The organism is Streptomyces lacrimifluminis, from assembly GCF_014646095.1.
GTDB lineage: Bacteria > Actinomycetota > Actinomycetes > Streptomycetales > Streptomycetaceae > Streptomyces > Streptomyces lacrimifluminis.
Genome location: NZ_BMMU01000024.1, coordinates 1 through 56,735, shown reverse-complemented (window position 1 = coordinate 56,735; position 56,735 = coordinate 1). Strand labels below are relative to the sequence as shown.

General features: G+C 70.6%; 51 protein-coding genes and 3 pseudogenes (1 of these 54 running past the window's edge). 22 read left to right on the top strand and 32 right to left on the bottom strand.

The annotated features are described in order from the left end of the window. From IEY89_RS29330 to IEY89_RS29320, 3 genes are all read right to left on the bottom strand, one after another. Window positions 1–156 carry the beginning of a DinB family protein gene (locus IEY89_RS29330; protein WP_189150532.1) on the bottom strand. 384 nt of this gene lie to the left of the window's left edge, so the window shows 156 of its 540 coding nt (coding positions 1–156); the start codon lies at window positions 154–156; its stop codon lies beyond the left edge, outside the window. Between the two features lie 132 nt (window positions 157–288). Then, window positions 289–1,758 carry an aldehyde dehydrogenase family protein gene (locus IEY89_RS29325; RefSeq protein ID WP_189150531.1) on the bottom strand — a complete coding sequence of 490 codons (1,470 nt, stop codon included), beginning with the start codon at window positions 1,756–1,758 and terminating at the stop codon, window positions 289–291. 95 nt (window positions 1,759–1,853) lie between these two features. Then, entirely contained in the window at window positions 1,854–2,690 is an 837-nt protein-coding gene (locus IEY89_RS29320) for a Sco1979 family transcriptional regulator (RefSeq protein WP_506004853.1), read from the bottom strand. Window positions 2,691–3,024: 334 nt separating this feature from the next. Here IEY89_RS29320 and IEY89_RS29315 point away from each other — a divergent pair, with 334 nt between their 5' ends. Continuing rightward, window positions 3,025–3,534 carry an ATP-binding protein gene (locus IEY89_RS29315; protein ID WP_189150529.1) on the top strand — a complete coding sequence of 170 codons (510 nt, stop codon included), beginning with the start codon at window positions 3,025–3,027 and terminating at the stop codon, window positions 3,532–3,534. Window positions 3,535–3,642: 108 nt separating this feature from the next. Here the strand turns inward: IEY89_RS29315 and IEY89_RS29310 are convergent, their stop codons facing one another. The 5 genes and pseudogenes from IEY89_RS29310 to rpmG form a co-directional block, all read right to left on the bottom strand. Further along, on the bottom strand, window positions 3,643–3,921 hold the full coding sequence (locus IEY89_RS29310) for a DUF397 domain-containing protein (RefSeq protein WP_189150528.1): 279 nt from the start codon (window positions 3,919–3,921) through the stop codon (window positions 3,643–3,645). 298 nt (window positions 3,922–4,219) lie between these two features. After that, complete coding sequence (gene rpsR, locus IEY89_RS29305; RefSeq protein ID WP_006376563.1) at window positions 4,220–4,453, bottom strand: 30S ribosomal protein S18; 234 nt, start codon at window positions 4,451–4,453, stop codon at window positions 4,220–4,222. A 7-nt stretch (window positions 4,454–4,460) separates the two neighbouring features. Further along, window positions 4,461–5,548 (bottom strand): annotated as a pseudogene (locus IEY89_RS29300) (CobW family GTP-binding protein). A 16-nt stretch (window positions 5,549–5,564) separates the two neighbouring features. Continuing rightward, window positions 5,565–5,813: a type B 50S ribosomal protein L31 gene (locus tag IEY89_RS29295; RefSeq protein ID WP_189150527.1), complete on the bottom strand. Its 249-nt coding sequence runs from the start codon at window positions 5,811–5,813 to the stop codon at window positions 5,565–5,567. 9 nt (window positions 5,814–5,822) lie between these two features. Next, window positions 5,823–5,987, bottom strand: a complete 165-nt coding sequence (gene rpmG / locus IEY89_RS29290) for a 50S ribosomal protein L33 (RefSeq protein WP_015658813.1) — start codon at window positions 5,985–5,987, stop codon at window positions 5,823–5,825. Between the two features lie 61 nt (window positions 5,988–6,048). Here rpmG and rpmB point away from each other — a divergent pair, with 61 nt between their 5' ends. From rpmB to IEY89_RS29275, 3 genes are all read left to right on the top strand, one after another. After that, window positions 6,049–6,285, top strand: coding sequence for a 50S ribosomal protein L28 (gene rpmB, locus IEY89_RS29285; protein ID WP_189150526.1), 237 nt, complete (start codon window positions 6,049–6,051; stop codon window positions 6,283–6,285). 38 nt (window positions 6,286–6,323) lie between these two features. Next, window positions 6,324–6,629: a 30S ribosomal protein S14 gene (rpsN, locus tag IEY89_RS29280; protein WP_189150525.1), complete on the top strand. Its 306-nt coding sequence runs from the start codon at window positions 6,324–6,326 to the stop codon at window positions 6,627–6,629. A gap of 65 nt (window positions 6,630–6,694) precedes the next feature. Next, window positions 6,695–7,228: a hypothetical protein gene (locus IEY89_RS29275; protein WP_189150524.1), complete on the top strand. Its 534-nt coding sequence runs from the start codon at window positions 6,695–6,697 to the stop codon at window positions 7,226–7,228. A gap of 139 nt (window positions 7,229–7,367) precedes the next feature. Here the strand turns inward: IEY89_RS29275 and IEY89_RS29270 are convergent, their stop codons facing one another. Continuing rightward, window positions 7,368–8,537, bottom strand: a complete 1,170-nt coding sequence (locus IEY89_RS29270) for a DUF2786 domain-containing protein (RefSeq protein WP_189150523.1) — start codon at window positions 8,535–8,537, stop codon at window positions 7,368–7,370. A 79-nt stretch (window positions 8,538–8,616) separates the two neighbouring features. Here IEY89_RS29270 and IEY89_RS29265 point away from each other — a divergent pair, with 79 nt between their 5' ends. Then, window positions 8,617–9,351 carry a Clp protease N-terminal domain-containing protein gene (locus IEY89_RS29265; protein WP_189150522.1) on the top strand — a complete coding sequence of 245 codons (735 nt, stop codon included), beginning with the start codon at window positions 8,617–8,619 and terminating at the stop codon, window positions 9,349–9,351. 83 nt (window positions 9,352–9,434) lie between these two features. Beyond that, on the top strand, window positions 9,435–11,186 hold the full coding sequence (locus IEY89_RS29260; RefSeq protein WP_189150521.1) for a bifunctional 3'-5' exonuclease/DNA polymerase: 1,752 nt from the start codon (window positions 9,435–9,437) through the stop codon (window positions 11,184–11,186). Window positions 11,187–11,192: 6 nt separating this feature from the next. Here IEY89_RS29260 and IEY89_RS29255 read toward each other — a convergent pair. From IEY89_RS29255 to IEY89_RS29240, 4 genes and pseudogenes are all read right to left on the bottom strand, one after another. Beyond that, window positions 11,193–12,332, bottom strand: a pseudogene (locus IEY89_RS29255) (NB-ARC domain-containing protein); the annotation flags it as partial. A gap of 1,040 nt (window positions 12,333–13,372) precedes the next feature. Beyond that, window positions 13,373–14,222 (bottom strand): annotated as a pseudogene (locus IEY89_RS29250) (AfsR/SARP family transcriptional regulator); the annotation flags it as partial. A gap of 229 nt (window positions 14,223–14,451) precedes the next feature. After that, window positions 14,452–15,339, bottom strand: coding sequence for a glycosyltransferase family 2 protein (locus tag IEY89_RS29245; RefSeq protein ID WP_229695469.1), 888 nt, complete (start codon window positions 15,337–15,339; stop codon window positions 14,452–14,454). Window positions 15,340–15,458: 119 nt separating this feature from the next. Continuing rightward, window positions 15,459–16,838, bottom strand: a complete 1,380-nt coding sequence (locus IEY89_RS29240) for a PucR family transcriptional regulator (protein ID WP_189150519.1) — start codon at window positions 16,836–16,838, stop codon at window positions 15,459–15,461. Window positions 16,839–17,079: 241 nt separating this feature from the next. On the opposite strand from IEY89_RS29240, the gene IEY89_RS29235 reads away from it, so the two are divergent. Beyond that, the gene (locus IEY89_RS29235; RefSeq protein WP_189150518.1) at window positions 17,080–18,861 is read left to right on the top strand and encodes an FAD-binding dehydrogenase; all 1,782 of its coding nucleotides are present in this window, start codon (window positions 17,080–17,082) and stop codon (window positions 18,859–18,861) included. Window positions 18,862–19,023: 162 nt separating this feature from the next. On the opposite strand, the gene IEY89_RS29230 is transcribed toward IEY89_RS29235, so the two are convergent. Further along, window positions 19,024–20,493, bottom strand: a complete 1,470-nt coding sequence (locus IEY89_RS29230) for a Tat pathway signal sequence domain protein (protein ID WP_189150517.1) — start codon at window positions 20,491–20,493, stop codon at window positions 19,024–19,026. A 175-nt stretch (window positions 20,494–20,668) separates the two neighbouring features. After that, complete coding sequence (locus IEY89_RS29225) at window positions 20,669–21,859, bottom strand: acyltransferase family protein (RefSeq protein ID WP_229695468.1); 1,191 nt, start codon at window positions 21,857–21,859, stop codon at window positions 20,669–20,671. A gap of 660 nt (window positions 21,860–22,519) precedes the next feature. On the opposite strand from IEY89_RS29225, the gene IEY89_RS29220 reads away from it, so the two are divergent. After that, a complete protein-coding gene (locus IEY89_RS29220; RefSeq protein ID WP_189150516.1) occupies window positions 22,520–22,735 on the top strand; it encodes a hypothetical protein in 216 nt (71 codons plus the stop codon). A 103-nt stretch (window positions 22,736–22,838) separates the two neighbouring features. Here the strand turns inward: IEY89_RS29220 and IEY89_RS40995 are convergent, their stop codons facing one another. Continuing rightward, entirely contained in the window at window positions 22,839–24,269 is a 1,431-nt protein-coding gene (locus IEY89_RS40995) for a fibronectin type III domain-containing protein (protein WP_229695467.1), read from the bottom strand. 185 nt (window positions 24,270–24,454) lie between these two features. Between IEY89_RS40995 and IEY89_RS29205 the strand changes: the two genes are divergently transcribed. From IEY89_RS29205 to IEY89_RS29190, 4 genes are read left to right on the top strand one after another with little or no spacing between them, the layout of a single operon-like run. Beyond that, the gene (locus IEY89_RS29205) at window positions 24,455–26,209 is read left to right on the top strand and encodes a SpoIIE family protein phosphatase (protein ID WP_189150515.1); all 1,755 of its coding nucleotides are present in this window, start codon (window positions 24,455–24,457) and stop codon (window positions 26,207–26,209) included. A gap of 42 nt (window positions 26,210–26,251) precedes the next feature. Further along, window positions 26,252–26,794, top strand: a complete 543-nt coding sequence (locus IEY89_RS29200) for an SRPBCC family protein (RefSeq protein WP_229695466.1) — start codon at window positions 26,252–26,254, stop codon at window positions 26,792–26,794. 39 nt (window positions 26,795–26,833) lie between these two features. Then, the gene (locus IEY89_RS29195) at window positions 26,834–27,262 is read left to right on the top strand and encodes a hypothetical protein (protein ID WP_189150514.1); all 429 of its coding nucleotides are present in this window, start codon (window positions 26,834–26,836) and stop codon (window positions 27,260–27,262) included. Between the two features lie 53 nt (window positions 27,263–27,315). Next, window positions 27,316–27,489, top strand: a complete 174-nt coding sequence (locus IEY89_RS29190) for a hypothetical protein (protein WP_189150513.1) — start codon at window positions 27,316–27,318, stop codon at window positions 27,487–27,489. A gap of 58 nt (window positions 27,490–27,547) precedes the next feature. On the opposite strand, the gene IEY89_RS29185 is transcribed toward IEY89_RS29190, so the two are convergent. Next, on the bottom strand, window positions 27,548–28,474 hold the full coding sequence (locus tag IEY89_RS29185) for an alpha/beta hydrolase family protein (protein ID WP_189150512.1): 927 nt from the start codon (window positions 28,472–28,474) through the stop codon (window positions 27,548–27,550). A 107-nt stretch (window positions 28,475–28,581) separates the two neighbouring features. Between IEY89_RS29185 and IEY89_RS29180 the strand changes: the two genes are divergently transcribed. After that, window positions 28,582–29,172 (top strand): TetR/AcrR family transcriptional regulator, encoded by a 591-nt coding sequence (locus IEY89_RS29180; RefSeq protein ID WP_189150511.1) that lies wholly within the window; start codon window positions 28,582–28,584, stop codon window positions 29,170–29,172. Window positions 29,173–29,387: 215 nt separating this feature from the next. Here the strand turns inward: IEY89_RS29180 and IEY89_RS29175 are convergent, their stop codons facing one another. From IEY89_RS29175 to IEY89_RS29165, 3 genes are all read right to left on the bottom strand, one after another. Then, window positions 29,388–31,850, bottom strand: coding sequence for a SpoIIE family protein phosphatase (locus IEY89_RS29175; RefSeq protein ID WP_189150510.1), 2,463 nt, complete (start codon window positions 31,848–31,850; stop codon window positions 29,388–29,390). A 188-nt stretch (window positions 31,851–32,038) separates the two neighbouring features. Beyond that, window positions 32,039–32,716 carry a LysE family translocator gene (locus IEY89_RS29170; RefSeq protein WP_189150509.1) on the bottom strand — a complete coding sequence of 226 codons (678 nt, stop codon included), beginning with the start codon at window positions 32,714–32,716 and terminating at the stop codon, window positions 32,039–32,041. 207 nt (window positions 32,717–32,923) lie between these two features. Further along, the gene (locus IEY89_RS29165; protein ID WP_164417894.1) at window positions 32,924–33,202 is read right to left on the bottom strand and encodes a GlsB/YeaQ/YmgE family stress response membrane protein; all 279 of its coding nucleotides are present in this window, start codon (window positions 33,200–33,202) and stop codon (window positions 32,924–32,926) included. A gap of 459 nt (window positions 33,203–33,661) precedes the next feature. On the opposite strand from IEY89_RS29165, the gene IEY89_RS29160 reads away from it, so the two are divergent. The 3 genes from IEY89_RS29160 to IEY89_RS29150 all read left to right on the top strand — a co-directional run bounded on the left by IEY89_RS29160 (window position 33,662) and on the right by IEY89_RS29150 (window position 36,436). Next, complete coding sequence (locus IEY89_RS29160; protein ID WP_189150508.1) at window positions 33,662–34,426, top strand: GAF and ANTAR domain-containing protein; 765 nt, start codon at window positions 33,662–33,664, stop codon at window positions 34,424–34,426. A 43-nt stretch (window positions 34,427–34,469) separates the two neighbouring features. Then, window positions 34,470–35,207, top strand: a complete 738-nt coding sequence (locus IEY89_RS29155; RefSeq protein WP_189150507.1) for a GAF and ANTAR domain-containing protein — start codon at window positions 34,470–34,472, stop codon at window positions 35,205–35,207. Between the two features lie 566 nt (window positions 35,208–35,773). Next, window positions 35,774–36,436, top strand: a complete 663-nt coding sequence (locus tag IEY89_RS29150) for a GAF and ANTAR domain-containing protein (protein ID WP_189150597.1) — start codon at window positions 35,774–35,776, stop codon at window positions 36,434–36,436. Window positions 36,437–36,846: 410 nt separating this feature from the next. Here the strand turns inward: IEY89_RS29150 and IEY89_RS29145 are convergent, their stop codons facing one another. Then, window positions 36,847–37,317, bottom strand: a complete 471-nt coding sequence (locus IEY89_RS29145) for an SPW repeat protein (protein WP_189150506.1) — start codon at window positions 37,315–37,317, stop codon at window positions 36,847–36,849. Window positions 37,318–37,749: 432 nt separating this feature from the next. Here IEY89_RS29145 and IEY89_RS29140 point away from each other — a divergent pair, with 432 nt between their 5' ends. Together IEY89_RS29140 and IEY89_RS29135 are read left to right on the top strand one after the other, a co-directional pair. Next, window positions 37,750–38,949, top strand: coding sequence for a hypothetical protein (locus IEY89_RS29140; protein ID WP_189150505.1), 1,200 nt, complete (start codon window positions 37,750–37,752; stop codon window positions 38,947–38,949). A gap of 11 nt (window positions 38,950–38,960) precedes the next feature. Next, entirely contained in the window at window positions 38,961–39,554 is a 594-nt protein-coding gene (locus IEY89_RS29135) for a hemerythrin domain-containing protein (protein ID WP_189150504.1), read from the top strand. Between the two features lie 132 nt (window positions 39,555–39,686). On the opposite strand, the gene IEY89_RS29130 is transcribed toward IEY89_RS29135, so the two are convergent. The 4 genes from IEY89_RS29130 to IEY89_RS29115 all read right to left on the bottom strand — a co-directional run bounded on the left by IEY89_RS29130 (window position 39,687) and on the right by IEY89_RS29115 (window position 42,847). Continuing rightward, a complete protein-coding gene (locus tag IEY89_RS29130) occupies window positions 39,687–40,103 on the bottom strand; it encodes a DUF7919 family protein (RefSeq protein WP_189150503.1) in 417 nt (138 codons plus the stop codon). Window positions 40,104–40,240: 137 nt separating this feature from the next. Beyond that, entirely contained in the window at window positions 40,241–40,771 is a 531-nt protein-coding gene (locus tag IEY89_RS29125; RefSeq protein WP_189150502.1) for an RHS repeat-associated core domain-containing protein, read from the bottom strand. A 181-nt stretch (window positions 40,772–40,952) separates the two neighbouring features. Beyond that, window positions 40,953–41,612, bottom strand: coding sequence for a response regulator transcription factor (locus IEY89_RS29120; protein WP_189150501.1), 660 nt, complete (start codon window positions 41,610–41,612; stop codon window positions 40,953–40,955). Continuing rightward, window positions 41,585–42,847 (bottom strand): sensor histidine kinase, encoded by a 1,263-nt coding sequence (locus IEY89_RS29115; protein WP_189150596.1) that lies wholly within the window; start codon window positions 42,845–42,847, stop codon window positions 41,585–41,587. The genes IEY89_RS29120 and IEY89_RS29115 overlap by 28 nt, the downstream gene beginning before the upstream one ends. Before the next feature lie 288 nt (window positions 42,848–43,135). Between IEY89_RS29115 and IEY89_RS29110 the strand changes: the two genes are divergently transcribed. From IEY89_RS29110 to IEY89_RS29095, 4 genes are all read left to right on the top strand, one after another. After that, window positions 43,136–44,983, top strand: coding sequence for an AfsR/SARP family transcriptional regulator (locus IEY89_RS29110; protein ID WP_189150500.1), 1,848 nt, complete (start codon window positions 43,136–43,138; stop codon window positions 44,981–44,983). 117 nt (window positions 44,984–45,100) lie between these two features. Continuing rightward, complete coding sequence (locus tag IEY89_RS29105; protein WP_189150499.1) at window positions 45,101–45,616, top strand: DedA family protein; 516 nt, start codon at window positions 45,101–45,103, stop codon at window positions 45,614–45,616. A gap of 149 nt (window positions 45,617–45,765) precedes the next feature. Beyond that, window positions 45,766–46,503 (top strand): ABC transporter ATP-binding protein, encoded by a 738-nt coding sequence (locus tag IEY89_RS29100; RefSeq protein ID WP_189150498.1) that lies wholly within the window; start codon window positions 45,766–45,768, stop codon window positions 46,501–46,503. Beyond that, the gene (locus IEY89_RS29095) at window positions 46,497–48,950 is read left to right on the top strand and encodes an ABC transporter permease (protein WP_189150497.1); all 2,454 of its coding nucleotides are present in this window, start codon (window positions 46,497–46,499) and stop codon (window positions 48,948–48,950) included. The genes IEY89_RS29100 and IEY89_RS29095 overlap by 7 nt, the downstream gene beginning before the upstream one ends. 147 nt (window positions 48,951–49,097) lie before the next feature. Here the strand turns inward: IEY89_RS29095 and IEY89_RS29090 are convergent, their stop codons facing one another. The 7 genes from IEY89_RS29090 to IEY89_RS29060 form a co-directional block, all read right to left on the bottom strand. After that, on the bottom strand, window positions 49,098–50,042 hold the full coding sequence (locus IEY89_RS29090; protein ID WP_189150496.1) for a TauD/TfdA family dioxygenase: 945 nt from the start codon (window positions 50,040–50,042) through the stop codon (window positions 49,098–49,100). Continuing rightward, window positions 50,039–50,836, bottom strand: coding sequence for a 4'-phosphopantetheinyl transferase family protein (locus tag IEY89_RS29085; RefSeq protein WP_189150495.1), 798 nt, complete (start codon window positions 50,834–50,836; stop codon window positions 50,039–50,041). Before IEY89_RS29085 ends, IEY89_RS29090 begins: the two co-directional genes overlap by 4 nt. Window positions 50,837–50,840: 4 nt before the next feature. After that, window positions 50,841–51,779 (bottom strand): TauD/TfdA family dioxygenase, encoded by a 939-nt coding sequence (locus IEY89_RS29080; RefSeq protein ID WP_189150494.1) that lies wholly within the window; start codon window positions 51,777–51,779, stop codon window positions 50,841–50,843. A gap of 3 nt (window positions 51,780–51,782) precedes the next feature. Then, complete coding sequence (locus IEY89_RS29075) at window positions 51,783–52,571, bottom strand: thioesterase II family protein (protein WP_189150493.1); 789 nt, start codon at window positions 52,569–52,571, stop codon at window positions 51,783–51,785. After that, the gene (locus IEY89_RS29070; RefSeq protein WP_189150492.1) at window positions 52,540–53,823 is read right to left on the bottom strand and encodes an MFS transporter; all 1,284 of its coding nucleotides are present in this window, start codon (window positions 53,821–53,823) and stop codon (window positions 52,540–52,542) included. The genes IEY89_RS29075 and IEY89_RS29070 overlap by 32 nt, the downstream gene beginning before the upstream one ends. Continuing rightward, the gene (locus IEY89_RS29065) at window positions 53,820–54,743 is read right to left on the bottom strand and encodes an ornithine carbamoyltransferase (protein WP_189150491.1); all 924 of its coding nucleotides are present in this window, start codon (window positions 54,741–54,743) and stop codon (window positions 53,820–53,822) included. The genes IEY89_RS29070 and IEY89_RS29065 overlap by 4 nt, the downstream gene beginning before the upstream one ends. Before the next feature lie 32 nt (window positions 54,744–54,775). Continuing rightward, on the bottom strand, window positions 54,776–56,735 hold a 1,960-nt coding region (locus IEY89_RS29060; RefSeq protein WP_189150490.1), incomplete at its 5' end, for a serine hydrolase domain-containing protein.

Sequence of the window (56,735 nt, the reverse complement as noted above, 5' to 3'; positions counted from 1 at the left end):
GGAGAGGGACAGCTCACTGGCGCTTGGCCTGCTCGCCGCCTGCTCCTCGGTCAGGCCCAGCAGGGCCCGCCGGATACCGCCACGCTGCTCCTCGATGAAGGAGAGAAGCGCTCCGAGCTCGTCGCCGGGCGCTTCGGAGGGGACGTGGGTGACCATGGTGGGCCGCCTTTCATCGGGTCGTGCGGGCTTCGCTGCCTGACACCGACGAAGTTACGGGGGCTTGCGGTCAGGTTCTGTCCGCAAGCCCCCGCGTCGCCCAAAAGGTTCTACGAGGTTCTCCGTGCCCGTCTAGAACGGGAAGAGGCTCCGCCCGTGCTGCACCGAGATCCACTTCCGCGTCGTGAACGCCTCCACTGTCGCCTCCCCGTTCAGACGGCCGATGCCCGAGGACTTCTCGCCGCCGAAGGCGACCAGGGGCTCGTCGTGGACCGTGCCGTCGTTGACGTGGAACATTCCCGTGTCGATCTGTCTGGCGAAGGCGATGCCCCGTTCGACGTCGGCCGTGTGGACGGCGCCGCTGAGGCCGTACGGGGTGTTGTTGACGAGGCGGACAGCCTCGTCCTCACCGTCGAAGGGGACGAGGAGGGCCACGGGGCCGAAGATCTCCTGCTGGAGGAGGGGCGAGTCGGCGGGGAGGTCGGTCAGGACCGAGGGCTCGACCAGGTTGTCCGTCGTCGTGCCGTGCAGCAGGGCCGTCGCGCCCTCCTCCAGCGCCCGTCGTACGACACCCGAAATCGCCTCCGCCTGGGAGGAGTTGATCACCGGGCCGATGACCGTGGACGGGTCGCTGGGGTCGCCGGCCTTCAGGGACCTCACCTTGGCCACGAACTTCTCGGTGAACTCGGCGGCGATCGAACGGTCCACCAGGACACGGTTCGCGGCCATGCAGACCTGGCCCTGATGGACGTACCGGCTGAACACCGCCGCGTCGACCGCGTAGTCGATGTCCGCGTCCTCCAGGACCACCAGGGCGCTGTTGCCGCCCAGTTCGAGGACCACGTTCTTGAAGAGGGGGGCGCAGACCGCGGCCACGTGGCGGCCGACGGCGTCCGAGCCGGTGAAGGAGATGACCTTCGGGACGGGGTGCTCGATGAACGCGTCGCCGATCTCGGCTATGTCCGTGATGACGACGTTCAGGAGACCGGGCGGCAGGCCCGCGTCCTCGAAGATCTTCGCGACCAGGGAGCCGCCGACGACCGGGGTGTCCTGGTGCGGCTTGAGGACGACGCCGTTGCCGAGTGCCAGCGCCGGGGCGACCGACTTCAGGGAGAGCAGGAAGGGGAAGTTGAAGGGGCTGATCACGCCCACCACGCCCACCGGGACGCGGTAGACGCGGTTCTCCTTGCCCTCGACCGGCGACGGAACGATCTGCCCCTCGGGGATCAGCGCCAGGCGGATCGACTCGCGCAGGAACTCCTTGGCGAGGTGCAGCTCGAAGCCGGCCTTGAGGTGCGTGCCGCCGAGTTCGGCGATGATCGCCGCGGCGATCTCCGGCTCACGGTCCTCGACGATGCGCAGAGCCTTCTCGAAGACCGTGCGACGGGCGTACGGATTGGTCGCGGCCCATTCCTTCTGGGCCGCGGCGGCGGCTCGGTACGCCTCGTCGACCTCGTCCACCGTGGCGATCGTGATCGAGGCGAGCTTCTCGCCGTCGTACGGATTGAAGTCGATGATGTCCCAGGAGCCGGTGCCCGGGCGCCACTCACCGCCGATGTACTGCTGCGCGAGATCGGTGAAGTAGTACTCGAGCGATGGCATGCGAACCCTCAATCCCTCAATCCCGTATCACGGTCTGATCGCACGTCATCGTACGTGCGTCCAAAGAGAGTTGGGGGATCATCAGGTGACCCCGGTCATGAGAGTTGCAGCAGGCCCCTCAGCAGGTCCCGGCTCTCGTCGGGACCGGGGCTGTCCTGCTGCAGTTCCTTCATCGCCTTCTCGTACTGGGTGACGTCCTCCGCCTTGTCCAGGTACAGCGCGCTGGTGAGCTGCTCCAGGAAGATCACGTCGGACAGGTCGGACTCCGGGAAGCTCAGGATCGTGAACGCGCCGCTCTCGCCCGAGTGCCCGCCGAAGCCGAACGGCATGATCTGCAGCCGTACGTTGGGCCGCTCGGAGATCTCGATCAGGTGCTGGAGCTGGCCGCGCATCACCTCGCGGTCGCCGTACGGGCGGCGCAGTGCCGCCTCGTCCAGGACGACGTGGAACTCCGGGCCGCCGGTGGAGTGGAGGTACTTCTGCCGCTCCATGCGCAGGGCGACACGGCGCTCGATGTCGGCGGGGCTCGCGCCCTTCATACCGCGTTCGACCACCGCACGCGCGTACGCCGGGGTCTGCAGCAGACCGTGCACGAACTGCACCTCATAGGCGCGGATCAGCGATGCCGCGCCCTCCAGGCCCACGTAGGTGGGGAACCAGTTGGGCAGCACATCCGAGTAACTGTGCCACCAGCCCGCGACGTTGGCCTCCCTGGCGAGCGAGAGGAGCGCGTTGCGCTCGGCCTCGTCGTTGACGCCGTACAGCGTCAGCAGGTCCTCGACGTCCCGTGTCTTGAAGCTCACCCGGCCCAGCTCCATACGACTGATCTTCGATTCGGAGGCGCGGATCGAGTAACCCGCCGCCTCACGCGTGATGCCCCGCGCCTCACGCAGTCGCCTCAGGTGTGATCCGAGCAACATGCGCCGCACCACCGATCCCGGCTCTCCCGCGCTCACGTTCGTCACCCTCCCCAACCTCTCCAGGGGCCGCAGTCTGCCACTAAAACACTCCGAGCAGTACTCGTCCGGTTACTCAAATGGGAAGACGTCAGAGCGTACGCACAGGCGGAGGCAAGGGGAAGACCGGCCAGAGGTGGAAAGTTGGCGGAAAAAATGACCAAGAAGTGGTACGGGTGGGTCCAATTCAGGCGCGTGCACGTGCATCTGCCCTTGCATCCGCCGTACGCATCGGAAACCATGGTCTCGCGCCACCGCTGCATCGCAAGGACTGCATCGCAACGACCGCGATCTCCCGGGAGTGCCTCGCATGGGGATGAATGGATCGACCATGCTCGAGCCTTTAAGGCAGGGGCTTCCGCCACTGGATCCCTCGACCGTGTCCAACGCGGCGTCGTGCGCACTGTCCGCCCGCTACGAAGCGGTGCGCGAGGCACGGCAGTTCAGCCGCAGAACGCTCACACAGTGGGACATCGGCGACCGTTTGGACGATGTCTGCCTGGTCGTCTCCGAGCTGGTCACCAACGCTCTTCGGCACGCCCTGCCCACGGATCCCCCGCACGTGTCGCTCCAGGAGCCGCCCATCCGGCTGCACCTGATGCGCTGGACCGAGCGGCTGGTGTGCGCGGTGCGCGACCCGAGCCGGGAGTGCCCGGTGGCGTACGACGCCGAGGAGTTCTCGGAGGACTTCTCGGCCGAGTCGGGGCGCGGTCTGTTCCTCGTCGACTCGTTCAGCGACAGCTGGGGCTGGCACCCGCTCTCGGGCACGCTGGGCGGCAAGGTCGTCTGGGCGCTCTTCGGGGTGCACTCCGCCGAGTGAGGCATCGCGGCGTTTCCCCGGGCTCCGCTTCTACGCGCGTCACCGCTTACGGCACGGCCGTTACGCCCCACTTGTCCCGGCTCCGGGGCGGAGACGGGCGCAGGGCGGTCAGCTCGCGGTGAGGTGGTCGAACTCGCCGTCCTTGATGCCCAGGAGCATGGCCTCGATCTCGGCGCGCGTGTAGACGAGCGCCGGCCCGTCGGGGAAGCGCGAGTTGCGCACCGCCACGTCGCCGCCGGGCAGCCGCGCGAACTCGACGCAGGAGCCCTGGGAGTTGCTGTGCCGGCTCTTCTGCCAGGCGGCGACCCCGTCGAGCCGCGCGGCGGCCATGCCGTTGTACACGCCGGACTCATCGGCTATGCCAACGCCGTACACGTCGTGGTCCACAGGTCGCTCCCTGGTGGTGCACTGGCTGATGAGGCCATTGATGCGGTGGTCAACTGTGCCGGGATCATAACTCTGTTCACGTGCAGACGCATGGGCGAATACACAGGCGTATGCATGCGCATATGCGCGAGCAGATGCACGTGCACGCGGGGTGTTCGCGCCACTACTCACCTTGACGCACGCGCGCCCCCGCACGTTCCCCCGCATGCCCGCACCCCCGCCTCCTGGGGCATACGGAGACAGGGGTGCGGGTGGGGCCCGGCGAGGGCGCGCGACGAGATCGCGCAGGTCGCGGCGGCTACCGGGACACGTACGGCAGCAGGGCCATCTCCCTGGCGTTCTTGATCGCGCGGGCGAGCAGGCGCTGCTGCTGGGCCGAGACACGGGTGACCCGGCGGCTGCGGATCTTGCCGCGGTCGGAGATGAACTTCCGCAGCAGGTCCGTGTCCTTGTAGTCGATGTACGTGATCTTGGCCGCGTCCAGCGGGTTGGGGCGGGCCTTGAGAGGCTTGCGTTCGATCTTGCGGGCCATGGCGGGGTCAGACCTCCAGGAGGGTGTCGAAGGCGGGCGGCAGTCGTTTCCAGGCGGTGCGCCCGCCGGCGTACTCGGCGTCGGTGAGCAGACAGGACTCCAGGAGCTGTTCGAGTCCGTCGCGGTCGAGGCCTGGGGACGTGAACACCAGGTGCTGGCAGCAGTCGCCGTGTTCGGGGTGCCAGTCGAGAGCGGCGGCGGCCCGGCGCACGGGCGGGACCATGTCCCAGGCCGCGTCCGGGAGCGAGGCGAGCCAGGGGCCCGCGCTCTCCACGCACAGCGCGCCGCCCGCCGCGTCCCAGTGGAGCAGCGTGTCGGGGTGGTCGGCGAGCCAGAACCGGCCCCGGCTGCGCGCGGCGGCACAGGTCAGGTCCTCCAGCGCCTCGTACAGCCGTTCCGGGTGGAAGGGGCGGCGCCGGTGCCACACGAGGGTGGACACGCCGTGCGCGTCGGCCTCGGCCGGCAGCAGCGCGCACGCCGGGTGCTGGGCCGCGTCGGCGGCCTCGACGTCGAATCTTGGCGGGCAGTCGGGTGGAGCTGCGCGAGCAGCTCGCGGTCCTCGTCGTCGGCGTCCGGGGAGTCGACGAGGGCGAGGACGGTGGCGTACTCCAGCTGGCGGGCGAAGGTGTCCGCGACCGTCCGCTGGTCGGTGGCCGCGGCGGCGAGGCCGCGTTCGGCCAGGTCGTCACCGTTGCCGAGGTACGGCAGCAGCAGCGCCGGGTCGACGGCGGTGAGGACGCCGGTGACCGTGAGACCGCCGGCCGTCACCACCTCGGCCATCGCCTTGGGCTCGACGGAGTCCCACAGTTCGACGATCGCCAGCCGGGCCTGCCCGGCGTCCGCGAGCCGCCGCAGCTCCGGGACGAGGTCCTCGCGCAGGGCACAGCACGCGCAGTCGTTGACCAGGGGCGCCTCGCCCGCGGAGAGGATGCCGCCGGCGTCGCTGACGGTCCGCACGACCGTGCCGGCGACGGCCGTGGCGAGGTCGTGGTGGAGCGCGACGCTGCCGGGCACGTCGGCGAGCAGCCGCGCGACGGCGGCCTTGCGGGCGTCGGCGTGCAGTCCACCGACGATCGCCACGGAGAGCTCATGCACCTGCACGTGTGTTTCCTCAGTCCTTCTTGCCGTAGCGGCGCTCGAAGCGCTCCACGCGGCCGGCCGTGTCCAGAACGCGGGCCGTGCCGGTGTAGAAGGGGTGACTGACGTTCGAGATCTCGACGTCGACGACGGGGTAGGTGTTGCCGTCCTCCCAGTCGATCGTCTTCTCGCTGGTCATCGTGGACTGGGTCAGGAAGGCGTGGTTCGCGGCCCGGTCGCGGAAGACGACGGGCCCGTACGCCGGGTGGATTCCTTCACGCATGACGGCTGATCAGCGCTCCTCTCGGAAGTCGACGTGACGGCCGGCGACCGGGTCGTACTTCCGCAGGGTCATGCGGTCCGGGTCGTTACGGCGGTTCTTGCGGGTGACGTAGGTGAAGCCGGTCCCGGCCGTGGACCGGAGTTTGATGACCGGCCGGAGTTCGTTGCGAGCCATACTGGTACCTTACTGAAAACGACTTCCATTTGCATAACCTCACCGGGAGAGGTGCGTCACCTTGTCCGCCCACTGCATGCTGTCCGGCGCCCAGCCGGGCTTCGGCAACACCATCAGCCACTCCCACCGGCGGACGTCCCGTCGGTTCAACCCCAACATCCAGTCCAAGCGGTACTGGCTGCCGAGCGAGGGCAGGCACGTCCGGCTGCGGCTGAGCACGAAGGGGATCAAGACCGTCGACACGATCGGCGTCGAGGCGGCGGTGGCCCGGATCCGGGCCCGTGGGGTCAAGGTCTGACGGCCGGAAGGAACGAAAGGGACCGAGGCGGTAGCGACATGGCGAAGAAGAGCAAGATCGCGAAGAACGAGAAGCGGCAGGAGATCGTCGCCCGGTACGCCCAGCGGCGGGCCGAGCTGAAGGAGATCGTCCGGCTGCCGTCCTCGACGGACGCGGAACGGGCGGCGGCGCTGCGGGAGCTGGAACGGCAGCCGCGTGACGCGAGCGCCACGCGCGTGCGCAACCGGGACCAGGTGGACGGGCGGCCCCGCGGGTACTTCCGGGCGTTCGGACTGTCCCGGGTCGGCCTGCGGGAACAGGCTCATGCCGGATTCCTTCCGGGGGTGCGCAAGTCCTCCTGGTAGCTTGCTGCGGTCGTGTCGTGCGGTCGTACGACTATCGCTAGCGGCTACTGGTTGGGAGCTTCCCGGTGACTTCGGTGACGTACGCGCGCGTGCTGGCGCGCAGGGCTGGTGTGGCCTCGGCGGCCGGGGTGGCCGCTGTGCTGCTGCTTGCCGGGTGCAGTGGTGACGGAGGGTCCGACGGCGGGTCGGCGAGCGGCGGTACGGACTCGTCGGCCTCGACGGACTCGCCGTCGCCCTCCGACGCGGGCAACGGTGACGGCAGTAGCGGCTCGACCACTACGGACAGCGCGTTGGTGGGCAGCTGGCTGACCACCAGCAAGGGCAGTGCCGTGGCGCTGGTGGTCACCGGGGCGAAGGCGGGGTTGTTCGCCACCGGGGGGACCGTGTGCAGCGGGACGGCGGGCCAGGAGTCGGGGATGCAGATGGTCCGTCTGACGTGCTCGGACGGGAGCAAGGACCGGGCCGAGGGGATGGTCGACTCCGTCGACAAGACGTCGATGAAGATCACCTGGGAGAGCGGCCTCGGCACGGAGACGTACACGAAGTCGCAGGGCGGACAGCTTCCTTCGGGGTTGCCCACGGCGGGGCTGGGGTCCTGAGGGTTTCTTCGCCCCCGCCGCCCATACCCGTCCCATCCGCTCCTGGGGGGGCTGCCGCCCCCAGACCCCCGCTGTCGGCCTGAACGGCCTCGCCCTCAAGCGCAGGACAGGCTGAACGTGCGGGCGGGCGCTCGTCGGCCTACGCGCCCGGCAGGTGCGGGCGCGTGTGCAGTGCCGCCCGGTCCGCCGCTGCGGTGCCCTCTGTCCAGCCCGCCTCGTCGGTCACGCCTCGCAGGCGGGTTGTCGTGGTCGTGGGGAACATCTGGTCCAGGTGGGCGGTGACCGCCAGGTCCCGGGTGGCCAGGACCGGGAGCAGGGGGCCGGTGGTCCGGGTCGCCGCCGCGTCCGCCGTCTCCGCTGCCGCCGTGGCGGCCAGGCGGGTGCCCATTTTGTGGGCGTAGGCGGCCAGGAAGGACTGACGGAAGGTCTTCGTCCGGTTGCGGCCCTTCGCCCGCTGCGCGGCCTCCGCCTTGGTCATCGCCGTCGTGGCCTGCACCAGCAGGGACGTGTAGAGGAGTTCCACCGCCTCCAGGTCGGGCTCGAAACCCACCACCGTGGAGAAGCCCAGGGCCTCGTTCCACACCGCTCGACAGCGGTTCGCGTCGGCGACGGCGTGCAGAAGGACCGCCTTGGCCTCCTCGTACGGGGCGTCCACACCCAGGCGCCGCGCGCGCGGGGCGTCGCCCGCCGGGGCGCCCGCCGCGAGCAGGGCCTCGTCGATGCTGTGCCGGGCCATCAGTTCCTGGGCCTTCGCGCTCAGCGCCTCGGCCTCCTCGGGGAACCCGGTCGCCTCCGCCTTCGCCAGCAGCGCGCGGATACGGGTGAGCATGCGGGACTCCGGGCGCTCCGGACGGGCACCCTCCCCCGCCACCGCCGGCTGCTCGTCCAGGGACTCCAGCGTCGGCAGGCCAAGCAGCAGGCGGTACAGCTCCAGGACGGTCGTCGCGTGGGTGAAGCGGTCCGCGCGCGGTGGGGCAGGCGTCACGGCGAGGTCGGTCAGCTGTTCCGTCCAGCGGCGGCCCCGGGCCCGGTCGTTCGGCGCCTGGGCACTGATCAGCGCCGACACCAGGCGTACGTGTACGTCGTCCAGTTCGCGCCGTACGAGGCGTACGAGGTCGGCCGGCTGCCAGCCCCTACGCCAGGCCGAGGCCACGAACTCCTCGCCGTGCCGGGCGAGTTCGGCGTCCGCTGCCGGGTCGGCGGCGAGCAGGGACGCGCCCGTGTCGAGGGAGGTGTCCGTGTCGGCGTACAGGGCGGCCCGGAAGGCGCGTTCGACGGTGCCGGGCGGAGAGGGCTTGCTGCTGGTCACCCGTCGATCGTTTCATGCCGTCGACATTGACTGTCAACTTCGGGTTGACAGTCCGGGGGTGACAACCTACGGTTGACACATGACGACCAACGAGCCCATCCGGGCCTCCGTACGCCTCGACGACCTCATCGAGGCCATCAAGAAAGTGCACACCGACGCCCTCGAACAGCTTCAGGACGCGGTGATCGCCGCTGATCACCTCGGCGAGGTGGCCGACCATCTGATCGGGCACTTCGTGGACCAGGCACGGCGTTCCGGTGCCTCCTGGACCGACATCGGCAGGAGCATGGGCGTCACCCGGCAGGCCGCGCAGAAGCGGTTCGTGCCCAAGGAGTCCGTCGACCTCGACCCCAGCCAGGGCTTCCAGCGGTTCACCCCGCGGGCCCGCAACACCGTGGCAGCCGCCCACAACGAGTCCATCGCCGCCCGCAACCCCGAAGGCCGCCCCGAGCACCTGGTCCTCGGTCTGCTCGCCGAGCCGGAGGCCGTGGCCGCCAAGGCGATCACCGCCCAGGGCATCCTCCTCGACACCGTGCGCCAGGCCGCCACCGCCGCGCTGCCGCCCGCCGTCGAGGAGGTACCGGAACTCGTCCCGTACGGCTCCGACGCCAAGAAGGTGCTGGAGCTCACCTTCCGCGAGGCCCTGCGTCTGGGCCACAACTACGTCGGCACCGAGCACATCCTGCTCGCCCTGCTGGAGTTCGAGAACGGCGAGGGGGTGCTGTCCGGCCTCGGTCTCACCAAGGCGGCGACGGAGGAGTACGTCGTCTCGGCCCTCGCCAGGATCAAGGTGGAGTTCGGCGAGCAGGGCTGAGAGCACTTGCCTGAAAGTACTGACGGAAAGTACTGAAAGCGCTGGTCGGGGGCGTTGTCAGACCCTGCTGCCACACTCGTGGAATGGCAGGCGTGGCGGAGACGGCCGAGCGGTGGGCGCTCGCTCCGGCCGAGGACGGTGGCGTGGAGATCGCCCCCCTCGGTCCGGACGGGCTGCCCGCCGGGCCGGTGCGGCGGGAGGCGGATCTCGGCGCGGCCGTCCGTGACCGGCCCGATGTCACGCGGTGGGTGTGGCGGTCCACCCCCGAGGTCTATCCGCGACTGCTCGCCACGGGGGTGCGAGTAGAGCGGTGCTACGACATCGAGGACGCCGAGACGCTCCTGCTCGGGCACGAGGGGCGGCTCGGCGAACCCCGGTCGGCGGCGGCGGCCCTCGCCCGGCTGCGTGGTGGCCCCGTACCGCCGGATCCGCCGCAGCGGTCCGCCGAACCCGGTGCGCAGTCACCGCTCTTCGAGCCCCAGAGCGTCCATCTGCCGCTGACGGACCTCGCCGAGGTGTACGCCGACCAGCAGCGGCGGCACGACGCGACCGCGCACCCGGACCGGATGCGGCTGCTGACGGCCGCCGAGTCGGCGGGGATGCTGGTGGCCGCCGAGATGAACGCGGCGGGTCTGCCATGGAGCGCGGACGTCCATCGCGGCCTGCTCCACGAACTGCTGGGCGAGCGGTACGCGGGCGGGGGTGAGCCCCGGCGGCTCGCCGAGCTGGCGGACGAGGTGTCGACGGCGTTCGGGCGCCGGGTGCGGCCCGATCTGCCCGCCGATGTCGTCAAGGCCTTCGCGCAGGCCGGGATCAAGGTGCGGTCCACGCGGAGATGGGAGATCGAGAGCATCGACCATCCGGCGGTGAAGCCCCTTGTCGAGTACAAGAAGCTGTACCGGATCTGGGTCGCGCACGGCTGGTCCTGGCTCCATGACTGGGTACGGGACGGGCGGTTCAGACCCGAGTTCCTCGCGGGCGGGACGGTCACCGGACGCTGGGTCACCAACGGCGGGGGCGGGCTGCAGATCCCCAAGGTGATCCGGCGGGCCGTGGTCGCCGACCCGGGCTGGCGGCTCGTCGTCGCCGACGCCGACCAGATGGAGCCGCGTGTCCTCGCCGCCATCTCGCGCGATCCCGGGCTGATGGAGGTCGCGGGGCGGGAGACCGACCTCTACCAGTCCGTCTCCGACCGGGCGTTCTCCGGCGACCGGGAGCAGGCCAAACTCGCCGTGCTGGGCGCGGTGTACGGACAGACCTCCGGGGACGGCCTCAAGAACCTCGCCGCGCTCAGACGCCTGTTCCCGAAGGCGGTGGCGTACGTGGACGAGGCGGCGCGCGCGGGAGAGGAGGGGCGGCTCGTGCGGACGTGGCTCGGGCGTACGTGTCCCCCTGCCGTGCGGGCCAACGACGACTCGGTGGAGGAGGCCGGCATCCCGCTCCCGGAGGACGAGGGCGCCGGCCCCGGCGGGGACACGGGAGGCACGGGCGGCACAGGAGGTACGGGCGCGCAGGAGTGGGTGCCGGGGTACGCCTCCTCCAACTCCCGTGCCCGGGGCCGCTTCGCGCGCAACTTCGTCGTCCAGGGCAGCGCCGCCGACTGGACTCTGTTGCTGCTCGCCGCGCTGCGCCGGACCTGTGCGGGGATGGCCGCCGAGCTGGTCTTCTTCCAGCACGACGAGGTGATCGTGCACTGTCCAGAGGAGGAGGCGGAGACGGTCGTGGCGGCGATCCGGGAGGCGGCGGAGCTGGCGGGGCGGCTGACGTTCGGCGACACGCCGGTGCGGTTTCCGTTCAGTACGGCGGTGGTGGAGTGCTATGCCGACGCCAAGTGACGCGCGTCAACCCTGGCCGGCCGCCGGGTCGCCGCTTGCCGCTTCGGCCTCGGCGTCGGCCAGTTCACGGGCGTAGTCCCTGACCAGGTCGTGGGGTGCGTAGTGGCCGTACGCGGTCTCCGCCAGGAGGGCTACGTCGACGAGGCGGTCCAGGGCTGCCCCGGCGCGGTGTTCGCCGGTCGCGGTGAGGCGGGCGAGGAGCGGCGCGTCGTACGTGGGGAGGTCCAGGGTGCCGATGCGGCGCAGGGCGAGGGCCGCGTCGCGGTCGGTCTCGCGGGCGGAGGTGTGCAGCGCGTGATGGGCGCCGGCCAGGGAGCGGCGGACGCTCAGGTCGTCGTACTCCAGGTGCGGCAACCTGCTGTCGGCGGAGGCCAGTTGAGCGGCGAGCACGTCCGGAGTGAGGGCCCGGCGGGCGGCGAGCCGGGCGGCGACCACGCGCAGGGCGAGCGGGAGGCGGCCGGTGAGTTCGACGAGAGGGTGGGCCGCGTCGAGGCCGTCCCGTCCGGAGACGGTCCGCAACAGCTCGGCGCTCTCCCCGCCGGTCAGGGGGGTGAGGGGGAAGCGCCGGGCGCCGTCGAGGACGGTCAGCGGGGACCGGCTGGTGACGATCACGGCGCAGCCGGCACCCGCCGGGAGCAACGGCCGTATCTGCGCGGCGCCTTCGGCGTCGTCCAGGACCAGCAGGGTGCGGGTCGGCGCGAGCAGGGAACGCAGTAACGCGGCTGCCTCGTCCGGGTGTTCGGGGATGCGGAGCGGGTCGGCGCCGAGGTCGCGCAGCAGGACGGTGAGGGCGTGGGCGGGGGTGAGCGGGGGCGCCCCGGAGACGCTGCCGTGCAGGTCGACGTACAGCTGACCGTCCGGGAAGCGGCCCCGGAGAGCGTGGGCGACGTGCAGCGCCAGGGCACTCTTGCCCACACCGGGCATGCCGTGGATCACGGCGACGGGAGCGCCGACGGTGACACCAGGTCCGGGGTGCGCCGGTGGGACCAGGATCCGGCGCAGGTCGTCGGCGACGGGGGCACGGCCGGTGAAGTGGACCGGGGCCGGCGGCAGTTGGGCGGGACGGGGAACCCGGGGCGATACGGATGCCGAGGCAGCTCGCGGTGCCGACGCCGAAACCGGGCGCGCTGAAGCCGGAGCGGGTCGGGGCGCCGGCTCGGGGTGCGCTGAGGCCGAGGTCGGTCGCGGGGTCGGCCAGGATCGGGGTGCTGGCTCGGGGCATGCTGAGGCCGAGGTCGGTCGCGGCGTCGGCCCGGATGGGGGTACCGGCTGAGGGCGCGCTGAGGCCGAGGTCGGTCGCGGCGTCGGCTCAGGCCATGATGATGCCGACCCAGGTCGCGGCGCCTGCTCGCGCCGCTGTGCGGGGGCGGATCGCCATGGTGCCGACGCGGCTCGGGGTTCGGGGGCGGGAGCCGTTCGCGGGGCCGAGCCCGAAGTCGGCTGTGCGGGGACACAGGGAACCGCCAGGTCGGTGGGCGGCGCAAGGTCGGCGGGCATCGCGAAGCCGCCCGGAACCTCCCGGTCACCCGGATCACCCGGAGTCTCCCGACCCCTTGGGCGGCCTGACCCCACCGGGCCTCCCCGCCCTTCTGGGCGTGCTGGACCCGCCGGGGTTCCCGGTCCTGCTGAACCCTCCTGGTCGCCCAGATCCGCCGGACCTCCCGGACCTGCCTGGCCCGCTGGATTTCCCGGCCGCTCTCGACACACCGGATGCGCCAAGGGCGCCGGACCTTCTGGACCCGCTTGGTCCGCTGAATCTCCCGCCCGCTCCCGGCTGGCCGGACCTGCCGGATCCCCCGGATCTGCCGGGGCCCCGTGGCCCGTCGGGCCTCCCCGACCCGCCCGGTCTACCGAATCCACCAGCCTCTCCCGGCCAACTGAACCTGCCGGGGCCGCCGAAGCCCCCGGCCCTCCCCGACCCGCCTGGCCCGCCTGGCCCGCCGGATCTTCCAGCCACTCCCGGCCTGCCGGACCTGCCGGATCCCCCGGCCCTCCCCGACCCGCCGGGTCCACCGGATCAACCAGCCCATCCCAGCCGACCGAACCTGCCGGATCTGCCGGAGCCGCCAGATTTCCCCACTCCTCCGGGCTTCCCCGGCCCGCCCGACCCGCCTGGTCCGCCGGAACGCCCGGCCACTCCCGGCCCGCCAGAGCTGCCTGGGCTCCCGGGCCCGCCAGGACTCCCGAGCCTCCCCGGCCCGCCGGGCCTTCCGGGGCCCCCTGGCTCCCCCGACCCGCCGGGCCGGTCGAACCCGTCGGCCCCGCCGGGAGGCGCAGTACCTCCACGTGGGCCGCACGTACTGCCGGGCCCGGTTCCACGCCCAGTTCGTCCAGGAGGCGGTTGCGGAGGTCACGGTGGACAGCGAGGGATTCGGCTCGGCGGCCGGTGCGGTGGAGGGTGAGCATCAGCTGGCGGTGGTAGGACTCGCGCAGCGGATGCTCGGCCGTCAGGGCCGTCAACTCCGGGATCAGGGAGAGGAGTCGGGGGCCGCCGACGTACAGCTCGGCGTCGTAGCGCCACTCCAGGAGGAGCAGGCGGGCCTCCGTCAGTCGCTGGGTGAACGCGTATCCGACGGTCTCGGGCGGGAGGCCGGTCAGCGGGGCGCCGCGCCACAGGGCGAGGGCCGACGCGCACTCGTCCAGGACGCGCTGCCAGTCCTGGTTGGCGTGGGCGGCCCGCGCCCGTTCGACATGGGCCTGGAAGACGTGCACGTCCAGCTCGCCCGGGCCGACCCGTAGGAGATATCCGGGCGTTACGGCCCGCAGCCGTCCCGGATCGTCCAGGAGCCGGCGCAGCCGGGTCACGTGGTTGTGCAGCGAGGCCTGCGCGGACACCGGCGGAACCCCGCCCCACAGCGCGTCCTTGAGCGTCCCGACCGGGACGACCCTGCCGGGTTCGAGGAGCAGGGCGGCGAGCAGCGTCCGTACCTTGATGCTGCCGATCGGCTGGATTCCGTCCCCGGTAAGGGCGTTGGGGGCGTCTCCGTCGTACAGAACGGGCGCGCCCAGCAGTCCGAACCGCAGACTGCACCGCATGTTCTCGCCCCACTGCCCTCTCGTCCGCCTACCGGACTCCCATGTTAGCGATCTGTTGGTGTGGCCTGATGTGATCACCTCAACGGAACCGGTCCGAGGGTGCGCGCGTATGACGCGCAGCTCGGGGGAGTGTCGCCGTCGCGGCCGGGTCCGGGTACGCGAGAGGGCTCCGGTCGCCAGAGGTGACGACCGGGGCCCTCTTATCGCGTCCCTATCGCGTCCCTATGGCTCACAGCACCGGCGGGCGGCCCAGCCGGGTCAGTGTCCACACCGTCCGCCACCGCATCGGGCGGCGTTCGCCGGCCGGTTCGCGCAGGCCCTCCACGAAACCGGCGAACCAGGCTCGCAGCGCGCGCGTGGAGCCGCCGCGCAGGACGGTGATCGCGATCCAGACGCCCAGATGCACCGGGATCAGCGGCAGCGGGAGCCGACGGCGGACCAGCCAGACCCGGTTGCGGGCGGTGACCCGGTGGTAGATGGCGTGCCGGGCGGGCGAGGTGCTGGGGTGGCGCAGCAGGAGACGCGGTTCGTAGAGGATCTTCCAGCCCGCGTCGACGGCCCGCCAGGCGAGGTCGGTCTCCTCGTGGGCGAAGAAGAAGTCGGCCGGCCAGTCACCGGTCTCGTCGAGCATCGCCATGCGCAGGGCGTGGCCGCCGCCGAGGAACTGGGTGACGTAGCCGCCGAGCATCGGGTCGCCCGCGCCGGGCCTGGGGACGTGCCTGCGCTGGGTCACGCCGTTCTCGTCGGCGATCCGGAAACCGACGATGCCGAGCCGGGGGTCGGCGGCGTACAGGTCCCGTACGCGGGTGAGCACATCGGGGTCGATGAGCAGGCCGTCGTCGTCGAGGTCGACCACGACGTCGACGTCCCCGAACTCCCGCAGCCGGGCCAGGGCCACATTGCGGCCACCCGGACAGCCGAGGTTCTCGTCGACCTCGATGGTGGTCACCTCGCCGGAGAGACCGGGTAGTTCGGGCAGTGGACAGCCGTTGCCGACGAGCACGATGCGGTCGGGGGCGAGGTCCTGCTTGGCGATCGACTCCAGCAGCGCGTTCAGCGCGGCGGGCCGGTTTCCCATGGTCACCACGGCCACCGCGATACGCGGCTCCACCGTCATGCCACCCACCAGACCCACCTCGTTCCGGCCGCCGACGTACACCATCGCGGTCGGATGCTATCTGTTTACAGTAAGGATGTATTAAGTACGCATTGAGTACGTCTCTTCTGCATAACACCCTACGGCTTTCCGTCGACGCCGGGCCCCAGCCAGGTCCGCAGCGCCCACCACCAGTGCAGGGTGCCCAGCGGCCCGGAGTCGCTGCCCGGCAGATCGTCCGTCAGGGACTCACCGGTGAGCTGCTGGAGCCGGGCGAGGCGGTATCGGACGGTGTTGGGGTGGGTGAACAGCGTAGCCGCCGTCCGGTCGAGGCGACGGCCGTGGTCGAGGAACGTCAGTGCGGTGACGGCGATCTGACGGTGGAAAACGTCCCGGGGGTCGAGGTTCGCGAGGAGGCGGGCGCTGAGCCAGGCGCCCAGGAGCGGCTGGTCGGCGAGGGCGATCTCGGCTGCCAGGTCGGTGAGTTCGTACACGCCGTGACGCCCGTACGATCCCGGTGTCGCCCTCGCCCCTCCGTCGAGGTCCAGGGCGCGGACGCAGAGGCCGTAGGCGGCCCGGAGGTCCTCCAGGGGTACGGCCGGTGACACCACGACGAGCGCACCGCCGTTCCCCGCGCCGCCTTCTTCCCCCTCCAGCTCTCCCTTCCCTTTCCCGTTCCCGTTCCCCTCCCACTCCCGCTCCCGCTCTCCGTCCTCGATCGTCTCGCCCGCCGGCAGCCGTGGATACAGGCCCACCAGCCGTCCGTCGAGCATGCCGAAGAGGCAGCCGCGCAGGGCGGCGAGGCGGTGGGCCAGCCGCCGGGTGCGGGCGGGGTCGCCGCCCGGGTCGGCGACCAGGAGGTGGCGTACGGCGTTGTGGCGCAGCCCGGCCCGCGCCAACTCCTCTGCGGCGGGCGCCCGTTCGCCTTCGACGAGCAGCCGGTGCAGCAGACGCGCCCGGGTCTCGCCCAGCGCGCGCGGGGTGTCCCACTCGGCGGTGCGGTACCCGTGGACGACGTGCCGTTGCAGTGCGTCGCCGTACTCCTTGAGCCGCAGGACGGCGGAGAGCAGCGCGCCGTCGGGCACCCCGGCCGAACGGCAGCGGTCGACGGTGATCTCGACGGCGCGGGTGTGGGCGGCCTGCACTCCGCGCAGTACGGCGGTCATCGGCACGCCCTGGCCGGCCCGGTCCGCGCCGAGCAGCAGGGCGGCGGCGAAGTCATGGGCGTCTACGCCCTGTTCGCCGTCGTCCCCGGTACCGGGGTCACGCCCACCGGGGTCTCCCAGCCAGGCGCCGGCCGCGTTGATCATGGCAGTGACGTGCCAGTGCGTCTCCGCCTCGGCGAGCCGGGCCACCTCGGGAGAGTGTTTCCGGGCCGCGTGCACGAGTTCGCCCTGGACGTCCGCGTCGGCGGCCATGGCGCGCAGCACCTCGGCGACGGTCTCGCGTTCGGACCGCCCGGACCGCTCGGGCCGCTCGGGCCGCTCGGTGGAGTCGCTGACGTCGGTGAGGACCGTCATGGGCCTCCCCCTTCCGCCTCGGTGCGGTGTCGCCGGGACACAACGGAGGGACGGAGGCGTTGGCTCCCGGCTACTACCGCACTGTCGTACCGACCTGGTTCCCTGAGCGCTACCGACGGTAACCCCAGGCTCGCCACAAACACACCCTTCTCGCGGACGCCCCACACGCCCGTGCACGCGCATCTGGTCCCGCATCGGCACCCGCACCCGCCGCACGTCCCCTCCCGGAAGGCACCCCACCATGGAGCACTTGACTGACCCGGTCAGCCGCCGCCGGGCACTGACGCTGGCCGGCGGCGCGGTCGCCGCGACCGCCCTCACCCAGACGGGCACGGCCTTCGCCGCCTCGGCGGCGGCCACGTCGGCCGACGCGATCGTCGTGGGCCACGGGCTGGCCGGGCTGGTCGCCACGGTCGAACTCGCGGCTGCGGGCCGCAAGGTGCTGCTGCTCGACCAGGAACCGGAGTCCAACCTCGGCGGCCAGGCGTTCTGGTCCTTCGGCGGACTGTTCTTCGTCGACTCCGCCGAGCAGCGCCTGATGGGCGTCAAGGACTCCAAGGACCTGGCCTGGCAGGACTGGCAGGGCTCGGCCGGCTTCGACCGGGACGTCGACAACCCGCTCGGCCAGGACCACTGGGGCTACAAGTGGGCCCAGGCGTACGTCGACTTCGCGTCCGGCGAGAAGCGGGCCTGGCTGGCCGGCCTGGGCATGCAGTGGTTCCCGATGGTCGGCTGGGCGGAGCGCGGCGGCGGCCTCGCGGACGGCCACGGCAACTCCGTACCGCGCTTCCACGTCACCTGGGGCACGGGTCCCGCCGTAGTGGAACCGTTCGAGAAGAAGGTGCGGGCGGCGGTGGCGAACGGGCTCGTCACGTTCAAGCACCGCCATCGCGTGGACGAGTTGATCCGGACGAACGGCACCGTCACCGGCGTACGCGGCGCGGTTCTGGAGGCGAGCACGGCCGCGCGGGGCAAGGCCAGTTCCCGGACGGTGGTCGGGAGCTTCGAGCTGAGCGCCGAGGTGGTGATCGTGACGTCCGGCGGGATCGGGGCCAACCACGATCTCGTACGGCAGAACTGGCCGGCCCGGATGGGTACCGCACCCAAGTCGATGATCACGGGCGTGCCCGCGCACGTGGACGGGCGGATGCTCGGGATCACCGAGAAGGCGGGCGGCCGGATCGTCAACCCGGACCGGATGTGGCACTACACGGAGGGTCTGAAGAACTACGACCCGATCTGGGCGGGCCACGGCATCCGTATCCTGCCCGGCCCGTCCTCCATGTGGTTCGACGCGACGGGCAAGCGGTTCTCCGCACCCGACATGCCGGGGTACGACACCCTCCACACCCTCAAGTCGATCACCGACACCGGCTACGACTACTCCTGGTTCGTGACGACCCAGAAGATCCTCGCGAAGGAGTTCGCGCTCTCCGGATCCGAACAGAACCCTGATCTCACCAACAAGGACATCTGGATGCTGCTCTCGCGCGTCTGGCAGACACCGGAGCCGCTGGAGCGGTTCAAGAAGTACGGCGAGGACTTCGTCGTGTCCACGACGCTCTCCGAGCTGGTCCGGGGCATGAACAAGCTGACCGGCACGAGCCTGATCGACCTGGCCTCGCTCCAGCGCCAGATCGAGGCACGGGACCGCGAGATCGACAACGCGTACAGCAAGGACGCCCAGGTCATGGGCATCCGTAACGCCCTCTCCTACCCCGGCGACGTCCTCAGCCGGACGGCGTCGGCCCACAAGATCCTGGACTCCTCCGCCGGGCCGCTGATCGCCGTACGGCTCAACATCCTCACCCGCAAGACACTCGGCGGCCTCCAGACCGACCTGTCGGGCCGCGTCCTCGACGCCACCGGCACTCCGGTTCCCGGTCTGTACGCGGCCGGTGAGGTCGCGGGCTTCGGGGGCGGCGGGGTCCACGGGTACCGGTCGCTGGAGGGCACGTTCCTCGGCGGGTGCCTGTTCTCGGGCCGTCAGGCCGGGAAGGCGGCGGCTGCGGCAACCGCCTGACGGCCTGACCGCCTGACGGCCTTGCGATCCGGCGATCCGGGCTCAACTCCGGGGTGTGCTGGGCGCGTTCATGCACCTGTTGCTGTTCCGCATGAACGCGCCTCGTCGGGCCTGGGCGGGCCTGTCGGATCTGGTCGTCGGACCGGCTCGCCGCGTACCGCGTCAGGCCCGCAGGGGATTTGAGCGGGCCGCCGCCAGCAGGTACCAGGCGGTCGCGCCCGTGTGGCGGTACGGGTAGTAGCCGAATCCGAATCCGGTGTCGAGGGGGCTGGTCGCCGAGACGACTCCGGCGCGCCCGGGCAGGGCCCGGCTGCCGACGGTCTGGCCGGCGCCGAGGAGTTCCTGGGCGCGCTCGATGGAGGCGATCAGCCGGTGGGCGCGTGCCTCGTCGCCGTGTCCGGCTCGGTCCCGGAACGCGAGAGCGAGGTGTGCGGTCCCCTCGAACCAGACGCCGTTGCGGTCGGGCCTGGGCTGGAACTCGGCGATGGGGGCGTCCTCGTCGGCCACAAGGCTGGCGGAGCTGAAGGTGACTCCCTCGTACGACTGTCCTGCGGGCACTGTGCTGTTGGTGCGGTCCGCCCTGTCCAGGACGGCCAGTTCGGTGGCGGCCCAGTCCAACGAACCGGAGTAGCGGCGGGAGTTGAGGGCCAGGTGGGTCCAGGTCTGGGTGTCCTCGGGGATCGGGGACTTGTTGACGGTCACGCCGTCGTTGGTACCCGTGTAGAAGAAGCCCTCGGACGCCTTGCTCGATGTTCCGGCCGGCTCCCACATCTTCTCGACGAACGCCCGTGCCCTCGCCCGCCGTTGGCGCCACACCCGGTCCCCGGTGAGCAGGGCGAGCTGTCCGAAGAGGCCGACCAGGTCGGTGTTGTGCTCGGTGGAGCTGAACGGCAGTTTCGCGTTGGCACCGTCGACCCCGAACTTGTAGCCGCCGAGGGGCTGTTGGGTACTGGCGTTCACCTCGATCCAGGTGCCGATCCGCACGGCGGCGTCGAGGAAGCGGCGTTTCCCGGTCCGGCGGGCCAGTGCGGCGAGGGCGATACCGGCCCAGGCCATGTCGCCCACGGCGGTACCGGTGAACCCGAACTGGGTACCGACGTTGGCGGTGCCGTCGGCTCGCACGAACCCGTCGGGCTGGGCGACCCCGTCGAAGAAGACGTACGGCCCGACGTTGTAGGCCTGCCGGAGCCTGCCGTCGTCGTACACCGGGTCGTGGGCCTGCGCGTACAGCAGGGCGTCCCCGAGGGCGACGGCCCGGCGGCGGCCCGCCTCGGTGCGTGCGGAGAGGTGGGCGAGGATCGCGAGGGCGTTGTCGTAGGTGAACGCCGTGCTGAACAGGCCCGCCTGGTCGGTGTAGCTCTGGGTGAGCCGGATGTCTCCGTGGTCGGGGTAGGCGTCCATGGCGGCGGCGAGGAAGGAGTGGGCGCGGCGCTGGGCGGAAGTCCCCGCGCCGGAAGTCTCCTTCCCGGAAGTCCCTTTGCCTGAGGACGAGCCGACGGCCGCGTGAGCGGTTCCGGAGGCCGCCGCCGTGAGCGCCGCGGCGCCGAGGAGAGTGCGGCGGCTGAGTGCGGGAACCTGGGCGCCTTGGCTGCCGGGGTGCCTGTCGGGTCGTCTGTCGGGCCTGCCGTTCATGGGTCTCCTCTGCCGGCTTGAGAGCGCTCTCAGGAACGCGCGGGCTCATTCTGCTGGTGCGCCAGGGGTGGGTCAACGCCCCTGCCGTGCATGCGGGTTGAACCGCACGGCAAAGGAAGGAAACCCCGAGCCAGGAGGGTGGCCCGGGGTTTCGGCAGAGGGGGCGGCCGGCCGGTCAGGACATGGACGAGGCGTTGCGCAGCCGCGCGAACGACGTGTCCAGGCCCCGCTTCAGCAGCCGCGCCAGGGGCGCTTCCACGAACTTGTGCACCAGCCAGCTCAGTACGAGGAAGCCGGCGATCACGGACACGACCAGGAGGCGGGCGTCCATGGTGTCGCGCAGGCGGTTGATGATCGCCGTACCGACCAGGTAGTGCATCAGATAGAACGGGTACGTCAACGCACCTGCCGTGACCAGCCACTTCCAGCGGATGCGGTCGGTGTAGCCGAGCGAGACGGCGACCATGAACAGCAGGAACACGGTGAAGATCAGCACGCTGCCGCGCCAGCTGGAGACCCGTTCGATCGTGTCTATGCGGTGCCCGAGTTCAAGTTGTCCCATCAGCCACGACATGGCGAGGATGCCCCAGAGCAGCAGGTCCTGGCCGAACCGGTACATGAGGTAGAGGGCCAGTCCGGCGATGAAGTACCAGGCGCCCTCGGGGTTGATGATCAGCGTCGCGGGACGGAATCCGGCAGCCGGGGCGATCATCGCGGCGGCGCCCCAGAGACAGCAGAACACCACGACCTTGCGATACGTCAGCCCGGTCACGACAACAGCCATGAAGAGCAGGTAGAAGCGCAGCTCCGACCAGAGGGTCCAGTACACGCCGTCGACGTTCGAGACGCGTGAACCGGACTGCAGCATCGTGAAGTTGAGCAACACCTCGCGTGCCCGGTGCTGCTCCCACACACCGGGCATGGCGACGAGGCACGCCGAGGTGAAGATGATGGCGAACCAGTAGGCCGGGTAGAGCCGGATCACGCGGGAGGTGAAGAACTGGCGCGGGGTGCGCCCCCAGCACGACATGCAGATGACGAAGCCGCTGATCACGAAGAAGATCTCGACGCCGATCCAGCCGTAGGCGGAGAACCGGAACCAGGTCGGCATGATGTCGGAGACCGGCCGGCCCCAGATCGCGTTGTCCGGCTGGTCGACCCTCCAGGTTCCGGCGTAGTGGTGCAGGGCCACGACGAGGGCGGCGAGCAGCCGGAGCCCGTCGATCGCGTAGAGCCGACGGTCACCGCGCCCCGGGACGGCGGCGTGCCTGGCCGTCGTGCGGGCGGGTTTCTTCGTCGTCCCAGCCGGTTTTAACTCGTGCTCGGTCGTGGCGAGCGGGAGGGGCTGACGCGGGGACGGGATCACCGACGAAACCCCTTCCCGTGTCCCGCCCACGACCCGCCCGTGAGCCGGCGGCCCACTGTCCGCGCCCTGCATCGACACCTGATCCCCCATCGGAAAGCCCGCCCACGTCAACCGACCACGCCCCGAAAACGGCGGCGGCAACCGGCAGCGGAACGGCGGGCGCTTGCCCGGCGACAGTCACGGCAAACCCGCGAACACCGTAGAACCTCATGGTTCACGCACAGAGACTTCTGGGTCAGATCGAGGGTTGTAGAGCGGAAGGGGTCTGATTTCGACGGGATGTGGAAGGTTTTGTTCCTGTTGATCTTCGCTTGGGGTCGCGTCGTTCTGTGATTCACCGAAGAGGTAGCCACTCCGGCGGGACCGGACGCGGTCACCCTGAATGTGCAGAAGGGAAGAAGGAACTTTGCATCGGCGCCCGACGGAGACACGAGTACGAGGTGGCCACCCATGTCGCCGGGCGGCCCGGCCGTGCGCGACAGCAAGGACCGGATCGGGCCGACGGTACGGTGGCTGCTCAGGGCACAAGGGCAGGGAACGCCGACACCCTCCAAACGAACCCTCCCGACGAAAGGGGCCCTACCGCATGCCACCCGAACCGGGAGTCCACAGGGCCCCGCATGGGAAACCGTCTGCCGCGTCTGCGGATACGACGACGGCGTGGAGCCCTTCTGGGAACAGGGCTGGCCCAACGAGGGCGCCATCTGCCCGTGCTGCGGCAACGAGCCCAGCATGGGCGATGTCAGCGTCATGGGGATCCGCGACTACCGCGGCTACTGGCTCGGCCAGGGCGCCCCGTGGCGCTCACCGAGTTCCCGGCCCAAGGACTGGGACCTGCTGGAGCAGGTGACCCACATCCCGGCCGAGTGGCGTTGACCGCCGCTGAAGGACCAGCGGGCCCGCGTGACCACACGCGGGCCCGTTTCCGTGTTCGGTGAGCCTCAACTCCGGGCTTCTGTCGGATGTTCCTCCGCGAACGTCAGCCGACCGGCATCGTCATGGTGCGGATATCGCTGTACGGCGAGAAGTTTCCGGCCGTGTCATGGGTGCGGGCCCGGTACTCATAGGTGCGCCCGTCGGAGGGCAGCGGATCGCAGACGGTGGCCGTGGCGGTAGCGGGGCGCGGGTCGAATCCCTTGCGCAGGACGACCGACCAGGTGGTCGACCCCGCCACGCGCCGCTCGATCTCGAACCCGGTGAAGTCTCGGATCGGGGCCGGTGTGCTGTCGGAGGCTGTCGCCTGAACGCCGCTCGCGCAGGAGCCGAGGGTCAGGTCGGGGGCGGAGAAGGGAGCGATGCCGTCGGGGATCCCGAACCAGAGTTCGTTGGTGGCGTCGGCGTCCAGCCAGCGCGGGTTGTAGGTGGTCGTGCCGCCGTCGTTGGTGACGAGGACGCGGTAGTGACGCCACTCGCCGTCGGCGGGGACGGGGGCGGTGGTCCACGTGTTGCCCTTGGTGGTGCCGAGCGGGACCCAGACGTAGGAACCGTCCACCTCGTCGTTGCTCAGCACCGTGTAGTGGTCGACGTGAGGCTCGGCGTTGAGGGGCCATTTCAGGGTGACCTTGCCGGTCGCCTTGTCGTAGGTGCCGGTCAGGGAGGTGACGACGGGCAGGGGACGGACGATGGTGTCCGTGCTGCCGGACGAGGTGTTGCCCGCCTTGTCCTTGGCGCGGACCTCGTAGTAGAAGGGCGTGCGGTCGTCGGGGTTCACGAGGGGGTCGGTGTGGCTGCGGGCGGTGGTCGTGCTGACCTTCGTCCAGGTGCCGGAGGTGACGGGCCGTCGGTAGAGGGTGTAACTCGCCAGGTCCATCTCCTTGTTGGCGGACCAGGAGACGGTCGTCCTGCGGGTCGTGGTGTTGTAGGCGGTCTTCACACCGGCGGGGACGAGAGGCTTCGTCTTGTCGTACGTCGCCGAAGTCCGGGGCGTGTACGTGTACTTGACCTTCGCGGCGCCGGTCCAGTTCGCGTAGTCGACGCGGAGGGTGTGCCTGCCGCGCGGGACGGTGAGGTTGACGCTCTTGGAGCGTGCGGTGTCACCGGTGTTCTTCCACAGGTCGATCTTGCGGACGCCGTCCAGGTAGACGCGGACGCCGTCGGTGGCGGAAGCGGCGAACGTGAAGGGGCCACCGGATCCGAAGTCACGGCTCACCGACCACCGCACACCGAAGTTGTTCGACGGCACACCTGAAACAGGACTGCCGGACCAGCTCCGGCTGACCGTGCTGTCGCAGTCGGTCCTCGCCGGGGAGCCGGAGAACGAGGTGTTCTTGTAGAACGTCCGCTTGTAGACGTTGGTCGAGCAGGTGATGTCGGCGGCTGCCGCCTGCGGGACGGCGACCAACAGGCTGCCGAGAACGACGGCGGACATGACACCGCCGGTCCGGGCGGCGACGAGACTCTTCTGGTGCACGGGAGCCTTTCGAGCTGTGCGGGCAGGACGTACAGCGGAGAGACTCGTGAGGCGGAAGGAAGGTTGCACTGCGCGCGCGATGAGCGACGAGGCGGGCCCCACAGCCGAGCCGGGCTGGTGGTCGACCAGCGGCGGCCTCCGCACCTCCGCGTGCGCTCACCGCCCACCCGTGATCGGATGCTGTCGTGGACCGGCAGCGGGCCGGCGACGAGGGCGCGGGCAAGGGTGAGAGCGAGGACGTGGGCGTGGAGGCGCCGGAGGGCGATCCGGGCTTCTGGCACGTCTGGTCGGCGCGGGTGCGTGAGCTGCTGGGGCAGATCCTCGACGGGACGCCCGCCGCGATCGCCGTCCTCGACACCGAGCTGCGCTTCCGGTACGTCAACGCCACCCTGGCGCACATGAACGGTGTACCGGCCGCCGAGCACCTCGGCCGTACCGTCGCCGAGGTCGTCCCGGGCGTCGAGGCCCGCGAGGACGTACTGCGGGCCGTCATCGCGGACGGCATCCCGCGCGAGACGATCTCCAGCGGTCACACCCAGGCCGACTCCCCGCTCGAACGCCGCTACTGGCACGGCGCCTACCACCGGCTGAAGCAGGACGGCCGGACCCTGGGCATCGTCGGCATCGTGCTGGAGATCTCGGCCGCCCGGCAGGAACAGCGCGAGCTGGAGCGGGCCCGCGAGCGCCTGGCCCTGCTCGACGAGGCCGCGACCCGCGTCGGTACCACCCTGGACATGGACACCACCTGCCAGGAGCTGGCCGAGTTCCTGGTGGCGAAGCTCGCCGACGCCGCCACCGTGAAGGTCCTCCCCGAGCACGGCACCAGCCGGACGCCCCGCGACGGATCCCTGCGGCTGCGCCGGGTGGCGCTGGCCGCGGTGCCCGAGCTGGAAGTAATGATGCGGCCCCTGGGTCGACCCGGCGAGTACGTCGACCACCAGCCCGGCTCGTCGGTCGTCCGCTGTCTGGAGGCCGGACGACCGGTGATCGACAACCTGATGGACGAGCAGGACATGGGCAACGCCGCGGCCCACACCGGGAACGTCTCCGCCTATCTGGCCGCCGGCATCCACTCCGCCCTGATCGTGCCGCTGACCGCCCGCGGCCACGACGTGGGCACCGTCACCATGGTCCGGGCGGGCGACTCCCCCCTGTTCGACGAGACCGACGCCGTGATCGCCCAGGACCTGGCCGGCCGGGCCGCCATCAGCCTCGACAACGCCCGCCGCTACACCACCGAGCACAACGCCGTCGTCCAGTTGCAGCGCGCCCTGCTGGCCGAGCCGGGCCGCCCGCACCCGGACATCGACGTGGCCTACCGCTACCGGCCCGCCGGGCGGGGTGTGCTCGTCGGCGGGGACTGGTACGAGACCGTGGCCCTCGACGACGGACGTACGCTGCTGGCCCTCGGCGACGTGATGGGCCACGGCCTGGAGGCCGCCGTCGCGATGAGCCGCTACCAGGCCATGCTGCGCGTGGTGGCCGCCCGCGAACCCGGTCCCGACCGCATCCTGCTCGAACTCGACCACCTGCTCCACACCACGGCCGCCGACCGTCCCGCGACCTGCGTGATCGCCATCGCCGACCCACGCCGGGGCATCTGCACCTACGCCAGCGCCGGCCATCTGCCCCCCGTCGTCTTCCGCCCCGACGGCCGGGCCACGCTCCTGCCCGTCCCGCCCGGGCCGCCCCTGGGCACCGGCCACAGCCGCTACGTCTCCTTCACGGCCCCCTGCGAGCCGGGCCACACCCTCCTCCTCTACACCGACGGCCTGATCGAGCGCCGCCACGAGGACATCGACGCCTCCCTGTGCCGCCTCACCCGCATCCGCGGCTGCCCGGCCCCCGAGGACCTCCTCGACCTGGTCCTCGACCGGGTCGCCCCCGCCGACCCGGAGGACGACATCGCGCTGGTCGCCGCCAGGTACAACCGGGCCTGAAGCTAGAATTCCGGCCGGTCGACGAGAGGGAGCACGGGAGTCATGGCAGCGGAGCAGGCGGACCAGTCGCAGGCGCGGACGGCTGAACAGCCGGAGTCGGTGGAGAACGTGGACAACGTGGAGCGGTTCGAGGTGACCCGAGCCATAGCCGCACCGGCGACCCGCATATTCGGCCTGCTGTGCGACCCCAACGGGCATGTGGCGATCGACAGTTCGGGCATGCTCCAGTCCGCCGACGGCGAGGCGGTGCGCGCGGCCGGGGACTCGTTCGTCGTCCACATGGACCGCGAGGCGCTGAACGACCGGCCGATGGGCCGCTACGACGTCACCGTGGAGATCACCCGGTTCGAGCAGGACACGCTCATCGAGTGGACGCCGACCCACCCCGACTTCCAGCCCTCCATCAACCACCGCTTCGGCTACCGGCTCCGCCCCACCGCGAGCGGCACCGAGGTGACCTCGTACTACGACTGGAGCCGCATCCACGAGCGGTACCGGGCCGCCGGGATCTTCCCCATCCTCCAGGAGTCCGCACTGCGTGCCACACTCGGAATCCTCGCCCGGACCGTCGAGGCAACTGCTTGACCAGTACCCGCACGCCCAGAAGGTCAGGTCGGGGTACCCGTGGACGTCGTACGGCACCGGTACGCCACTGAGCTGGGCGAACAACTCCCCCGGGCCGGTATCCCGGCGCACCTCGGCTCGTCCGGCGGCACCGTGACGGACGTCGCGATCGCCCATGGCGCGTACTGGGCCACGTACGGCAGGCATGTACTGACCCAGGCCCGGGATGCCGACGGCAACCGGGTGCTGTGGCTGTACGGCGAGGGCGCGCCCTCCGAAGGCACGACGGTCGACGGCACGACGGTCGACGGCCGGCCGGCCGGGATCACCGCCGGCTGCACGATCCTGGGCGGCGACAGCGACACCGCCGTCATCAGCTACGCCCTCGCAGGCGAGCGGCACCTGGCGCCGGCGGACCTGACCGCCGCGAAGGTCGTCGGCGACGTGACGGTGCCCACCGAGCCGGCGGCCGTCGCGAGGGCCTACTGATCCTCTGCCCGACGGCGGGACTCGGTACGGTCCCACGACCGGGACGCGGGACCGTGAGGGGAACCGGCGCGGAGGGGATCGTGAAGGTCGGTCTCGTCGGACTCGCCAGCGGGACCTCCGAGAACGTCACCCTGACGGCGGACCTGGTCGGCGACGCCGCTGGCGGCGAACTCGTCGACGTGGCACGGCGGTTCGTCGCGGCGATGCGCACGGGCGACCGGCCCTGACCCCACGATGGTCACCCGGTCACCCGGTCACCCGGTCACCGGCCACTTGGTCACTTGGTCACTTGGAATCGACCCGTCCCAGCGGGTCGGGGCCGGCAGTCAGCTCGTCGCGCGCCGACTGCCAGGCGGGGTCCCCCGGGTGGAGCTCGGTGCGGAGGTAGGCCGTGGTGAGCCGTTGGACCACGGACACCCGCGCGGGGTTCTCGTCCGTGGTCTCGGCGACGTCGTATCCGGAGATGCCGCCGAGGCCGTGTTCCGCGTCGAACAGGGTGAGCAGGGCCTTGGGGCCCGGGGCGAGGACATAGGGGTCGGTGTGCCACTCCGGGCCCATGACCGTCAGGTGGGCGGAGGCGTCCTTGTCGCCGGCGACGACGAGCGTGGGTGTCGTCATACGGGAGAAGTCCGTGGTCGAGAAGAAGGGCCAGTTCTCGGCCACGTGCTCGGTGAGGGCGTCGCCTCCCCGGCCGGGCGCGGCGAGCAGGACGCCCGCCCTGATCCGGGGCTCGGTGAGATCCACCTCCGTCCCGTCGTCCGGGTCGGTGAGCCGGGCACCCAGCAGCAGGCTCGCGGTGTGCCCGCCCATCGAGTGCCCGGCCACGGCGACCCTGCCCCGGTCCAGGCGCCCGGCAAGCTGCGGGACTGCGGCCTCGATCTCGTCGAGCCGGTCGAGGACGCGGGTCATGTCCTCGGCGCGCGACCGCCAGTACAGGGGTGCCCCGGGGGTGTCGGAGGGCAGGCTCAGCGTCGTCGAGCTGAGATGGGTGGGCTGGATGACCACGAACCCGTGCGCCGCCCAGTGGTTGACGAGGGGGGCGTAGCCGTTGAACGAGGAGAGGTGGTTCGAGTAGCCCTGACCGTGCGAGAGGAGGATGACCGGCAGTTCGTTGCCGGTGACGGGCGCGGAGATCCGTATCTCCAGGTCCACGGCTCGGTCGGGGGTCTTCAGCACTACCGGTGCGACGGAGAGGACAGAGGTGTCCCTCATGATGCGTACGTCCCTTACACTGAAAGCGGAACAACGTTCCGTTTAATATACGGAGCGCTGTTCCGTTTTGTCAAAGGGTGCCGGAGGACGGCAAGGAGGAGGACAGCATGGTGAACCCTGCGGGCACGTCCGGGAAGGGGCCCGCCCGGAGCAAGCGGGCCGACGCTCAGCGCAACCAGCAGACGCTGCTCACCGCCGCCGCCGCGGTGTTCGTCACCTCCGGCGTCGACGCGCCGATCCGTGAGATCGCGGCCAGGGCGGGCGTCGGGATGGGGACGATCTACCGCCACTTCCCGACGCGGGCGGATCTCGTCGTCGCCGTCTACCGTCACCAGGTCGAGGCCTGCGCCGAGGCCGGCCCGACCCTGCTGGCGGACGCCGCCTCACCGCTCGCGGCGCTGGCCCAGTGGGTCGACCTGTTCGTCGACTTCCTGGTCACCAAGCACGGGCTCGCCAACGCGATGCAGTCGGACACCAGCGGCTTCGACGCACTGCACACCTACTTCCTCGACCGCCTGGTACCGGTCTGCGCCCAGTTGCTCGACGCGGCGACCGACGCCGGCGAGATCCGGCCCGGCACCCGGGCCTACGAGCTGATGCGCGGCATCGGCAACCTCTGCATCAGCCACGGCAGCGACCCGCGCTACGACCCGCGGCGGCTGGTCGAGCTGCTCCTGGCAGGACTGGCGCGGAACTGAGACCGGCGCGGGACCAAGAACGACCCCGGACCGGGCGAGGCACCGCGACCGCAGGGCGGCACGCCCGCGGAGCCGCCCGCCGATCCACCCAAGGTGAAATCCCCGGGTCAGGCGCGTGGGCCGCCGCCCCCGCCGCGCGGTGTTGATCAAGGTTGATCAAGGGCTACGGAAACGTTCGACGCGCCTTTCACCCGCCCCGCGGCGGGCTCGGGCCGTCAGCACCCGCCCCCGTCGCCCGCCCGCCCCGGGAGGTCCTGCTCGGCCCAGATGATCTTCCCGCCCCGGGTGTAGCGCGTACCCCAACGACGGGTCAGCTGGGCGACCAGGAACAACCCCCGGCCGCCCTCATCGGTGGTCCGCGCATGGCCCATCCGGGGCGAGGTGTTGCTGGCGTCGGACACCTCGCAGATCAACCTGTCATGCCGGATCATGCGCAGCCTGACGGGCCCCGTGCCATGCCGGATGGCGTTGGTGACCAGCTCGCTGACCACCAGCTCCGTGGTCATCACCAGGTCCTCCAGCCCCCATCCGAGGAGCTGGCGGACTGCCAGCTCCCTGGCACTCGCGACGATCGCCGGATCCGTCGGCAGGTCCCAGGAGGCGACCCGGTCGGCGCCCAGCGCCTGCGGCCGGGCCAGGAGCAGAGCGACGTCGTCGGTCTGGGGGCCGGTCAGCAGATTGTTCACGACCGCCGAACACAGCTCCTCCGGCGGCAGGCCGGACTGCGCGAGCACATCGCTGAGGCGGGACAGCCCGACGTCGATGTCCTGGTCACTGCTCTCGATGAGACCGTCGGTGTAGAGGGCGATCAGGCTTCCCTCGGGGAGGGAGATCTCGGCGGACTCGAAGGGCAACGAGCCGAGGCCCAGCGGTGGGCCCGCCGGAAGGTCCGGGAAGGTGACCTTGCCGCCCGGGGTGACCACGGCGGGCGGCGGATGTCCGGCCCGGGCCATGGTGCACAGCTGGGTGACCGGGTCGTAGACGGCGTAGAGGCAGGTGGCGCCCAGTACCGCCGTGGCGACGGGCTCGTCGTCGCCGCCCTTCTCCTCCGCCAGGCGGATCACCAGGTCGTCCAGGTGGGCCAGCAGCTCATCGGGCGGCAGGTCCATGTCGGCGAGCGTCAGAACGGCGGTACGCAGCCTGCCCATGGTCGCCGCGGCGTTGAGGCCGTGCCCGACGACGTCGCCGACCACCAGGGCGACCCGGGCGCCGGACAGCTGGATCACATCGAACCAGTCGCCGCCCACCCCTTCCCGTGCGTCGGCCGGCAGATAGCGCGAGGCCACCTCCATGGCCGTCCCGCCGTTCAGCCCCTGCGGGAGCAGACTGCGTTGCAGAGCCAGCGCCGCAGTGTGCTCACGGGTGTAGCGGCGGGCGTTCTCCACCCACACCGCGGCCCGGCCGACAAGCTCCTCGGCGAGCAGCAGATCGTCCTCCTCGAACGGCTGCGGATGTTCCATACGGATGAAGGTCGCCACCCCCAGCACGGTGCCGCGCGCGGACAGCGGCACCCACATCACCGAGTGCATCCCGAACTCCGCGATGCTCCTGGCCCGTGCCGGGTCCTGCGCGACCCACGGGGCGGTGGCCGCGTCCAGGAACGGTTCCAGCACCGAGGTGCAGTTGGCCATGCTCTCGAAGTACGGCGAGGACCTGGGTGCGTCGATCGAGTCGCCGGTCGCGATCACCGACTCCGGGCAGCCCTCGTGGATCGACTGCTGCCCGGCACGCCGCACCAGATACGCGCTGTCGGCCGGCCCCGACCCCGGTTCGTCACCGTGCAGCACCGCTTCCAGCAGATCGACGGTCACGAAGTCCGCGAGCCGCGGCACCGAGAAGTCGGCCAGTTCCTGCGCGGTCCGCATGACATTCAGCGTGCCCCCGATACAGGCGCTGGCCTCGCTGAGCAGGGCCAGGCGCTCCCGGGCCCGCCATCTGTCGGTGACGTCCATGCCCATGTAGCACACGCCCAGCGGGTTGCCGTCCGGGTCGTCGAGCCGAAAGAAGGAGGTGGAGTAGGCGTGTTCCTGGTGCGGATCCGCCCAGGTCCAGCCCTGGTACTCGTAGTCGATGACCGGCACGCCCGTCTCCAGCACCCGCCGCATCTGCGCTTCGAGCGCCTCGGTGTTCAGGCCCGGCAACGAGTCCGACATCCGGCGCCCGAGCCGCTCGTCACGCGGCACACCGCCGTAGCGCTCCAGGGTGTCGTTCATCCACACGTACCGCAGGTCCGGGCTGAGCACGGCCATGCCGAGCGGCGAGCGGGTGAGAAACCCCTCCAGCACCTGCCCGCTGACCGCCCAGGTCGGCGCCTTCGACACGTCGATCGCGGATACGAGCCAGGTCTGGCGGTCGTCCGTGTCGGACATCGCGGTCACCCGCAGCCCGACCTCAAGACGGTGGCCGTCACGGTGCCGGACGCCCACCAGGCCGCCCCAGCTCTCCCGGGTCCCGCACTCCTCGGCGACCTCGGCGGCCCGTGACGCGTCCTCGGAGCGCGCCAGCAGAGTGACGGCGGATCGGTCGAGAACCTCCGCCGCGCCGTATCCCAGGAGCCGCTCAGCGGCCCCCGTCCAGCCGATGACCGTGCCCTTCGCATCGATCACCGCGGCGGCCACATTCGCCATCTCGAACGGTCCGAGCGTTCCGTCCGGTGTTACCCCCTCGGGGAACATCATGAAAGCCGTCCCATCTGGCGGATGGCATATGGGTCATTCTATGGCGTATCGCCCGCCACTGCTCCCTCTCGGGACCACGCCTGGGCCTCGCCCTGCTGCCGGCGCTCGCGGGTGGGAGGCACTCACCGACGCGGACGGTGTCGGCGTACAGGCCTGGACGGCGTCGGCGTACAAGGGGGTCTCAGGTGTCAGGCGATCGCGGTGACACCGATGCCGATGCCGATGAACAGCCATCCGGTCGTCAGCTCCCAGCGGTGACGGAACTTTGGCCGGGCGAGGAGGACCCGTAGGCGCGAGGCGACGGCGACCAGGGCGAACCAGTAGACGATGCCGATGAGGACGTCCACGGTACCGAGGAAGAAGATCTGCCGGGTCATCGATCCGCCGCCACCGTTGACGAACTGGGGCAGGACGCTGAGGAAGAACAGCGCCGCTTTGGGGTTGAGCACGTTGCTGAGGAAGCCCTGCGTGAAGCCGGACCGCCACCGGCCACGGGCGGGGCCGGCCGCGGCGGGGGCCTCCGCCGCCGGGCCGCTCTCCGGGCCGGTGGGCCCCGCCCGCCCGGCGGACCGCTCACGGACCGCCCGCCGGGCTGCCAGCACGGTTCGTACCCCCAGGTAGACGAGGTAGGCAGCGCCCAGCAGTTTGATGGCGTCGTAGACCATGGGGGATCGGACGGCGATCAGCGACAGCCCGGTGGCGGCGGCGAGCATGTGCACGCACAGCCCGGCCTGGGCGCCCAGCCCCGCGGCCCGGCCCTTCGACGGATGTTCGGTCGCCGACCGGAGCACCACGAGGAAGTCCGGCCCCGGGACGAGGTAGGCGACCAGCACCACACCGAGGAACCCGGCGAGGTCGACCGACATCCGCTCTCCGTTCGTCAGCCCTGTGGCCGGTCCGCCGCCGGGGGCGGTTGGTCCAAGAGGGCCGCTACCCGTATGTCCGCGCGAACCTCGCCCAGGTCGCCCCAAGCCCGTATGTCCTGTTGCTTCCTGACAGGCCGACGGCTCCCGGCCTGCGAACAGGGGGGAGCCGTCCAGTGCGTGCGTCACACGCCTGTTGCCTTCAGTGGGTCATGCGTGACGGCTCGAATGCCGGTTACCGGTGACGACGCGGTAGAGGGCGAGCAGGATGAAGGAGCCGACGATCGCGGCGATCCAGGTCGAGATGTCGAAGAACCCGTCGATGGAGTCGACGCCGAATATCACCTTGCCGAGCCAGCCGCCGAGCAGACCACCGGCGATACCGATGAGCATGGTGATGATGATGCCGCCGGGGTCCTTGCCCGGCATCAGGGCCTTGGCGATGACGCCGGCGAGCAAGCCGATGACGATCCACGCGATGATGCCCATGGTTTCCTCCGCTTCCTCAGATAAAGACTGTGTCAGTTTGTCGTCTGCACCGATTACGCCAGAACAAACGTCTTCTTCGTATCCCAGCCCCGACAGCCCTCTCCTCCGGTGGTCCCTGGCTTCTGGCCAATGGGTGGTGGATGGGCGTGGTCCTCCCAGACCGTTCGGCACTGGCTGTTTGGATGACAGGGTTGTGACCGCGTCGGGTTTTCACGCTCCGCGAACGGGGACTCGGCCGCGGTAACCAGCAAGCTGAAGCACCCGGACGAGCCGCTCATCGCGGAGCTGAAGCAGCAGGAAGAGGAAGCGTCATGGCTGCGGGCGGCCGACGGAGGGACCGCGGGACCGACGAGGTGGGCGGCCGAAGGGATCGCCGCCGTCCGCCTGTCGGACGAAGCACCGCCGACAGGGCAGTATCGATGAAGCCGATGATGGTGTGCCCGTGGGGAGGTGAGGGCGGTGGTCGATGATGACGAGTTCGGCAGCGGGGACGCTGAACAGGAGACACGTGCCCGACGGGCCCGCATCACCCGCGAGCTTGTCGAGAACGTGCGCGGGCTGCCACCTGCCGAGGTACCCGACGCACTGTGCCGTGCCTGTGTGAAGCTCCTGCCGGACGTCTCGGGACTGTCGGTGTCGGTTCAGGGCAACGGCGCGGACTCGGGGGTCGTCCTCTGTGCGAGTGACGACGTGGCCGCGCAGCTCGCGGAAATCCAGTACACGCTCGGTGAGGGGCCGGGCACGGAGGCGGTCCGGTTGCGCGCCCCGGTGTTCGCGACGGATCTGACCCGCCCTCCGGATGCCCGCCGCTGGCCACTTTTTTCCGTCCAGGCGACCAAGGCAGGCGCGCAGGCCGTTTTCTCCGTTCCGCTGGCCGGTGCCGGACGGCCGCTGGGCACCCTTGACCTGTACCGGGACACCGTCGGCTCGCTCAGTAAGGATCATGTGCGCACGTCGCTGCTGGTCGCCGATGCCGTCACGCTGGCCGTGACAGCCCTCGACCACTCTTTTACGGACCCGCAAGGGGTCGTAACGTGGCTGGAGGGGGTCGAGTCCGATCGGGACGAGATCCACCAGGCCACAGGAATGATCATGGTGCAACTCGGAGTGACTGCCGAAGAGGCCGTCCTGCGCATCCGCGCCCGGGCCTTCGCCCAGGGCAGCACCTCGACGGAGATCGCGCGGGCCGTCATCGACCGCACCCTGGACATGCGCCGTGAATGAACGAGCAAGCAGTACGTGTGACGACAACGCCGGGGAGGCGAGCATGAACCGCGAACGGCAGTTGGCGAAGGCATTCGTCGACCTGGCGGACACCTATGCGTCGGAGTTCGATCCGCTGCACCTTTTCAACCGACTGGTACGCGCCTGTACGGAACTGCTGGCAGTGGACGCTGCGGCAGTGATGGTCGCTGACGCGCGGGGCGGTCTGCGAACGATGGCCGCCACCAGCGACGAGGCCGCGTTCGTGGAGTTGCTGCAGATGCAGACCGGCAGCGGCCCCTGCATGGACTGCTACCGCACCGGCGTGGCCCACAGCGTCCCCGACATCACCGCCGAACGTGACCACTGGCCGGAACTGGTCACCGCCATGACCGACGCCGGATACCGGTCGCTGCAGACCGTTCCGGTCCGTCTCCATGACCGTCCCCTGGGCGGCCTCACCCTGCTGAACAACAACGCCGGAGCCCTCCCCGACGACGACGTGCACCTCGCGCAGGCACTGGCGGACTGCGCGGCGCTGGCCCTGATGCACTGGTCCACCGAACCGGCCCGAAGCGACGACGTCATCACCCGCGTACAGAGCGCCATCTCCGTCAAGGCCATCCTGGAGATCGCCAAAGGCATGATCGCCGAGTACGCGGGTGTGACCATCGCACAAGCCGGGCAGCTCCTGACCGACTACACGAGCCACCACCGGGTCAGCCTCGCCGAAACCGTCCACGCACTGGTCAGCCACAGCATGAACCCGGCCGTCATCGTCCCCGCGCGGAAGCCTGGTTGAGGGCGGGCGCACTGATGCCCATGGCACGTCGGGCAGGGTTCTCCAGCGTGCTGGGGCGCTGTGCGCTTGCACGACCACGGCTACGGCTACGGCTACGGCTACGGCCAGGCGACCGGCGAGAGGCCCGGCAGCGGCTGGCCAGGGGGCCTCAGCAGGGGTGATTCGGCGATCACGCGCAGTTGTGTTTTGCTGTGCGCGAGACGGTCACGAGTACCCGCCATGCCTGCTCAGGGCGAGGGCGAGGGCGAGGGCGAGGGCGAACGAAGCCTGCACATGCCGCAAGCCGTGTCGTCGTCCCTTGAACCGACGTCCGAGAGATGGCGATGCCGGCACCTGCCGCGCATACGTCGGACACCGCAACCGGCATCCGCACTCAGCGGTCCCTCCCCTCAGCAAGCCCTCTCAGGAGCATGACGCCGACGTGCCCAGAACGCGTCACCGGGTCGTCTGCCGCCCGTATCCGTTCCGCTTCGCCGCGAGGCTCGCGTGGAAGGCTGGGTATGAGGTCTGTCCAGGCGGAACGAGAAGTGGAGGACCAAGTGGACTGGGGATGGTTCGCCCAGCAGATGACGTCGATGGCGCGGGATCTCCTGGCGCAGGACTCGGTGGACGCCACACTCCAGCGGATCACCACGGCCGCCACCGAACTGGTCGACGGCTGTGACGCGGCAGGCATCCTCATCCTGCATGACATGAAGGTGGAGAGCCTCGCCCCCACCCACCAACTAGTCACCGACAGCGATCAGCTGCAACAGCAGCTGGGCGAAGGGCCGTGCTTCGACGCCGCCCACAGCGCGCGCGGGCAGCGGGTCTTCCGTATCTCCAACCTCACCAACGACTACCAGCGCTGGCCCGGCTACGCCCCCCGGGCCAGCGCGCTCGGCGTGGGCAGCATGATGGGCTTTCTGTTGTTCACCGACGACGAAGACCTCGGCGCGCTGAACTTCTACTCCCATGAAGCCGGGGCGTTCACCGAGGACAGCGAGCTGGCCGGGCTGCTCCTGGCCTCCCACGCGGCCATCGCCTTCTCCAGCGCCCGCACCCATGCCCAAATGGAGCACGCCGTCGCCACCCGCCACCTCATCGGCGAGGCCATGGGCATCCTCATGGGCCGCCACCACATCACCGAAGAACAGGCGTTCGACGTGCTGCGCCGCTATTCACAGAAGAAGAACATCAAGCTCCGCGAGGTCGCCCGCCGGGTCTGTGAACAGGGCACCCTGTCCTGAACCTGCCCCGAGGCTTCCTCCTGGCTCAGGGTCCAACCGACGAGGCTCTGCCGATCAGCCGTCCTGTCTGGCCTGGTCCGTCTGGCCTGGCCGCTTTGGCGTCAGGTGGAGCGGCCCGCCTCCGACGAGTACCGGAGTGCCGACTTTTGACACGATCGAGTACCACGACGGGTCTGGTGTGTCCGGTGACACCGCCGGACACACCACTGGCCGTCCGAGCCCTGGGCGCTGTGGACTCGCTTGATCGAAGCCGGTGGGAGCGGCCCACGACGCCACCGGCGCCGAAGGCTGAGGACGCGGAAGACCATTCCACGATGGGGCGCTGGGCAACTACTCGACGAGATGCCCAGAGCCCCAGCAGAGCCGCTGCACGGCGCTACGGCGAATGATCCAGGGTCCGGAGACTCACGTCAGCCGGGCCTCCGGGCGGAGCGGGTGCTCCTGCTCCTGTCGGTCTCCTTCGCCGCCGCGGCGGCGGCCAGAGCGAGCACCAGTGCGACGATGCCGACGATGACGTTGTTGACGACGCTGCGCGTGGTGTCCACGTTCCCTGCCACCACCCACGGCGCGACGATGGTCCACGCTCCGAGCATCGCGGCTGCCCACGCCCTGGCGTGCGTGCGCTCGTAGGCGTGGCCGAAGCCGCTCAGCAGCAGCGCGTAGGCGATACCGGTGATGAGGTTGTTCACGGCCAGGGTGGTGAAACCGTTGAAGCCCGCGATCCAGGGCGATGCGGCCAGATACAGGCCGGTCACCATGGCCAGTGCCTCGACGGCCTGCCCTCGCTGGGTCGACGCCGCCCGCTCGGCCCGGGCGTGGCGCTCCCGCATCTCCGCCATGTCCGGGTGCGACTCCATAGTGGTGTGAGTCTGGTCGGTCATGCTCGCCTCCCGCGTCAGGGGTCCACGCTTCGCGTGACCCAGGGAGTGACGGGTACCCGCCAGAACTGCACAAAACCCCATATAGCGGATGAAAGTATGTGACTTTCTCCGCAGGCGGGTCATCGGCGCTCCACGTGGTGCCGTCCGGCACCAACCACGCACGGTCTCCGAGTGACGGCCAGGGGAAGACCGATGTCCCCCCTTCACGACCGACTCCGGGTGCTGTCCGACCCTGGTGCTCATCTCGCACCGCGGGTGCGACCGAACAGCCCATCCAGGTGTTCGAAGGGAGGGCTGGTTCAGCCGTTCGGGCGTGGGCGGTGGCCGCGGGAACCCCAGGGCCAAAACATGGCGACACCGCCCTGTGGCGTGCATGCGGTAGTGCGACAGGGGTACCCCGCCCACCCGGCCAGTCACGAGGAGTCCTCTGCCATGACCTTCAATCCACTTGAGCAGCGGGGTATCCCGCTGGACCGCCAGCTGCGCAGCTGGCGCGAGCTGAACGTGAAGCCGATCGATCCCGACCACTGCGACCCGTACACCCGGTGTCGCATCATCACGATGAACGGGATCGAGGTGGAGGCCATCTTGTTCAGCCACCAGCTCGCCCGCAACACCGTCGATCCCGAGGTGAAGCGGCAGCTCGCGCGGACCCGTTACATCGAGGCGCAGCAGCAGAAGGTGGTGAACTGGCTGCTGCCCGGCGTGTCCTCGGTGCTGGAGACGACGATCGCCTACGAGCAGGTCGCGGTGGACCTGACGGCCTGGGTGGCGCGGATGGAGCCGGACCCGTATCTGAAGCAGGCGTATCAGTTCGGGGTGCTCGAGGACTTCGACCATCTGTACCGGTACGCCAACCTGTACGAGATGATCGAACACCGCAAGGCGGAGTCCATCGTCGACGGACTGACCGAGGTCATGCCGGGACGGCCGACCAGGTTCCACCACCGCGACCCGGTCGACAACGTGCGCGATCCGTACACGAAGGACGAGACGAACCCGCTGTCGAAGCTGCACGCCCTGACGATCCTGTCGGCGGAGCAGCAGACCATGAACTTCTACATGAACACGGGCCCCACCTACATGGAGCCGATCGCCCGCCAGCTCTACCAGGAGATCGGGCTGATCGAGGAGGAGCACGTCACCCACTACGAGTCGCTGGTCGACCCGGGCGAGACGTGGTGGGAGCAGCTCGTCAACCACGAGTACAACGAGTGCTACCTCTACTACTCCTTCATGGAGCAGGAGAGCGACCCCAGGGTCAAGGCCATCTGGGAGCTGCACCTGAACATGGAGCTGGAGCACCTGCACATCGCCTGTGACCTGATGCGCCGTCATGACGGGCGCGAGCCGCAGGAGGTGCTGGCGCCCGAGCTGCCGAACGTGCTCACCTTCGAGCCGAACAAGCAGTATCTGCGCGAACTGCTGGACACTCAGATGGACCTGACCACGCTCGGCGCCGGCTATGTGCGTGAGCAGCACGAGCGGTTCGAACAGATGCAGGAGCAGATCCACGGCGGCGAGGAACCGCCCAGCGACCGGGTCATGGCGGAGCACGAGGCGATGTTCGGCCGCGAGTACCGCATCGAGTCCGAGGGCGAGCACCCCGACCCCGACCTGCGCGAGAAGTAAGGGGACCGGCGATGACCGATCTTGAGACCCCGCAGGCCGGTGACGACGGAGCCCAGGACCTCGATGTCGTGGCGTTGTTGATACGGCAGCACGGCGACATCCGCAACCTCTTCGACGAGGTCGAGTCGAGCACCGGCGACGAGCGCCGTGACGCATTCCGGCGTCTTGTACGGCTGCTTGCCGTGCACGAGACCGCCGAGGAGGAAATCGTCCACCCCTTCGCCCGGCGGGCCATGCCCGGCGGTGCGCAGGTCGTCGAGGACCGGCTCGCCGAGGAAAGGGCGGCCAAGGAGACCCTGGCCGCTCTCGACGACCTCGACACCGGCGACCCGAAGTTCATGCCCCAGCTCATGAAGCTGCGCAAGGACGTCCAGGAGCACGCGCGGGCCGAGGAACGCTACGAGTTCACCCACATCCGCCGCAGCACCGACGTCACCAACCTCGCCGCCATGGCGAAGGCGGTCAAGGCCGCCGAGGCGATGGCGCCGACCCGCCCGCACCCCGGTGTCGAATCGACAACGGCGAACATGGCGCTCGGCCCGGTCGCCGCCCTCGTCGACCGCACCAGGGACGCCGTCCGCAACGCCATGGGCAAGAACGGCTGACGGGCAGGCACAGCCGGGCCAGCAGCGCTCACACCTCGCGGTTCCGGCCGCCGCCGGAGAGACCCTACGACGCCGGATCCATGTCCAGCATGCTCTCGGTGCCGGCGGAACGGCGTTCCGCGCGTACGCCCGTCACTTTCCCACCCCCGTAGCCAGTACCGCGTCGACGAATTCCCGCGGCGGCTGGTATGCGTGGTCCGCCACGTAGTGCACGACCAGCGCCGGGGCGGCGTACACACGACCTTCGCCGCGCCGCACATGGACCTCTCCGCTGCCGATGAACACATCGCGAAACCTGACGTTCTTCCGCGCTTCCTGGAAAGTCGGGCAGAAGTCGCAGAAGTGCATGCCCCGGTAGACGTTCACCGTGTCCCTGGCCAACTCCAGGAGGTCTTCCACGAATCTCTCCGGGACGTCGCCCCGCGGGAACTCGTGCCCCTCGGCGAGCCACCCCACGTTCAACAAGGCCGCGTCAGAGCCCGCGCCCTCAACCGTCTCGTCCGCGTCGTCCGAGTACTCGTACGGGCTGAGATCCTTGTAGTACGCCATCGCTCACCTCCTGGGGTCATATGCTCGCGGCAGATCGCAACGCGGCACGCACACATGTTCGGTTCCAGGGCGTCACTCAGTCTGATCGGCGAAACCGATGGAGTCCTTGAGTTTCTTCCCGTCCTCGACGTAGAACTTCACCCACGTCCCGGTCGGCACCGTGGCGTCCCCGTCTCCGCGCCACCACCGCCACCACCGCCTCCGCTGTGCGAGGAAGACGAGGACGCGGAGGATGCGGTCGCCGTGGTCGTCGCCGGTGCGGGTGCGCTGCCGCAGTCGATGGCGCACGTGTTCATCGTCGGGTCGTTGTACCAGTCGTCCATACCCGTCGGATCGCTGCCCGAGACCGGGTTGTCCGCCGCGTACGTGTACCCGTCGATCTGCTGGGCGTCCGTCAACTCCAGGACCGGATCGTCCGACACGAACCGGCCGGTCGTCGAGTCGTACTCCCTCGCCCCCAGGTGCGCCAGACCCGTCACCAAGTCCTGCACACCGCTCACGAAGCCCTTGTCACCCAGCCACGAACCCGAACTCGACTGCGTACCCCGGGCGTTGCCGAACGGGTCGAGCCGCCGCGTGATCGTCTGCGTCGTCGCGTCCACCGCGGTCTCCGCGGTGTCGTGCCCGTCAGTGACCTGCCACTGCGGGCTGCCCGTGCTCGTGCGCACCTTGCCGCGCCTGCTCGCCCCGTACTACCAGGACGGCCACGAAGACGCCGAGCCGGACACGACGCCCCCGCACCCTCACCATCTCCCAGCCCACCTGGCCCGCCATGCCCGGTGCCGCATCCTGCGTATCGTGGGCGCGGAGGATGGCCGCACGGGGTCGGGGCGGGGACCAGGCCTCGGCTCATGCCCGCAGGTAGGCGAGGACTGCCAGCACCCTGCGATGGGTTTCGTTCGCGGGTGGCAGGTCCAGCTTGGTGAGGATGCTGCTGATGTGCTTGCCGACGGCCGCCTCGGACACCACCAGTTCGCGGGCGATCGCCCCGTTCGACTTGCCTTCCGCGATCAAGGCCAGTACCTCCCGCTCGCGCGGTGTGAGCCGCTCCAGCGGATCGCGGCGACGGCGCAGCAGTTGGCGTACGACTTCGGAGTCGACGACCGTGCCTCCGTCGGCGACTTCACCCAGGGCGTCCATGAACTCCTCGACCTGGCCGACCCGGTCCTTCAGCAGGTAACCGACGCCCGTGCCGTCGCCGGAATCCAGCAGTTCGGACGCGTACGTCCGCTGCACGTACTGACTAAGCACCAGAACGGGAAGTGCGGGCCGCTTCTCGCGCAGTTGTAGCGCCGCGTGCAGTCCTTCGTCCTGGAAAGCCGGGGGCATACGGACGTCGGTCACGACGATGTCGGGGGCGTGCTCCTCGACCGCTGCGACCAGTGCCACGGCATCACCGACAGCCGCGACCACCTCGTGGCCGCAGCGGGTGAGCAGACTGATGAGTCCTTCCCGCAGCAACACGCTGTCCTCGGCCAGTACTACGCGGAGCGGTCTGTCAATTCGCAAGGAAACTCCACACACAACAGGGTCGGTCCGCCCGGTGGACTGGACAGAGAAAGTCTGCCATCCAGCACCGACACCCGGTCCGCGAGTCCGGTCAGCCCGCTGCCGGTCCCCGCAACCGCGCCGCCTCGGCCGTCGTCGGACACCTGCAGGAACAGAAGTCCGTCGCGGTACCCCCCGGCCACCTCCGCGGAGTTGGCCCCGCTGTGCTTGGCAATGTTGGCGAGGGCTTCGCAGACGACGAAGTACGCGGCAGCCTCGACCGCCTGGGGCAGCCGCCCGGACAGCTCCAGGTCGACGTCCACGGGAACCGCGGAGCGGTCCGCCGCGTCAGCGACCGCCGCCTGGAGACCGTAGTCCGCCAGGACCTTGGGATGGATGCCGTGGATGAGTTCCCGGAGCTCCGCGAGCGCCTTGCCCGCCTCCGCGTGAGCCTTGGCCAGTTGGTCGGCCAGCGGCCCGGGCGGCACGTCCAGGCGGGCCAGGCCGAGTGTCATCGTCAGTGCCACCAGCCGTTGCTGCGCCCCGTCGTGCAAATCGCGCTCGATGCGTCGCCGCTCCGCCTCGAAGGCATCGACCAACCGGAACCGCGAGCGCGTCAGTTCCACGACCTTCGCCCCCAGATCGCTCTCACGCGGCGCGATCAGCAGACGCGTCAGCTCTGCCCGGGCACCGGCCGCGGCCCCCAGGGCATAACTGCCCAGGACCAGGAGGACCAGCCCGAGTACGGCGATCCCGAAGGCCGTAGGCCACGTGGTGACCATCCAGACCTTGAGCACCTTGGTCTCTTGGCCGTCACCGACTGTCGCCATCACGAGCGGGGTCGCGATCATCGCCAATGGGAAGAGCAGACCGACCGTGATCGCGAAAGCGTCGACCGGCCACAACAACCCGGCGAACACCAGCGCGTATCCGAGTTCTCGCCAGGTCGTCTGTTCCCTCAGTCGCGTCGCCAGCCACGGCCACAGCCCTTTGGCGGCCGGCACCTGGTGCCGGTCGGCGACCGGGTCATGGTCGATCAGGCGCAGCCTGTGCCGCTCCGCCCACGCCACCGGGATTCCGGTGAGGGCCACGACGACGAGGAGGGGAAGCCCCACGAGCACGATGGCGAGGACACCGCCGACCACCGCCATGCCCACGATCCCCACGAGAGCGACAACGCCGGACAGCACGCCGGTGAGCAGGTAGGCGACCGACCGCCATGGCCACGGCGAGAGCAGGAAGCCCGGCGTGGCCATGGCCTGCCACACGTTCCGAGGGTGCATTCCGTCAGCGTAGAAGGTGCGGCCCGGCCGGTGCCATCGGTCCAGGGGGTGGTCCGGGGGTATGGCCAGCCCTACCCCCGGTGGTATGGCGGCAGGTCACGGTCGCTTCCCTGCAGGGTTCTGCCACCGCAGCTTGCTGCCGTATCGAAGCAGCAATTCCGCCAACCTGCGGCGTGAGCATTGGCCGGAGAACGACGCTTCGGCGTTCCGCGCCGGCCGGGTCGCCCACGCGGCACGGCGGCACGAGGTGGGGGATGACTCATGGAATTCCGGCTTCTCGGTCCGGTGGAGGCGAGAGACGGAGCACGGCGCATCGCGCTTTCGGGCTCCAAGGTGCACACGGTGCTGGCCGTGCTGCTGCTCGCCCGCGGCCGGGTGGTGAGCGACGGACAACTGAGCGAACTGCTGTGGGGATGGGACCCGCCCGCCACGATGAACGCGCAGATCTACACATACATATCGCGACTGCGGAAACTTCTGGGGCCTGGCGTCGACCTGGTCCGCCGACAGCCCGGCTACCAACTGACTGCCGCCGGTGCACGGATCGACGTGCTCGATTTCGAGCGTCTGGACCGGCTCGGCCGCAAGGCGCTGGAGGAGCGTCGCTTCGAGGAGGCGGCCGGTGCGTTCACGAGCGCGCTCAGTCTGTGGCATGGTCCGGCGCTGTCCAATGTGACGCCGTATCTCGCGGAGGTGGAACTCCCACAACTGGAGGAGGCTCGGACAAGCACGCTTGAACACCGTATGGAGGCCGACCTGGAACTCGGCCGGCATGAGCCGCTCGTCCCCGAACTCATCGGTCTCGTCGCCAAGTTCCCGCTGCGGGAGCGGCTCCGGGTCCAGTTGATGACGGCTTTGTACCGGTGTGGGCGGCAGGCCGAGGCGCTGCAGGCGTTCCAGGAGGGCCGTGAGGCACTCGCCGAGGAACTCGGCGTGGACCCCGGTCCGGATCTGAGGGCCATCCATCAGGCGGTGCTCGGCGGGGAGTTGAGCCAGCTGTCACACCCGGGGCCGGCGCGTGTCTCCCGCACGTCGCCGAAGACCCTGCCGCCCGTCATGGTGCCGCCCGCCATAGCCGACTTCACCGGCAGGGAGAACGAGCTGGCGGAGCTGTGCGCGCGGTTGGCAGCCGCCCCCGGCCATCGTCGCGACGGGTTCCGGGCGCGACGGATGCTGATCGCCGGCATGGCGGGGGTCGGCAAGACCACACTCGCCGTCCAGGCCGCACACGCCGTGGCTCACGAGTTCCCCGACGGCCTGCTCCATGTCCAGCTGCGCCATGAGGACGGCACGGCGAAGGATTGCGCCACCGTTCTCAGGCAACTGCTGCGGGCGCTCGGCGAAGCCGGTGACGACACCTCGGCGTCCGGCAGCGGACCCGAGCAGCTGGACGACCTGATCCGCCGCTACCGCACCTGGACGGCGGGGCGTCGACTGCTGATCCTGCTGGACGACGCATCGAACGAACTCCGCATCGACGCCTTGCTTCCGCCCACGGCCGACGCCGCCGTCCTCGTCACGAGCCGCAGCAGGCTCCCCGCGCTGCCCGGCTTCCGTACCGTCGTGCTCGAACCGATGGGGACCGCGGAGTCGCTCGCCCTGCTCACCTCGATGGCCGGAAGGTCACGGATCCTCGGCGAGCCCGAGGCCGTCAACGTCATCTCCGAGGCATGCGCGGGTCTGCCGCTCGCGCTGCGGGCAGCCGCCGACCGACTGGCCACCCGGCCCCACTGGCCCGCGGCCCGCCTCGCCCGGCGCCTGTCCGATCCAGCGCTGCGCATCGAGGAGTTGCGCATCGGCGGCGGGGACGTACGCCGGAGCCTGGACTCGGCGCTGCGACAACTTCCCGCGGTCGAGCAGGAGTTGGTTCGGGCTCTGGCCCCGAGGGAGAGCGGCACGTTCACCACGGCAGCCGTCGCACTGGAGTCCGGTCTGTCCGAGGAGAACGCCGAGGAACTCCTGGAGCGGCTGGTCGAAGGGGCGGTGCTGGAGATGGCCGGCATCGACACGGAGGGCAGGCCCCGGTACCGCTTCCACGAGCTGATGCGGCTCGTCGCCGCAGGCCCGCACGGGTGCCTCGCCGACTCCCGGCTGACCAGGGCGAGCTGAGCGGAGCGGCGCGGGTAGGGCTGGCCATACCCCAAGTCTCGCTTCTGCCGCACTGCGCCGCGATGCCTCCACGCGGTTTCGTGGAGTCACCGAGCGAACGAGAGAGGCGGCGCCCTGATGACGGGATGGCTGGCAGAGCACATGGGGGCCTACGGGAGCTCCGGCGTCCTCTGCGCGGTGCTGCTTCTGCCCGCGCTGGAAGCGGCGCTGCCGATGGTGGGTGCGCTGCTGCCGGGGCAGACGGCCGTGGTCCTCGGCGGCGCGCTCGCCTGGAGCGGCGTCATCACCATCGAGGCCACGTTGCTCGCCGCGGTCGCCGGCGCGGTCCTGGGCAATATCGTCGGGTACGCGATCGGGCGCCGCTGGCGGGCACGGGTCCTGGCTCCCCTGCGGGGCCCGACACGCCGGGGCAGGTACGCCGAGCGGGCTCTCGGTCTGATCGAACGGCGCGGCGGCTGCGCGGTGTTCGTCGGACGCTTCACCGCGGTCCTGCGCACGCTCGTGCCCACCCTGTGCGGGGCGACCGGCATGCCACTGCGGCGCTATCTCCTCTGGTCCGTGGTCAGCAGCGCCGTGTGGGCACCGGCGTTCGTCCTGATCGGGTACGTCATAGGGCCTGCGGGGCCCGGCTGAGTCCGCAGAACGTCGAAAACCCGAACCGCCCGTCGGGGCACGCAGCTTGCTGCCATTGCAGTTACCTGCCACACGCCGTGCAGGCACCGTTTTGAACGATTCCGTCCCGCCCGGTGTGCGGGAGGACCGACATCGAACAGTGGGGACAGATGAACAAGGACGCCATCCAGTTGCGCTCCGTCACCAGGCGGTACGGGTCAGGTGACAGCGCGGTGACGGCGCTCGACAAGGTCTCGCTCTCCTTCCCGGAGGGCACGTTCACCGCCGTCATGGGCCCCTCCGGCTCCGGCAAGTCGACCCTGCTGCAGTGCGCCGCCGGGCTGGACCGCCCCACATCGGGATCGGTCGTCGTGGGCGGGACCGACCTGACGAAGCTGAACGAGACCAAGCTGACCCTTCTGCGACGCGAACGCATCGGGTTCGTCTTCCAGTCGTTCAACCTCTTGCCGTCCCTGACCGCCGAGCAGAACGTGGCGCTGCCCCTGCGGCTCGCGGGCCGCCGCCCGGCCAGGGCCCAGGTGCGCGAGGTGCTCGAGCAGGTCGGCCTCGGTGACCGGGCACGACACCGGCCGACGGAGATGTCCGGCGGCCAGCAGCAGCGCGTCGCCCTCGCCCGTGCCCTGATCACCCGCCCCGAGGTGCTCTTCGGCGACGAGCCGACCGGTGCCCTCGACTCGCAGACCGGTCGTGAGGTGCTGAAGCTGCTGCGCGGCATGGTCGACGCCGACGGCCAGACGGTCATCATGGTCACGCACGACCCGGTCTCCGCCTCGTACGCCGACCGCATCGTCTTCCTCGTCGACGGACGGGTCAACGGCGAGATGGTCGGGGCGAGTGCCGACGACATCGCCACTCGTATGACCAAGCTGGAGGCCGCGCCGTGCTGAGTGTCGCCCTGCACACCCTGCGCAGCCGCTGGATCACCTTCGTCGGCAGCTTCGTCGCGCTCTCGCTCGGTGTCGCGCTGATCGCCGTCATGGGTCTGGCCCTCGCCTCGTCGCTGCACGCGCCCGACCGGAAGCCGGAGCGGTTCGCCGCGGCGCCCGTCGTGGTGAAGGGAGCGGACACGCTGCGCGTGTCCAGCTCGATCGGTGACCGGGTGCAGAAGCTCGCCCAGCCGCGCGCCGTGCCCGCCGCCGCCGTCGTGAAGCTCAAGAAGCTCGGCACCGTCATCGAGGACCGGTCGTTCGCCGTACGGGCACAGGGCGGCCCCGGCGATCTGGTGGGCCACCCCTGGTCCACGGCCGTCTTCGCCCCGTACGAGATCGACGAAGGACGCGCCCCCCGCGCCGCCGACGAGGTCGTCGTCAGCGGCGACTGGGTGCAGCCGGGTGAGCGGGTACAGACCGATCGTGGCGCCGTACGCGTGGTCGGAACCGTCACCGGGCGCGGCTTCGAGAACGTCGTGTTCTACACCGACGCACGCGCGGCCCAACTGTGGCCGAACAGTACTCAGCTGGTCGTGGACGCAGACACGGCGGCCGTGCGTACGGCGGTGAGCGGCAGCCCAGGTGTCCAGGTCCTCACCGGTGACGCGCGCCGCTACGCCGACGCCGACCCCGACCGGGACAGCGAGGCCCTCACCGCGATGAACGCCATGTTCGGCACCGCGGGCGGTGTCACCACCTTCGTGTCGGTGTTCGTGGTGGCGTCCACCTTCGCCTTCTCGGTCGCCCAGCGGCGCCGGGAGTTCGGGCTGCTGCGCACGGCAGGGGCGACCCCGGGGCAGATCCGCCGGATGGTCTTCGTCGAGGCCCTCTCGGTCGGCGTGCTCGCCTCTGCCGCCGGCTGCGTGCTCGGCGCCTACGGGGCACCCCGGCTCGCCGCCTGGGTCGTTGACGGCGGACTCGCCCCGAACTGGTTCACCATCGGTGCCGCCACCTGGCCGTACTACACGGCCTTCGCAACCGGCCTGCTCGTCGCGCTGTGCGGCGTGGTGGCCGCGTCCTGGCGAGCGGGCCGCACCGGCCCCACCCAGGCGTTGCGCGAGGCGTCCGTGGACACCAACCCGATGACCTGGGGCCGCTGGCTGTCCGGCGCTGCCCTGCTGCTGACCGCCGCCGTGACACTGGGCCTGGCCCTGTTCAGCGACCCAGGTGACCTGTTGCACCGCAAGACCTACGTGAGCCGCCCGATGCTGCTGATCACCGCGGTGGCACTGCTCGCGCCCGTCGTGGTGCGGCCGTTGACCCGGCTGATCGCATGGCTTCCGGCCCAGTTGCCGGGTGCCGGCGGCATGCTGGTGCGGGAGAACGCCGCCGCCGGGGTCCGGCGCACCGCCGCGATCGCCGCGCCCGTCCTGGTCACGGTCGCCCTCACGGGCTCCCTGCTCGGGGCCACCGCGACGCTGAACGAGGCGAAGGCCACGGAGACCCGCGAGCAGACGGCTGCCGCCTTCGTCATCACTCCGGCGAGCGGCGGCTTCGACGCGGCGACGCTGCGCGATTTGCGCAAGGTGCCCGGCGCCGAGGTGTCCGCGACCTCGTCGAGCGCCGTCTACGTCATGGAGGATGGCGTGGCGCTCATCAAGGACGAGGCTCGCTCCGCCGATCCCGGCCCGTTGGCCGCCACCACAAACCTGCCGATCGCCTCCGGAGAAGCCGGCGATCTCAACGACGACTCGATCATCGTCAACGAGGAATGGCAGCAGCACACCGTGGGAGAGCACGTGCGGGTGTGGCTCGGAGACGGCACTCGGAAAACACTGCGGATCGCCGCGGTGATGACCACCGGCACCGGCAACAACGGCGTCTACGTCACCCCGCGCAACGCCGCGGGCGCGAGCGTCGACCGGGTCGACGTCGCCCTCACCGACGGCGCCGACGCGGGCGCCGTGGCCGCGGGGCTGCGTGCCGAGGTGCGCACCTCGGGCGGGCAGGTCTTCACCAAGGAGCAGTGGGTGCAGGCGAGTTACCCCGAGACGAACGAGACGACCCGAATGGGCTTCCTGCTGGTGCTTGGCATCGCCCTCCTCTACACCGGTATCTCCCTGGCCAACACCATGGTCATGGCGACCTCCGACCGGGTACGCGACCTGGCTGTGCTGCGCCTGGCCGGAGCCACCCGGTGGCAGGTGCTGCGACTCGTGGGCGCCGAGGCTCTGATGGTCGTGGCGGTCGGTGGAGTGCTGGGACTCCTGGTCGCGGTGCTCAACCTGGCGGGCATGTGGAGCGCCCTGGGCCTGCTGTCGGTGTGGACCACGATCCAGCTTCCCTGGACGGCCATCGGCGTGGCCGTGGGCACCTGCGCGGTGCTCGCCGTGGTCTCGTCCGTCGCCCCCGCCTCGATCGCTCTGCGCCGCCGGGCGGTGGAACTGGCGGGCATCCGGGAGTGACCTTCCGACCCGGCGCCGGACGGTACGTTCCCCCGCCCCGGCCGGCGCCGACCTCCGCGACGCGCGGCATCCGACCCCCGTGGCCCGCGCCGTGGAGCGCCGACGGCCGGGACGCCTCTTGGAGAGCGTCCCGGCCGTCGGTGTGCGTCAGTTCGTTGCGGGTGTCGGCCGGCCGGACAGTTCGGCCATCGCCACCGCGATCCTCCGGGGGCCGGTGAACGGTTCCCGGCCGTGTGCGGCGAGCATGTTGTCGACGATCAGCACGTCGTCGCGCTGCCAGTCGAAGCGGGTCGCCGCCGAGCGATAGGCGTCCCGCAGGTGAGCGACCGTCTCGTCAGGAATGGGGCCGCCGTCACCGAAGTAGGTGTTGGTCGGCAGGTCCTCGTCGGGGAAGATCTCCCTGAGCCCTTCACCGACCTCCGGTGCCAGGGAGGTGATGTGCCAGAAGGTGGCGTGGTTGAACCACACCTCCTCGCCGGAGACCGGGTGTGTGCGCACAGCCGGCCGTACCGCCGTGGTGCGCAGCCCGCCGTCCACGCGCCACTCGGCCGTGATGCCCTTGTCCCGGCAGTACTCCACGACCGTGTCCCGGTCACGGGTACCGAAAGTCTCCTCCCATGGCACGCCGAAGTCCGCGTGGAAGTTGCGCACCACACGCCAGCCATCGCGCCGGGCGAACTCCTCGCGCACCGCCGGGTCGATGGCCCGGTACACCTCACGGATGTCCGCGAGCGGGGTCGCGCCGCGGGTGTGGGCGGGCTCGATGCAGTAGAAGTACAGCGTGTTGGGCCACACCGCCTGGTACGAGTTCTCGTTGTGCAGAAAGATCTCCTCGTCGGCGGGATAGTCCGTCGACGTGTAGACCTGCCCCTTGATCGTGGAGCGCGGCGAGGACCGCTCGGCGTAGGTCAGCGGTGCGCTGCCGGAGAGCGCGTGCACCACCGCGTCGAACCCGTCAACACCGCCGACCTCGAAGCCGCGCAGCAGGATCGCCCCGCGCTCGCCGAGGACCGTCCGCAGTTTCTCGCGGTGGGCGCGGATGAATTCGTGGACCGGGGTGCCCGACTGTCCGGTGTACTCGATGGCGGTCATCGGACCAATACCTCTCTCGTCTGCACAGGACCTGCTGTGCCTGCTGTGCCTGCTGTGCCTGCCGCGAGTTCCTCGTATCGACGGAACACCGCGGGCCCGGCCGGGTCCGCCGCCTCTCGCGCCAGCGCCGCGAACACCCTGTCGGGCATCGGCAGGTCCTGCACCAGCCAGGGGCCGGGGCCCTCCGCCCGGGGGACCAGCACCGGACCGTCCTCGGCGGGTTGTACGTCGACCTCGCGGAGGTCCGTGGCGATGCCGACGCCGATCGCCTTGACCACCGCCTCCTTCCGCGTCCAGCAGCGGAAGAAGGCACGTCTGCGCGCGGTGTCGTCGGGAGCGGAACCGATATGAGCGAGTTCGGAGGCGCTCATCACGAACGAGGAGGCGCCGTCGACGTCGAGCCGGCGGTCGTCCTCCATGTCCACACCCACCGGACACCCGGCCGCCACGGCGAGCAGCCAGTGCGGACCGCACCGCGAGAGGCTGAAGTCCAGGTCGGTGGGCGGCCAGTCGATCCGCGGCCGACCGTGCTCCGGACGGGCGCAGCGCGGACAAGGGTGCCTGCCGAGCACCACGTCGCGCGGCGGCACACCGAGGTACTCGGACAGCACCCGGCGCAACGCCGTGTGCGCGGTCGCGTAACACACCGCCGCCGCGGCGGGCAGGCGCCGGACCTTCCGCTCCTCCTCGTCCGACAGCAGGCCGGTGTCACCTGTCCCGGGTTCGTCGGCGGCCCGGCCGCGCCAGATGTGGACCGCGGCACGGTCCCTGAGCAGTCCGTATGCGGCGGTCATCGCCTCAGTCCGACATCGCGACGAGGATCCGGCGGTCTCCGGTGAACGGGCGGCGCCCGTGGGCGAGCAGGACGTTGTCGATCAGCAGCAGGTCGCCGGTGCGCCAGTCGACGTCGACGGCGTGCTCCAGGCCGCGGTCGCGGATCTGGGCGACGTACCCGGCGGGAATGGGGCTCCCGTCGGCGAAGGTGACGTTCTGCGGCAGTTCGTCCTCGGGCAGGATCTGCGCCAGGGCGGACGCCGTGTCGTCGCCGAGGCCGGCGGGGTGCCACTGATCGGCCTGGTTGAACCACACCTCGGCGCCGGTGACCGGGTGCCTGGTGGTGGCCGGACGTACCGAGGAGACACGGATGCTTCCGTCGGACTTCCACTCCCAGTCGGCTCCGGTCGGCTTGAGGAACGCCTCCACCTCCTCGCGGCTGGTCGTCTCGAAGGTGTCCTGCCAGCTCTTGCCGAGGCCGTAGCCGTCGTGCAGGTTCTGCACGTAGCGCACCCCGCCAGCGAAGGCCTCGCGCACCTCGGCGTCCAGGGACTCCAGCCACAGCGCGGCGTCGACGACGGGGGTGGCACCGCCGCCGCCCGGCTGGATCTGGCAGTAGAAGGCGAGGCGGGCCGGCCAGGAGTGGGCGTAGCTCATCTCGTTGTGCATGGAGATGGTGAACTCCTGCGGATACTCGGTGGAGGTGTAGACGTTGCTGCCGACCTTGGTGCGGGGCGAGTTGCCGTGCACGTAGGCGAGCCGGTTCGGCAGCAGCCGGCCGAGCACTTCGTCAAGGCGGTCGGGAGCGGCCTCGAACCCCCTGAACACGAGGCCCTTCTCCTCCGTCAGCACCCGGGTGAGCTCCCCCGGCCCCATGTCGTCGAGCCGGCCGATCAGTTCGTCGTCGCCACCGACGCCTTCGGACTCGATCTCGAGCGGCGTCCAGATGTCCGTCTCCGTCATGGTTCATGCCTCCAGGTCCTTGGTGATGTCGGCGACCAGTTCGGCCTCGCGTGCGGCGAGGTAGAAGTGATCGCCCGGGTAGGTACGCAGGGCGAAGTCCTGGGCGCGCGTCAGCTCGGACCAGGCCTGTACGTCGTCGGGGTCGCAGCCCGGGTCGCCGAGCCCGAGACAGGCGGTGATCGGGGCCCGGGTCGGCACGGGCGGTGACGCGGGACGGTAGCTCTCGATGAGCCGGTAGTCGGCGCGCAGCACGGGCAGCAGCAGTTCGCGCAGTTCAGGGATGTCGTACGCCTCCGAGCCCAGCGAGCCCAGTCGGCGTACACCGGCGACCAGTTCGTCGTCGCCGCGCAGGTGCAGGCCGGTGGGCCGGGAACGGTGCGGCGCGGAGCGGGCGGAGACCACCAGGCGCCGGGGGACGACCCCGTGCCGGTGTTCCAGCCGGAGGGCGGTCTCATAGGCGACGGACGAGCCCATGCTGTGCCCGAACAGGGCGACGGGCCGGTCCAGATGGGGCAGCAGCGCGGCGGTGACCGCGTCGGCGAGGGTGGCCATGTCCTCGACGAAGGGCTCGGTCAGCCGCTCCTGGCGGCCCGGACAGCGGACGGCGAGCAGTTCCACGTCGTCCGGAAGGCGGGCGGGCCAGCCGTGGAAGAGCTGGGCGTTGCCGCCCGCGTGCGGGAAGCACACGAGGCGGATCCGGGGCGCGCGGCCGGAGGCGGGGCGGTAACTCCGCAGCCATGGGTCGTCCCGCACGAGCCGGTCACCCGACCGCGTCGGTGTCGGTCCCGTCATCGGGGAGCTCTCCCTTCAGGTCCGGTGCCACTGCGGCGAGCAGGGCCAGTACGGCCATGGCGATGGCGATCGCGCGGACGGTGGGGAGGGCACCCCAGGCAGCGAGGAGCAGGCCTCCCGCGAACGAGCCGAGTGCGTTGGTCCCCGAGCCGACGAGCCCCGCGGCGGCGGCGACCCGCCCCTGGAGCGCGTCGGGGGTGGTGCGCACCTGGTAGACGGCGGCGGCCACGTTGAACACGGCGCCCACGAATCCGGTGCCCGCGTACAGCGCGCCGAGCAGCACGGGTTCGCGGGTGAATCCCATGGCGCCGATCAGCACCGCCCAGGCGACGGCCCCGGCGATCAGCAGCGTGCGCTGCCGTGCACGGCGCTGGACCCAGCCGCCCACGAGCGCCCCGCACAGGCCGCCGACGCCGCCGATGCCCAGCACGATCGCGAGGGTCGCCGACGGCAGCCCGGCCTCCTTGACCCGCAGGATCAGGGCGAGCGCGAGCATCTGGAACAGAACGTTGGTTCCGGCGACATAGGCGAACGCCGCGCGCAGGAAGCGCTGTCGCCACAGCCAGCGCATCCCCTCGGCGATCTCGCCCGCCATGCGGCCCCGGCCGGCGGTTGGGTCGCGTTCCTGCTGGAAGTCCTTGCGGATCAGCAGCAGGCTGACGGCGGAGACGAGGTAGCCCAGCACGCCGAAGCCGAACGGCACCCAGCGGCCCGCCGACTGCAGCAGCACACCGCCGGGCTGGCCGAGGAGACCTGCCGCCCGGCCGCGTGCCTCGTTCCGCGAGAGCGCGGTGGACAGATGTGCCGGATGCACGATGTTGCGTACGGCTCCCCGCTCGGCGAGCCGGTAGAACACGGCGAGGGAGGCTTCTGTGAACGCCACGGCCGCCAGGTGCGCGACCGTCACCCGGCCCGCCGCGAGGGCGAGCGCCACGCTGCCCACGGCGGCGACCCGGCCCAGCTCACACACCAGCATCAGCCGCCGCCGGTCCCAGCGGTCCACGAGGGCGCCGGCCGGCAACTGCACGAGCAGCAACGGCAGCAGCGCCGCCGTGGACACCACGGACATGGCCAGCGGAGAGCCGGTGTGCCACAGCACGATCAGCGGATACGCGACCGTGGTGACCCGGTTCGCCAGGAACGACATGCTCGCCCCCGACCACAGGAGCAGGAAGTCGCGGTTGCGGCCCAACGGCGCGGGTGGGATCCGGGCCGCCGCCGGCCCGCTCCCGGCGCCGTCGACGAGGGTCACGTCCTGCACCACTCGAGAACCGCCATCGCGCTGTGCATCTTGTTCTCCGCCTGCTGGAAGGCGATGCTGGCGGGCCCGTCGAGCACCTCGGCGGTGACCTCGTCGCCACGGTGTGCGGGCAGGTCGTGCATGAAGACGGCCTTGGGGCCGGCCTCCCACAACGCCTCGGTCACCTGGAACGGCGCGAACACCGCCCGCCAGTCCGGGTCCGGTTTGCTGGTGCCGGTGGTCTGCCAGCGCGTGGTGTACACGACGTCCAGGCCGACGGGCAGATCCGTCATGTCGTGGCACTCCCGGAACACCGCGCCGTACCGGGCGGCCTGTTCGCCGGCGCGCTCGCGGTAGTACGGGGCCAGGCCGTACCCCGGCGGCGTTCGCAGCTCGAACTCGACGCCTGGGAACCGGGTCAGGGCGAGGCAGAGCGCCGACGCGGTGTTGTTGCCTTCACCGACGTAGAGCACGCGCAGTCCCTCGACGCGGCCGAACTGCCGGTGCAGGGTGGTCAGGTCGGTGAGCGCCTGGGTGGGGTGCTCGTCGGCGCTCATCGCGTTGATCACGGCCATGCGCTCCTGGGCGGCCCAGGCCCGCAGCTCGGCGGGGTCTCCCGCGGTGCGGGCGACGATGACGTCGAGCATGCCGGACATCACCCGGCCGGTGTCCTCGCTGGTCTCGCCGGTGTTGAGCTGGAGGTCGCCGGGTCCGTACGCGATGATCCGCGCGCCCAGCCGCAGGGCACCGCTGGAGAACGCGGTGCGCGTGCGGGTCGAGGTCTTGCGGAAGTAGACGCCGACGACGTCGTCGGCGAGTGGGGCGGGCCGGCCCGCGGTGCCGGCCGAGAATTCGGCACCGCGGGTGACGAGCGCGTACAGGTCGGCGTCGTCGAGGTCGTCGATGGAGATCAAATGCCGTACGGAAGCCACGAGCTCCTCCTCAAGGATGCGCGGGACGCGGGTCAGGCCCGCTCTTCGTCGGTCACGACAGGGGCGAGGACCGCGGGGAGTACGGCGGAGTCGTCGGCGGAGCGCCAGTCGGCCGCCAGCCGGCCGGTGCCGAAGGCGGTGTCGTCGCCGCCCAGTTCGGCGGTGAGGTGCTTGACCACCGCCTTGCCGGAGTCCGCGTTGGTCAGCGCGACGAAACCGGTTCCGCCGTGGAGGCGGCTGATCGCCATGTTCCAGTAGCCCGAGGGCTCGCCCCCGTGGCCGAACTCCAGGTCGTCGCCGCTGTCGTCGACGATCGTGCCGAGTCCGTAGAACGTGCCGGTCTCCCCCGCCAGGAGCTCGCGGGCGAGAGCCTGCGGAACCAACGCTCCCGGTGCGCCGAGCAGGGCGCCCCGCACCGCGACCACGAACCGGGCGGTGTCGGCCGCGGTCGTCCACAGACCGGCCGCCGCCAGATGGGCCCGGGTGCGCCAGCCGCCCGTGAGCGGAGCGCCGTGGGCGTCGTGGCCGAGGGCCACGGGAAGCCCACAGACGCGTGGGTGGTCCTGGTCGAAGCTGGTGTCGGCGAGGCCGAGCGGGTCCAGCACCAGACGCCGGATCAGCGGCTCGAACTCCTCTCCCGTGGCGTCCTCCAGCAGCTGCTGGAGGACCCAGTAGTGCGTGCTGCTCTTGCGGAACGTTCCGCCCGGCGGCAGTTCGCGGCGCACCGGCGACGTGGCCGGCGGTCTGCCCGCCAGCAGATCGAGAAGGCTCGGCACCGGTTCGCCGGGGCGGAATCCGACGCTGCGCTGGCGGGCAAGGCCGGCGCGGTGCCCGAGCAGCAGGCGCGGGGTGACCGGTCCGGGCGCCCCGGGGGTGTCGGCCAGGTGCCAGGACGTCAGATACGTCTCGATGTCCGCGTCGAGCTCGACCACGCCCTGGTCCACCAGGCGCAGCACGGCGAGCGCGGTCACGTGCTTGCTGATGGAGCCAACCTGGAAGAGAGTCCGCGGCGTCACCGGCTCGTTCCCGCCGGCGGCCAGCACTCCGTGCCCTTCCACGGCCGCGACGGCACCGTCACGCAGGACGGCAAGGGCAAGGCCGGGCACGTGGTGGTCGGCCATGACGGCGTCGATCCCCGTCCTGCGCGCGGTCCGTTCGGCCGTACCGGCCGTGGAGCCGCTCCGGGCCCGGGGCACCGCCTCGATCAGCGCTGCGGCCTCCGCCGGTGCCCCGGTCGCCAGCGCGGCCGGATCACCTCCTGCGGCCTGCTGCATCAGTCGGGCCAGCAGCTCGGCGGGGACCTCGACGGTGACGGGGACTTCGTCCGTGGCGACCGCGCCGGACGCCGCCGCGGCGTCCGCGTCCTGGGACTCTCGATCCGTCCCGCCGACGGCGAGGGTGGCCGTGGGTACGGTGGGGTTTCCGGCCAGGGTGGCGGTGCTCTCGGGCGCGAGGTGGGCGCGCGCGTCCGCGTCCACAGCGGCGGCCAGGTCGATCAGGGTGTCGTGCTGGTACATGCGGTAGATCGAGACCGCCAGCCCGGCCGCGCGGGCCGCCGCCAGAACCTTGATCATCAACAGCGAGTGGCCACCGAGCTCGAAGAAGCGGTCGTGCACACCGATCTGGTCGACGCCCAGGACATCGGACCAGATGGCGGCCAGGGCCTTCTCCGTGGGCGTGCGGGGCGGCACATGGTCCGTGCCGGTGCGCAGCGCGCCCCGGTCGGGCGCGGGCAGGGCGCGGCGGTCGACCTTGCCGTTGGCGTTGAGCGGCAGCGCCTCCAGTGACACGAAGGCAGCGGGCACCATGTAGTCCGGCAGGCGCACCGCACAGTGTCCGGCCAGCTCCTCCGCGGCGGGCTCGGCGGCATCCGCCGTCGCCGTCCAGTACGCGACCAAGCGTCGGTCGCCGGGCACCGGCTCATGGACAGACACGAATGCCTCGTGGACGGCGGGGTGTTGGATCAGTACCGTCTGGATCTCACCGAGTTCG

Bases quoted from the DNA above. Each gene is read 5' to 3' on its own strand.
- IEY89_RS29325 (WP_189150531.1), bottom strand. From the start codon at position 1,758: ATGCCATCGCTCGAGTACTACTTCACCGATCTCGCGCAGCAGTACATC.
- IEY89_RS29315 (WP_189150529.1), top strand. From the start codon at position 3,025: ATGGGGATGAATGGATCGACCATGCTCGAGCCTTTAAGGCAGGGGCTT.
- rpsR (WP_006376563.1), bottom strand. From the start codon at position 4,453: ATGGCCCGCAAGATCGAACGCAAGCCTCTCAAGGCCCGCCCCAACCCG.
- IEY89_RS29295 (WP_189150527.1), bottom strand. From the start codon at position 5,813: ATGCGTGAAGGAATCCACCCGGCGTACGGGCCCGTCGTCTTCCGCGAC.
- rpmG (WP_015658813.1), bottom strand. From the start codon at position 5,987: ATGGCTCGCAACGAACTCCGGCCGGTCATCAAACTCCGGTCCACGGCC.
- rpsN (WP_189150525.1), top strand. From the start codon at position 6,324: ATGGCGAAGAAGAGCAAGATCGCGAAGAACGAGAAGCGGCAGGAGATC.
- IEY89_RS29265 (WP_189150522.1), top strand. From the start codon at position 8,617: ATGACGACCAACGAGCCCATCCGGGCCTCCGTACGCCTCGACGACCTC.
- IEY89_RS29260 (WP_189150521.1), top strand. From the start codon at position 9,435: ATGGCAGGCGTGGCGGAGACGGCCGAGCGGTGGGCGCTCGCTCCGGCC.
- IEY89_RS29245 (WP_229695469.1), bottom strand. From the start codon at position 15,339: ATGACGGTGGAGCCGCGTATCGCGGTGGCCGTGGTGACCATGGGAAAC.
- IEY89_RS29240 (WP_189150519.1), bottom strand. From the start codon at position 16,838: ATGACGGTCCTCACCGACGTCAGCGACTCCACCGAGCGGCCCGAGCGG.
- IEY89_RS29235 (WP_189150518.1), top strand. From the start codon at position 17,080: ATGGAGCACTTGACTGACCCGGTCAGCCGCCGCCGGGCACTGACGCTG.
- IEY89_RS29230 (WP_189150517.1), bottom strand. From the start codon at position 20,493: ATGAACGGCAGGCCCGACAGACGACCCGACAGGCACCCCGGCAGCCAA.
- IEY89_RS29200 (WP_229695466.1), top strand. From the start codon at position 26,252: ATGGCAGCGGAGCAGGCGGACCAGTCGCAGGCGCGGACGGCTGAACAG.
- IEY89_RS29185 (WP_189150512.1), bottom strand. From the start codon at position 28,474: ATGAGGGACACCTCTGTCCTCTCCGTCGCACCGGTAGTGCTGAAGACC.
- IEY89_RS29180 (WP_189150511.1), top strand. From the start codon at position 28,582: ATGGTGAACCCTGCGGGCACGTCCGGGAAGGGGCCCGCCCGGAGCAAG.
- IEY89_RS29175 (WP_189150510.1), bottom strand. From the start codon at position 31,850: ATGATGTTCCCCGAGGGGGTAACACCGGACGGAACGCTCGGACCGTTC.
- IEY89_RS29170 (WP_189150509.1), bottom strand. From the start codon at position 32,716: ATGTCGGTCGACCTCGCCGGGTTCCTCGGTGTGGTGCTGGTCGCCTAC.
- IEY89_RS29165 (WP_164417894.1), bottom strand. From the start codon at position 33,202: ATGGGCATCATCGCGTGGATCGTCATCGGCTTGCTCGCCGGCGTCATC.
- IEY89_RS29155 (WP_189150507.1), top strand. From the start codon at position 34,470: ATGAACCGCGAACGGCAGTTGGCGAAGGCATTCGTCGACCTGGCGGAC.
- IEY89_RS29150 (WP_189150597.1), top strand. From the start codon at position 35,774: ATGACGTCGATGGCGCGGGATCTCCTGGCGCAGGACTCGGTGGACGCC.
- IEY89_RS29145 (WP_189150506.1), bottom strand. From the start codon at position 37,317: ATGACCGACCAGACTCACACCACTATGGAGTCGCACCCGGACATGGCG.
- IEY89_RS29140 (WP_189150505.1), top strand. From the start codon at position 37,750: ATGACCTTCAATCCACTTGAGCAGCGGGGTATCCCGCTGGACCGCCAG.
- IEY89_RS29135 (WP_189150504.1), top strand. From the start codon at position 38,961: ATGACCGATCTTGAGACCCCGCAGGCCGGTGACGACGGAGCCCAGGAC.
- IEY89_RS29130 (WP_189150503.1), bottom strand. From the start codon at position 40,103: ATGGCGTACTACAAGGATCTCAGCCCGTACGAGTACTCGGACGACGCG.
- IEY89_RS29115 (WP_189150596.1), bottom strand. From the start codon at position 42,847: ATGGCCACGCCGGGCTTCCTGCTCTCGCCGTGGCCATGGCGGTCGGTC.
- IEY89_RS29110 (WP_189150500.1), top strand. From the start codon at position 43,136: ATGGAATTCCGGCTTCTCGGTCCGGTGGAGGCGAGAGACGGAGCACGG.
- IEY89_RS29105 (WP_189150499.1), top strand. From the start codon at position 45,101: ATGACGGGATGGCTGGCAGAGCACATGGGGGCCTACGGGAGCTCCGGC.
- IEY89_RS29100 (WP_189150498.1), top strand. From the start codon at position 45,766: ATGAACAAGGACGCCATCCAGTTGCGCTCCGTCACCAGGCGGTACGGG.
- IEY89_RS29090 (WP_189150496.1), bottom strand. From the start codon at position 50,042: ATGACCGCCATCGAGTACACCGGACAGTCGGGCACCCCGGTCCACGAA.
- IEY89_RS29085 (WP_189150495.1), bottom strand. From the start codon at position 50,836: ATGACCGCCGCATACGGACTGCTCAGGGACCGTGCCGCGGTCCACATC.
- IEY89_RS29080 (WP_189150494.1), bottom strand. From the start codon at position 51,779: ATGACGGAGACGGACATCTGGACGCCGCTCGAGATCGAGTCCGAAGGC.
- IEY89_RS29075 (WP_189150493.1), bottom strand. From the start codon at position 52,571: ATGACGGGACCGACACCGACGCGGTCGGGTGACCGGCTCGTGCGGGAC.